Source organism: Pseudonocardia zijingensis (assembly GCF_042657305.1).
GTDB lineage: Bacteria > Actinomycetota > Actinomycetes > Mycobacteriales > Pseudonocardiaceae > Pseudonocardia > Pseudonocardia zijingensis.
The window spans coordinates 665,613-720,795 of record NZ_JBHSKO010000001.1 but is presented as its reverse complement, the minus strand read 5'-3'; the positions used below and the strand labels follow the sequence as shown (position 1 = coordinate 720,795).

The 55,183-nt window shown below is 73.9% G+C and carries 56 protein-coding genes, 1 tRNA gene and 1 pseudogene (2 of these 58 only partly in view); 26 read left to right on the top strand and 32 right to left on the bottom strand.

Going from position 1 to position 55,183, the window contains the following annotated elements; all coding sequences use genetic code 11:
- From ACFPL3_RS03795 to argS, 3 genes are all read right to left on the bottom strand, one after another.
- Position 1, bottom strand: a 1-nt sliver of a protein-coding gene (locus ACFPL3_RS03795; RefSeq protein ID WP_343941116.1) for a homoserine dehydrogenase. Its footprint begins 1,322 nt before the window's first position; only 1 of the gene's 1,323 nt is visible here; only part of the start codon is in view: it crosses the left edge, with 1 base visible at position 1; its stop codon lies off the left edge, out of view.
- Between the two features lie 52 nt (positions 2–53).
- Positions 54–1,496 carry a diaminopimelate decarboxylase gene (gene lysA / locus ACFPL3_RS03790; protein ID WP_343941117.1) on the bottom strand — a complete coding sequence of 481 codons (1,443 nt, stop codon included), beginning with the start codon at positions 1,494–1,496 and terminating at the stop codon, positions 54–56.
- 99 nt (positions 1,497–1,595) lie between these two features.
- A complete protein-coding gene (gene argS, locus ACFPL3_RS03785) occupies positions 1,596–3,245 on the bottom strand; it encodes an arginine--tRNA ligase (RefSeq protein WP_343941118.1) in 1,650 nt (549 codons plus the stop codon).
- 119 nt (positions 3,246–3,364) lie between these two features.
- On the opposite strand from argS, the gene ACFPL3_RS03780 reads away from it, so the two are divergent.
- The 3 genes from ACFPL3_RS03780 (at position 3,365) to ACFPL3_RS03770 (ending at position 4,957) form a co-directional block, all read left to right on the top strand.
- Positions 3,365–4,144: a DUF3105 domain-containing protein gene (locus ACFPL3_RS03780; RefSeq protein ID WP_343941119.1), complete on the top strand. Its 780-nt coding sequence runs from the start codon at positions 3,365–3,367 to the stop codon at positions 4,142–4,144.
- On the top strand, positions 4,144–4,848 hold the full coding sequence (locus ACFPL3_RS03775; RefSeq protein ID WP_379588374.1) for a DUF305 domain-containing protein: 705 nt from the start codon (positions 4,144–4,146) through the stop codon (positions 4,846–4,848). The genes ACFPL3_RS03780 and ACFPL3_RS03775 overlap by 1 nt, the downstream gene beginning before the upstream one ends.
- A gap of 34 nt (positions 4,849–4,882) precedes the next feature.
- Positions 4,883–4,957 (top strand) — tRNA-Arg (locus ACFPL3_RS03770).
- Positions 4,958–5,061: 104 nt separating this feature from the next.
- Here the strand turns inward: ACFPL3_RS03770 and ACFPL3_RS03765 are convergent.
- From ACFPL3_RS03765 to ACFPL3_RS03755, 3 genes are all read right to left on the bottom strand, one after another.
- Complete coding sequence (locus tag ACFPL3_RS03765) at positions 5,062–5,220, bottom strand: hypothetical protein (protein ID WP_343941121.1); 159 nt, start codon at positions 5,218–5,220, stop codon at positions 5,062–5,064.
- 327 nt (positions 5,221–5,547) lie between these two features.
- Positions 5,548–5,946 (bottom strand): VOC family protein, encoded by a 399-nt coding sequence (locus ACFPL3_RS03760; RefSeq protein ID WP_343941122.1) that lies wholly within the window; start codon positions 5,944–5,946, stop codon positions 5,548–5,550.
- Between the two features lie 66 nt (positions 5,947–6,012).
- On the bottom strand, positions 6,013–6,615 hold the full coding sequence (locus ACFPL3_RS03755) for a dihydrofolate reductase family protein (protein ID WP_343941123.1): 603 nt from the start codon (positions 6,613–6,615) through the stop codon (positions 6,013–6,015).
- Positions 6,616–7,408: 793 nt separating this feature from the next.
- On the opposite strand from ACFPL3_RS03755, the gene ACFPL3_RS03750 reads away from it, so the two are divergent.
- Positions 7,409–7,570, top strand: coding sequence for a hypothetical protein (locus ACFPL3_RS03750; protein ID WP_343941124.1), 162 nt, complete (start codon positions 7,409–7,411; stop codon positions 7,568–7,570).
- A gap of 363 nt (positions 7,571–7,933) precedes the next feature.
- On the opposite strand, the gene ACFPL3_RS03745 is transcribed toward ACFPL3_RS03750, so the two are convergent.
- A complete protein-coding gene (locus ACFPL3_RS03745) occupies positions 7,934–8,725 on the bottom strand; it encodes an alpha/beta fold hydrolase (RefSeq protein ID WP_343941125.1) in 792 nt (263 codons plus the stop codon).
- Positions 8,726–9,574: 849 nt separating this feature from the next.
- On the opposite strand from ACFPL3_RS03745, the gene ACFPL3_RS03740 reads away from it, so the two are divergent.
- From ACFPL3_RS03740 to ACFPL3_RS03715, 6 genes are all read left to right on the top strand, one after another.
- Positions 9,575–10,180, top strand: a complete 606-nt coding sequence (locus ACFPL3_RS03740) for a TetR/AcrR family transcriptional regulator (RefSeq protein ID WP_343941126.1) — start codon at positions 9,575–9,577, stop codon at positions 10,178–10,180.
- Positions 10,181–10,238: 58 nt separating this feature from the next.
- On the top strand, positions 10,239–10,634 hold the full coding sequence (locus tag ACFPL3_RS03735; protein ID WP_343941127.1) for a PPOX class F420-dependent oxidoreductase: 396 nt from the start codon (positions 10,239–10,241) through the stop codon (positions 10,632–10,634).
- A gap of 122 nt (positions 10,635–10,756) precedes the next feature.
- Entirely contained in the window at positions 10,757–11,215 is a 459-nt protein-coding gene (locus tag ACFPL3_RS03730; protein WP_343941128.1) for a hypothetical protein, read from the top strand.
- 45 nt (positions 11,216–11,260) lie between these two features.
- A complete protein-coding gene (locus ACFPL3_RS03725; protein WP_343941129.1) occupies positions 11,261–11,944 on the top strand; it encodes a TetR/AcrR family transcriptional regulator in 684 nt (227 codons plus the stop codon).
- Positions 11,941–13,179: a macrolide family glycosyltransferase gene (locus tag ACFPL3_RS03720; RefSeq protein ID WP_343941130.1), complete on the top strand. Its 1,239-nt coding sequence runs from the start codon at positions 11,941–11,943 to the stop codon at positions 13,177–13,179. The genes ACFPL3_RS03725 and ACFPL3_RS03720 overlap by 4 nt, the downstream gene beginning before the upstream one ends.
- 32 nt (positions 13,180–13,211) lie before the next feature.
- On the top strand, positions 13,212–14,024 hold the full coding sequence (locus ACFPL3_RS03715; RefSeq protein ID WP_343941131.1) for an aminoglycoside 3'-phosphotransferase: 813 nt from the start codon (positions 13,212–13,214) through the stop codon (positions 14,022–14,024).
- A 22-nt stretch (positions 14,025–14,046) separates the two neighbouring features.
- On the opposite strand, the gene ACFPL3_RS03710 is transcribed toward ACFPL3_RS03715, so the two are convergent.
- The gene (locus ACFPL3_RS03710; RefSeq protein ID WP_343941132.1) at positions 14,047–14,493 is read right to left on the bottom strand and encodes a winged helix-turn-helix transcriptional regulator; all 447 of its coding nucleotides are present in this window, start codon (positions 14,491–14,493) and stop codon (positions 14,047–14,049) included.
- 75 nt (positions 14,494–14,568) lie between these two features.
- On the opposite strand from ACFPL3_RS03710, the gene ACFPL3_RS03705 reads away from it, so the two are divergent.
- Positions 14,569–15,273, top strand: coding sequence for an SDR family oxidoreductase (locus ACFPL3_RS03705; protein ID WP_343941133.1), 705 nt, complete (start codon positions 14,569–14,571; stop codon positions 15,271–15,273).
- On the opposite strand, the gene ACFPL3_RS03700 is transcribed toward ACFPL3_RS03705, so the two are convergent.
- Complete coding sequence (locus ACFPL3_RS03700) at positions 15,274–16,152, bottom strand: class I SAM-dependent methyltransferase (RefSeq protein WP_343941134.1); 879 nt, start codon at positions 16,150–16,152, stop codon at positions 15,274–15,276.
- Between the two features lie 102 nt (positions 16,153–16,254).
- Between ACFPL3_RS03700 and ACFPL3_RS03695 the strand changes: the two genes are divergently transcribed.
- Positions 16,255–20,250 (top strand): trypsin-like peptidase domain-containing protein, encoded by a 3,996-nt coding sequence (locus tag ACFPL3_RS03695; protein ID WP_379588373.1) that lies wholly within the window; start codon positions 16,255–16,257, stop codon positions 20,248–20,250.
- A 320-nt stretch (positions 20,251–20,570) separates the two neighbouring features.
- Entirely contained in the window at positions 20,571–20,876 is a 306-nt protein-coding gene (locus ACFPL3_RS03690; RefSeq protein ID WP_343946547.1) for a trypco2 family protein, read from the top strand.
- A 6-nt stretch (positions 20,877–20,882) separates the two neighbouring features.
- Here the strand turns inward: ACFPL3_RS03690 and ACFPL3_RS03685 are convergent, their stop codons facing one another.
- Both ACFPL3_RS03685 and ACFPL3_RS03680 read right to left on the bottom strand, forming a co-directional pair.
- Positions 20,883–21,092 carry a hypothetical protein gene (locus tag ACFPL3_RS03685; protein ID WP_379588372.1) on the bottom strand — a complete coding sequence of 70 codons (210 nt, stop codon included), beginning with the start codon at positions 21,090–21,092 and terminating at the stop codon, positions 20,883–20,885.
- On the bottom strand, positions 21,089–21,541 hold the full coding sequence (locus ACFPL3_RS03680) for a class I SAM-dependent methyltransferase (protein ID WP_343946552.1): 453 nt from the start codon (positions 21,539–21,541) through the stop codon (positions 21,089–21,091). Before ACFPL3_RS03680 ends, ACFPL3_RS03685 begins: the two co-directional genes overlap by 4 nt.
- A 332-nt stretch (positions 21,542–21,873) precedes the next feature.
- On the opposite strand from ACFPL3_RS03680, the gene ACFPL3_RS03675 reads away from it, so the two are divergent.
- Positions 21,874–22,095, top strand: coding sequence for a hypothetical protein (locus ACFPL3_RS03675; RefSeq protein WP_343946549.1), 222 nt, complete (start codon positions 21,874–21,876; stop codon positions 22,093–22,095).
- Positions 22,096–22,109: 14 nt separating this feature from the next.
- Here ACFPL3_RS03675 and ACFPL3_RS03670 read toward each other — a convergent pair whose 3' ends face one another.
- Positions 22,110–22,739, bottom strand: a complete 630-nt coding sequence (locus ACFPL3_RS03670) for a GTP cyclohydrolase II (protein ID WP_343946550.1) — start codon at positions 22,737–22,739, stop codon at positions 22,110–22,112.
- 48 nt (positions 22,740–22,787) lie between these two features.
- On the opposite strand from ACFPL3_RS03670, the gene ACFPL3_RS03665 reads away from it, so the two are divergent.
- On the top strand, positions 22,788–23,480 hold the full coding sequence (locus ACFPL3_RS03665; protein WP_343946551.1) for a creatininase family protein: 693 nt from the start codon (positions 22,788–22,790) through the stop codon (positions 23,478–23,480).
- 58 nt (positions 23,481–23,538) lie between these two features.
- Here ACFPL3_RS03665 and ACFPL3_RS03660 read toward each other — a convergent pair.
- The 5 genes and pseudogenes from ACFPL3_RS03660 to ACFPL3_RS03640 form a co-directional block, all read right to left on the bottom strand.
- Positions 23,539–24,312: pseudogene (locus ACFPL3_RS03660) on the bottom strand (lysylphosphatidylglycerol synthase transmembrane domain-containing protein); the annotation flags it as partial.
- 35 nt (positions 24,313–24,347) lie between these two features.
- The gene (locus ACFPL3_RS03655; RefSeq protein WP_379588371.1) at positions 24,348–25,169 is read right to left on the bottom strand and encodes a methyltransferase domain-containing protein; all 822 of its coding nucleotides are present in this window, start codon (positions 25,167–25,169) and stop codon (positions 24,348–24,350) included.
- Between the two features lie 25 nt (positions 25,170–25,194).
- Positions 25,195–26,256, bottom strand: coding sequence for a glycosyltransferase family 4 protein (locus ACFPL3_RS03650; protein WP_379588387.1), 1,062 nt, complete (start codon positions 26,254–26,256; stop codon positions 25,195–25,197).
- A gap of 14 nt (positions 26,257–26,270) precedes the next feature.
- Positions 26,271–26,669: a 6-pyruvoyl trahydropterin synthase family protein gene (locus ACFPL3_RS03645; protein ID WP_343943615.1), complete on the bottom strand. Its 399-nt coding sequence runs from the start codon at positions 26,667–26,669 to the stop codon at positions 26,271–26,273.
- A gap of 107 nt (positions 26,670–26,776) precedes the next feature.
- Positions 26,777–27,754 (bottom strand): zinc-dependent alcohol dehydrogenase, encoded by a 978-nt coding sequence (locus ACFPL3_RS03640; RefSeq protein WP_343943614.1) that lies wholly within the window; start codon positions 27,752–27,754, stop codon positions 26,777–26,779.
- 63 nt (positions 27,755–27,817) lie between these two features.
- Here ACFPL3_RS03640 and ACFPL3_RS03635 point away from each other — a divergent pair, with 63 nt between their 5' ends.
- Together ACFPL3_RS03635 and ACFPL3_RS03630 are read left to right on the top strand one after the other, a co-directional pair.
- The gene (locus tag ACFPL3_RS03635) at positions 27,818–28,543 is read left to right on the top strand and encodes a CDP-alcohol phosphatidyltransferase family protein (RefSeq protein WP_343943613.1); all 726 of its coding nucleotides are present in this window, start codon (positions 27,818–27,820) and stop codon (positions 28,541–28,543) included.
- Positions 28,544–28,629: 86 nt separating this feature from the next.
- The gene (locus ACFPL3_RS03630) at positions 28,630–30,099 is read left to right on the top strand and encodes a DHA2 family efflux MFS transporter permease subunit (protein WP_343943612.1); all 1,470 of its coding nucleotides are present in this window, start codon (positions 28,630–28,632) and stop codon (positions 30,097–30,099) included.
- Here ACFPL3_RS03630 and ACFPL3_RS03625 read toward each other — a convergent pair.
- Positions 30,096–31,016 carry an AraC family transcriptional regulator gene (locus ACFPL3_RS03625; RefSeq protein WP_343943611.1) on the bottom strand — a complete coding sequence of 307 codons (921 nt, stop codon included), beginning with the start codon at positions 31,014–31,016 and terminating at the stop codon, positions 30,096–30,098. The genes ACFPL3_RS03630 and ACFPL3_RS03625 overlap by 4 nt on opposite strands.
- 78 nt (positions 31,017–31,094) lie before the next feature.
- Between ACFPL3_RS03625 and ACFPL3_RS03620 the strand changes: the two genes are divergently transcribed.
- Positions 31,095–31,823: an SDR family oxidoreductase gene (locus ACFPL3_RS03620; protein ID WP_343943610.1), complete on the top strand. Its 729-nt coding sequence runs from the start codon at positions 31,095–31,097 to the stop codon at positions 31,821–31,823.
- A gap of 690 nt (positions 31,824–32,513) precedes the next feature.
- Here ACFPL3_RS03620 and ACFPL3_RS03615 read toward each other — a convergent pair.
- From ACFPL3_RS03615 to ACFPL3_RS03605, 3 genes are read right to left on the bottom strand one after another with little or no spacing between them, the layout of a single operon-like run.
- Positions 32,514–33,374 (bottom strand): spermidine synthase, encoded by an 861-nt coding sequence (locus ACFPL3_RS03615; RefSeq protein WP_379588370.1) that lies wholly within the window; start codon positions 33,372–33,374, stop codon positions 32,514–32,516.
- A 10-nt stretch (positions 33,375–33,384) separates the two neighbouring features.
- Entirely contained in the window at positions 33,385–33,867 is a 483-nt protein-coding gene (locus tag ACFPL3_RS03610) for an anthrone oxygenase family protein (RefSeq protein WP_343943608.1), read from the bottom strand.
- Positions 33,864–34,757, bottom strand: a complete 894-nt coding sequence (locus ACFPL3_RS03605) for an NAD(P)H-binding protein (RefSeq protein WP_465269429.1) — start codon at positions 34,755–34,757, stop codon at positions 33,864–33,866. The genes ACFPL3_RS03610 and ACFPL3_RS03605 overlap by 4 nt, the downstream gene beginning before the upstream one ends.
- A 132-nt stretch (positions 34,758–34,889) precedes the next feature.
- On the opposite strand from ACFPL3_RS03605, the gene ACFPL3_RS03600 reads away from it, so the two are divergent.
- The 5 genes from ACFPL3_RS03600 (at position 34,890) to ACFPL3_RS03580 (ending at position 39,079) form a co-directional block, all read left to right on the top strand.
- Positions 34,890–35,825 carry an AraC family transcriptional regulator gene (locus ACFPL3_RS03600; protein WP_343943606.1) on the top strand — a complete coding sequence of 312 codons (936 nt, stop codon included), beginning with the start codon at positions 34,890–34,892 and terminating at the stop codon, positions 35,823–35,825.
- Positions 35,826–35,904: 79 nt separating this feature from the next.
- The gene (locus tag ACFPL3_RS03595; RefSeq protein ID WP_343943605.1) at positions 35,905–36,645 is read left to right on the top strand and encodes a carbonic anhydrase family protein; all 741 of its coding nucleotides are present in this window, start codon (positions 35,905–35,907) and stop codon (positions 36,643–36,645) included.
- A 127-nt stretch (positions 36,646–36,772) separates the two neighbouring features.
- The gene (locus ACFPL3_RS03590; protein WP_343943604.1) at positions 36,773–36,967 is read left to right on the top strand and encodes a helix-turn-helix domain-containing protein; all 195 of its coding nucleotides are present in this window, start codon (positions 36,773–36,775) and stop codon (positions 36,965–36,967) included.
- A gap of 403 nt (positions 36,968–37,370) precedes the next feature.
- Positions 37,371–38,162, top strand: a complete 792-nt coding sequence (locus ACFPL3_RS03585) for a VldE C-terminal domain-containing protein (RefSeq protein WP_379588369.1) — start codon at positions 37,371–37,373, stop codon at positions 38,160–38,162.
- A gap of 257 nt (positions 38,163–38,419) precedes the next feature.
- Positions 38,420–39,079, top strand: coding sequence for a VldE C-terminal domain-containing protein (locus ACFPL3_RS03580; protein ID WP_343943597.1), 660 nt, complete (start codon positions 38,420–38,422; stop codon positions 39,077–39,079).
- A gap of 70 nt (positions 39,080–39,149) precedes the next feature.
- Here ACFPL3_RS03580 and ACFPL3_RS03575 read toward each other — a convergent pair whose 3' ends face one another.
- On the bottom strand, positions 39,150–41,243 hold the full coding sequence (locus ACFPL3_RS03575; RefSeq protein WP_343943596.1) for a PhoX family protein: 2,094 nt from the start codon (positions 41,241–41,243) through the stop codon (positions 39,150–39,152).
- 217 nt (positions 41,244–41,460) lie between these two features.
- On the opposite strand from ACFPL3_RS03575, the gene ACFPL3_RS03570 reads away from it, so the two are divergent.
- Complete coding sequence (locus ACFPL3_RS03570; RefSeq protein WP_343943595.1) at positions 41,461–42,054, top strand: ATP-dependent Clp protease proteolytic subunit; 594 nt, start codon at positions 41,461–41,463, stop codon at positions 42,052–42,054.
- A gap of 5 nt (positions 42,055–42,059) precedes the next feature.
- On the opposite strand, the gene ACFPL3_RS03565 is transcribed toward ACFPL3_RS03570, so the two are convergent.
- Positions 42,060–44,189: a sensor histidine kinase gene (locus ACFPL3_RS03565; protein WP_343943594.1), complete on the bottom strand. Its 2,130-nt coding sequence runs from the start codon at positions 44,187–44,189 to the stop codon at positions 42,060–42,062.
- Between the two features lies 1 nt (position 44,190).
- The gene (locus ACFPL3_RS03560) at positions 44,191–45,342 is read right to left on the bottom strand and encodes an FIST signal transduction protein (protein WP_343943593.1); all 1,152 of its coding nucleotides are present in this window, start codon (positions 45,340–45,342) and stop codon (positions 44,191–44,193) included.
- Between the two features lie 149 nt (positions 45,343–45,491).
- On the opposite strand from ACFPL3_RS03560, the gene ACFPL3_RS03555 reads away from it, so the two are divergent.
- Positions 45,492–46,517, top strand: a complete 1,026-nt coding sequence (locus ACFPL3_RS03555) for a 6-phosphofructokinase (protein ID WP_343943601.1) — start codon at positions 45,492–45,494, stop codon at positions 46,515–46,517.
- A gap of 9 nt (positions 46,518–46,526) precedes the next feature.
- Here the strand turns inward: ACFPL3_RS03555 and ACFPL3_RS03550 are convergent, their stop codons facing one another.
- From ACFPL3_RS03550 to ACFPL3_RS03535, 4 genes are all read right to left on the bottom strand, one after another.
- The gene (locus ACFPL3_RS03550) at positions 46,527–47,927 is read right to left on the bottom strand and encodes an amidase (RefSeq protein WP_343943592.1); all 1,401 of its coding nucleotides are present in this window, start codon (positions 47,925–47,927) and stop codon (positions 46,527–46,529) included.
- 42 nt (positions 47,928–47,969) lie between these two features.
- The gene (locus ACFPL3_RS03545) at positions 47,970–48,566 is read right to left on the bottom strand and encodes a TetR/AcrR family transcriptional regulator (protein ID WP_343943591.1); all 597 of its coding nucleotides are present in this window, start codon (positions 48,564–48,566) and stop codon (positions 47,970–47,972) included.
- 19 nt (positions 48,567–48,585) lie between these two features.
- Positions 48,586–49,251 carry a DedA family protein gene (locus tag ACFPL3_RS03540; RefSeq protein ID WP_343943590.1) on the bottom strand — a complete coding sequence of 222 codons (666 nt, stop codon included), beginning with the start codon at positions 49,249–49,251 and terminating at the stop codon, positions 48,586–48,588.
- A gap of 989 nt (positions 49,252–50,240) precedes the next feature.
- Positions 50,241–50,972 (bottom strand): response regulator transcription factor, encoded by a 732-nt coding sequence (locus ACFPL3_RS03535; protein ID WP_343943589.1) that lies wholly within the window; start codon positions 50,970–50,972, stop codon positions 50,241–50,243.
- A 133-nt stretch (positions 50,973–51,105) separates the two neighbouring features.
- Here ACFPL3_RS03535 and ACFPL3_RS03530 point away from each other — a divergent pair, with 133 nt between their 5' ends.
- Positions 51,106–52,596 carry a helix-turn-helix domain-containing protein gene (locus ACFPL3_RS03530; protein WP_379588368.1) on the top strand — a complete coding sequence of 497 codons (1,491 nt, stop codon included), beginning with the start codon at positions 51,106–51,108 and terminating at the stop codon, positions 52,594–52,596.
- A gap of 15 nt (positions 52,597–52,611) precedes the next feature.
- On the opposite strand, the gene ACFPL3_RS03525 is transcribed toward ACFPL3_RS03530, so the two are convergent.
- The 4 genes from ACFPL3_RS03525 to glmS all read right to left on the bottom strand — a co-directional run.
- Positions 52,612–53,610, bottom strand: a complete 999-nt coding sequence (locus ACFPL3_RS03525) for a TIGR04222 domain-containing membrane protein (protein WP_343943587.1) — start codon at positions 53,608–53,610, stop codon at positions 52,612–52,614.
- A complete protein-coding gene (locus ACFPL3_RS03520; RefSeq protein WP_343943586.1) occupies positions 53,610–54,035 on the bottom strand; it encodes an SCO6045 C-terminal-like domain-containing protein in 426 nt (141 codons plus the stop codon). Before ACFPL3_RS03520 ends, ACFPL3_RS03525 begins: the two co-directional genes overlap by 1 nt.
- The gene (locus ACFPL3_RS03515; protein WP_343943585.1) at positions 54,028–54,882 is read right to left on the bottom strand and encodes an MbnB/TglH/ChrH family RiPP precursor modification enzyme; all 855 of its coding nucleotides are present in this window, start codon (positions 54,880–54,882) and stop codon (positions 54,028–54,030) included. The genes ACFPL3_RS03520 and ACFPL3_RS03515 overlap by 8 nt, the downstream gene beginning before the upstream one ends.
- 178 nt (positions 54,883–55,060) lie before the next feature.
- Positions 55,061–55,183, bottom strand: partial view of a glutamine--fructose-6-phosphate transaminase (isomerizing) gene (gene glmS / locus ACFPL3_RS03510; protein WP_343943584.1) — the final stretch only. 1,704 nt of this gene lie beyond the right edge of the window; only the last 123 of its 1,827 coding nucleotides appear in the window; the start codon falls outside the window, past its right edge; it ends in the stop codon at positions 55,061–55,063.

Genomic DNA, 55,183 nt, shown 5'->3' with positions numbered 1-55,183 from the left:
CGCCCCGATCCTCGCTGGTGCACCGGCCGGGCAGACACCCCGGGTGGGCCGCCTCACGCCGGGACCTCCAGCCGGAACTGGTCCTCGAGCGTCTCGCGGCGCAGCAGCACCCGCGCCTCGCCCCGGCGCGCGGCCACCACCGCGGGCCGCGGGAGGCGGTTGTAGGAGCTCGCCATCGAGTAGCAGTAGGCGCCGGTGGCGGCCACGGCCAGCAGGTCACCGGGCGCGAGGTCGGCGGGCAGCCAGCAGTCGCGCACCACGATGTCGCCGCTCTCGCAGTGCTTGCCGACCACCCGCGACAGCACCGCGTCGCCGCTGCCGTCGCGCTCGGACGAGCGGGACACGAGCCTGCAGTCGTACACCGCGTCGTACAGCGCGGTGCGGATGTTGTCGCTCATCCCGCCGTCGACGCTCACGTAGCGCCGCGCGGCCGCCCCGCCCAGCGGCACGTCCTTGATCGTGCCGACGGTGTAGAGCGTGATCCCGGCGGGACCGGCGATCGCCCGGCCGGGCTCGACCGCGATCCGCGGCACGTCCAGCTCCTCGGCGTGGCACTCCCGCTTGACGATCCCGCGCAGCTGCTCGGCCAGCTCCGGAACGTCCACCGGGGTCTCGTCGGCGCGGTAGGCGATGCCGAACCCGCCGCCGAGGTCGAGGGTGGTGAGCGCCTGCAGCGCCTCGGCGCCGTGCTCCTCGTGCAGCCGCGCGAGGAAGCGCACCACGCGGTGGGCGGCTACCTCGAAGCCCTCGGTGTCGAAGATCTGGCTGCCGATGTGGCTGTGCAGGCCCGCGAGCTCCAGGCCGCCGGACGCGAGCACCCGCCGCACCGCCTCGGCCGCCGCGCTCGTGGCGCCGCCCGCGATCGAGAAGCCGAACTTCTGGTCCTCGTGGGCGGTGGCGATGAACTCGTGCGTGTGCGCCTCGACTCCCACCGTGAGCCGCACCATCACCGGCACGACGACGCCGCGCTCACGCGCCACGGCGTCGAGGCGGGCGATCTCGTGGAACGAGTCGAGCACCACCCGGCCCACGCCCGCCTCCACGGCGGCCACCAGCTCGTCGAGCGACTTGTTGTTGCCGTGCAGCGCGATCCGATCGGCCGGGAATCCGGCGCGCAGCGCGACCGCCAGCTCACCGCCACTCGCGACGTCGAGCGAGAGCCCCTCGTCGGCGACCCAGCGGGCCACCTCGGTGGAGAGGAACGCCTTGGCCGCGTAGTGCACCGCCTCCGCCCCGAACGCGGCGGCGAACTCGGCCGCGCGGGAGCGGAAGTCGTCCTCGTCGATCACGAAGAGCGGGGTGCCGTACCGGTCAGCGAGGTCGCGGACGTCGACGCCCGCGATCTCGAGCGCACCGCCGTCGCCGCGGACCGCGCTGCGCGGCCAGACGGAGGGTGCGAGCTCGTCGAGACCGGCGGCGTCGAGCGGGCGCAGGCCCGCGGTCTCCGGCGGGACCGTGATGCCGGCATGCAGGGGGCCGGCGGGGTGGACGTTCATGGATCTGCCTCTTGATCAGGGGGTCGGCGCGTCAACGGGCGTGGGCGGCACGTTTTCGCGCCGAACCGGCGATCACGGGCCGGGTGGGCCCGCCGCCGTTCACATCCGCTCCGGCGCGCTGACCCCGAGCAGCCCGAGCCCGTTGGCGAAGACCTGGCGGGCGGCGACGCAGAGCGCGAGCCGGGCCCGATGCAGGTCGGTGACCTCCTCGTCGCCCATCGGCAGCACCCGGCACGTGTCGTAGAACTTGTGGTAGGCGCTCGCCAGCTGCTCGAGGTAGCGGGCCACCCGGTGCGGCTCCCGCAGCTCCGCGGCGGTGGCCACCACCGACGGGAACTCCCCGATCGTGCGGATCAGGTCGCCCTCGCGCGGGTGCTCGAGCAGGCCGTACGAGTCGCCCGGCTCGACCCCGAGCTCGGCGGCGTTGCGCGCCAGCGAGGCCAGCCGGGCGTGGGCGTACTGCACGTAGAACACGGGGTTGTCGTTGGAGCGCTTGACGAGCAGGTCGAGGTCGATGTCCAGCGGCGAGTCGACCGACGAGCGCACGAGCGAGTACCGGGCGGCGTCGACGCCCACGGCCTCGACCAGGTCGTCCATCGTGACGGTGTTGCCCGCGCGCTTGCTCATCCGCACCGGCTTGCCGTCCTTGACGAGGTTGACCAGCTGCCCGATCAGCACCTCGACCACGGCCGGGTCGTCGCCGAACGCCGCGGCGGCCGCCTTGAGCCTGCCGATGTAGCCGTGGTGGTCGGCGCCGAGCATGTAGATGCACAGGTCGAAGCCGCGCGAGCGCTTGTCGAGCAGGTAGGCGAGGTCGCCCGCGATGTAGGCGGGGTTGCCGTCGCTCTTGATGACCGGCCGGTCCTTGTCGTCGCCGAAGTCCTTGGACCGCAGCCACCACGCGCCGTCGGAGAAGTACAGCGCGCCCGAGTCCTTCAACCGCTGCACCGCGGCGTCGACCGCGCCCGACTCGTGCAGCGACTGCTCGTGGAAGAACACGTCGAAGTCGGTGCCGAACTCGTGGAGCGTGGACTTGATGCTGTCGAACATCCGCCCGACCCCGATCCGGCGGAACACCTCGTGGCGGTCGGCCTCGGGCAGGTCGAGCACCCCCGGCTCGGCGGCGACGACCTCCTGGGCCACCTCCCCGATGTAGGCGCCCGCGTAACCGTCCTCCGGGGTCGGCTGCCCCAGCGCCGCCGCCACGAGCGACCGGACGAACCGGTCGATCTGCGCGCCCGCGTCGTTGAAGTAGTACTCGCGCGTGACCTTGGCGCCCCGCGCCGCCAGCACCCGGCCCAGCGCGTCGCCCACCGCGGCCCACCGGGTGGCGCCCATGTGCAGCGGGCCCGTGGGGTTGGCGGAGACGAACTCCAGGTTGACGTTGCGCCCGGCGAGGTCGTCGCCCGTGCCGTAACCCTCACCCGCAGCGAGCACCTCGCCCACGAGGGCACCCTGGGCGTCGGCCGCCAGCCGGATGTTGAGGAACCCGGGACCCGCCACCTCGGCGCTCGCCACGCCCTCGCGCCCCGCCAGCTCCTCGGCCAGCCAGCCGGCCAGGTCGCGCGGGGCGACACCGGCCTTCTTGGCGGTGCGCATCGCGACGTTGGTGGCGTAGTCACCGTGCTCGGGGTTGCGCGGCCGCTCCACCGTGACGTCGGCCGGCAGCGCCGCGAGGTCCAGGCCGCGTCGCGTCAGCACCTCGGACGCAGCGGCACGGACCAGTTCGGCAAGCACGTCGGGAGTCACCAGTCAAGTCTAGGCGGGTGCGCTCACGGGTTTCTCATGTGCCGCTCCTACACTGCGTTCTCGCAAGGGGCCGTCGGAGTGACGGTGCGACGCCCCCGATTCCGAGGTCTGGACGGTTCATGGTCAGCGGTAAGACGAGCAAGGCGTCCCGCAAGGCGCGGCCAACGGTGGTCGTCCAGAAGTCCACCCCGTGGGGGCTCATCGCGGCTGTGGTGGTCGTGGCGCTCTTCGCCGGGGTGGTCTTCGGCTACGCGTTCATGCGCAACCAGGAGAACCAGGCGCAAGCCGAGGCGATGGCCCCGTTCACGCCCACGGCGGAGAACCAGGACCCGTCCACCACCATCCCGGGCGTGCAGGCGCAGCCGTTCGAGGGCGGGCTGCACGTCGACCGTGCCACGAAGGTGGCCTACACCCACGCCCCGCCGATGGGCGGCGCCCACGACTACAGCTGGGCGTCCTGCAACGGCGTCGTCTACCCGCAGGCCATCCGCAGCGAGACCGCCGTGCACTCGATGGAGCACGGCGCCGTCTGGGTCGCCTACAACCCGGACCAGGTCACCGGCGACGCGCTGGAGACGCTGCGGGCCAAGGTGGACGGCCAGCCCTACACGCTGATGTCCCCGTTCCCCGGGCTGGACCAGCCGATCTCGCTGCAGTCCTGGGGCCACCAGCTCAAGCTGGCCGACGCCGACGACCCGCGTATCGACCAGTTCATCGCCGCCCTGCGGCTGAACCAGTTCCAGTACCCCGAGCCCGGCGCGAGCTGCAACGAGATCGGGCCGTCCGAGGGCGGGTTCCAGCAGGACAACCCGCCGCCGTTCGAACCGGCCCCGGCCCCGGGCAGCCCCGGCGCGTACCCCGAGACCACCGGCGCGCCGGCCCCGGCCGCGGGCTCGTGATGCCGGTGACCACACCCGCCGCCCCCGCCGAGGCGGAGCAACCCGCGCCCCAGGAGGCGCGCTGGATCCGTCCCGTCCTCGCCGTCGTCGCCGCGGTCGGGCTGCTGCTGCTCGGCGCCGCGGGCGGGCTGCTCGTCGGCGGCGTGCCCGGCTCTGGCCCGCATGACCCTCCGGCCACCGGCTCGGTGGACGTCGGGTTCTCCCAGGACATGACCGTGCACCACCACCAGGCCGTCGAGATGGCCTCGTGGGAGCGCGACCACACCACCGACCCCGTCCTGCACCAGCTCGCCGCCGACATCGAGGCCACCCAGACCGCCCAGATCGGCCGCATGCAGGGCTGGCTGGAGCTGTGGGGAGCGCCGTCCCTCCCGGCGGGCGGCCACATGGCCTGGATGACCGAGGCGGCCCACGGCCACGGCACGGCCTCCGCGGGCGGCACAGCCGTCATGCCGGGGATGGCGAGCAGCGAGGAGCTCGCAGCCCTGCGCGCCGCCTCCGGCCCCGAGCTCGACGTCCTGTTCCTCCAGCTCATGCTCCGCCACCACCAGGGCGGCGCCGGGATGCTGCAGTACGCCGCCGACCACGCCGCCGTGCCGCAGGTCCGCAACCTCGCTGCGCAGATGCTGCGCTCGCAGGGCGCCGAGACCACCACCCTTCGCCAACTGCTCACCGAGCGCGGGGGGCAACCCCTGCCGCTGTAGATCCGGGCGTGCGCTAGGGTTGTCCCATCGCACGGCCCCCGTAGCTCAGGGGATAGAGCACCGCCCTCCGGAGGCGGGAGCGCAGGTTCGAATCCTGCCGGGGGCACCATCACGGTGACCACGAGAAACGGCCCTTCACCTGGGAGAACCAGGCGAGGGGCCGATCTTGTTGTGTCCGGACGTCCCCGGCCCTGACCGGCCGTGGGCGGCCGTCTACGCCCAATACGCGCCCAAGTTGCGGCTACGCCCCCCGAGCGCCTGCTCGACGGGGCGCCGCGCGATCGCGTCCTGCCCGTCCACGCACTTGGCGTAGACCTTGAGCGGCACCTCCACCGAGTGCCCGGCCCACTCGGCGACCTGCGGGGCGGGCACTCTCCCGTTGAGCCACGTGGGTAGCCGCGGAGGTCGGTTCCTCCCGCCTCGAGCACGTCGAAGACCAGGAAGGACGCTGGCGGTACGCCCGCCGCAGCATGCGGGCGGGCGAGCCTGCTCTGCTGCGCGGTGAAGTCGAGCCGGCCGTCGCGGCACACGACGATTCGCCGTCCAGCACGACGTCGCGGAACGACGCGCCGAGCGCGTCCACCACCTCCGGGAAACCGGGTGAGCGACCGTAGCCGGCGCGGCTGCAGCCAGATCCGGTCCTCAGCAACGGTCGCGATCGCCCGGTTGGTTGACTGAACTCTTAGATTGGCTGATCGGCTACGCCGTGAAGTCGGCGGCTCGCCACGGCATCTCCTGCAGCACCCAGGTGTTGCCGTCCGGATCGGTGAAGGGGACGAACAGCATCCCGCCGTCGTGGACGTCGATCTCGCCGACCTCGACTCCGTTGGTGGCCAGCTCCGCGCGTGCGGCGCGCGCGTCGGCCACGACCAGGTGCAGTGCCCGCAGCGACCCCGCTGTCATGTCGTCAACGCCGGGCAACTTGCTGCTCAGCAGGATCGAGCATGCCGAGCTGGGTGGGGTCAGCTGGACGATCCGGATTCCGTTGCCCGGTGCGAGGTCGACGTCGACCACGAACCCCAGCTTCTCGGTGTAGAACGCCTTGGCCCGCTCGACATCGGCAACGGGGAGCGGCACCAGTTCGAGCTTCATCTCCATGATCTGCTCCTTGCGGGTTGTCCACCGCCGTCGGGGCGCTGCTCGGTGGGTCGTGGCTGCCCCAGTTCAGATGCGGGCGCGCCGGTAGATCAGGTGCGTCACGCCGACTCCGGCGATGACCTCGGGGTCAGCGAAGTCGACCGGGACACCGCGGACGCCGTCGAGCATGGGCGTGCCGCCGCCGAGGACCGTCGGAACAAGATCGAGGCGGATCTCGTCGAGCAATCCCGCCGTGAGCGCCTGAGCCACGGTGCTGCCCGGCCCGACCCCGACGTTCAGACCACCCGCTGCCGCGACGGCCTTCTCGATCGCGCTCTCGACGCCGTCGGTGATGAAGACGAACGGGGTGCCGGTGTTGACCCAATCCTGCGGCGCCTGATGGGTCACGACGAACACCGGCTTGTCGCCCATCGGGTGCGTGCCACCCCAACCGTTCGTGAGGTCGAACAGGCGGCGTCCGACAACGCACGACCCCGTGTTCTCGATCAAGTCACGCAGGTATGCTGCCGACCCTGCCGACGTGCGATACGTCAACCGCTCGGGCTGCGCCGACGGTGTTGCCACGTCCCCGGCCGCGCACCACGCGAACAGGCGATCGATACCCGACCCGCCCGGTCCGGCGATGAAACCGTCCAACGACACCGATGCCTGCGCGAAGACCTTGCCCATCCGTTCCCCCTTCCTCCGGTTCCGACGATCGGTAGACGAACCGGAGGGCCGAAACTCATCGCTGCCGCCGGGCACGTGTCAAGGGACAGCGGGACTGGCGTGCCCGCTGTCAGGCACGGACCTCGCACGACCACCAAGGCCGCGCCACCGCGCCCCGACGGCGAGACTGCAGCCTCCAGCGAGTGGAACCTCAAACCTGGGCCACCTACGCCGACGCCATGCCGAGGCGACCACGCAGCAGCACATCCGACCCGAGAGTTGAGTTGAGGAATCCGTCCGCTTTCGGCTCGAACGCCCACCCCGCGTCCGTGGGCAGCTCGGTCGCAGGGCGGGCGACCATCGGCTGCACGGGCAGGGGGAGCACCGGGGAACGGTACGCAGGTCACAGCCCGCTGACCTGCAGCTGACTCGCCGTCACCACTGCTACTCGTCGCAGACTTCTGGCGGCGCACCGTCGCCGAACAGCACGCGTTCCCCATCGTCGCGGGGTGGCCTGCTCGAGCTGTCCGACCCGTACGACCCCGGCCACAGATTCCTCGACCCGCGCACCGGACGCGAGATCACCGAGCTGCGGCATGTTCTGGGCGAGCGGAACTCCATCCTGGGCAGGAGCTCCGATGAGATCGTCACCTCCGACTGGCAGCTCTTCCGGCTCGGCGATCCCGGCCCGCGTTGGCAGGCGCAGGACAAATCCCCACCGGGCGAGGGCAGCGCGGACTTCGTACGCCAAGCGCTCTTCCTGGGGGATTCCGTCGTCCTCGACGACCGGTTCTGTTCCGGTGACGACTACGGCATGGAGCTCGTCGTGCTGGACCGGGACGACGGCACGCGGCGACGCTCGTTCGACTGCCCGCGCCTCCACCAGGGGGATTCCAGCTCTGATGGGCTCGTCTTCCCGGCGCCCGGCGCTCTCGTGCTCGTCGACAAGAAGTCGCTGGCCGGGATCACCGGATGACAGCGGGCCCGGAGCGGACCGCCGGCCTGCGTCCACCCCTTCTGCGATCCTCGGACCTGGGCGCCCCGGCCGAGCTGCGTGCGTGGAAGGACGCCGCAGATGCCTTCGACGCCACGATGCGCTCGGCTGGCCTGGGCGTGCGCACTGCCCGGACAGCGACCGGCGGACCGCGGGTTCCAGGACTGGTGGAACTCGGTGACCGCGGTTCGGTGGGACGACCCGGGCAGGATCCCGCCGCTCCCCTCGCCCAGCTCGCCTGGCTGACGGTTCCAGGCGACGTCGTGGCACAGCAGCTACGACGCCGGCTCCGGGTCGGCCCCCCACCTGGGAGAACCAGGCGAAGGGGCCGATCTTGTGCCACCCTCAGGAGCCGGACGCAGGAGCCGATTCCGGATCAGGCAGCTCCGCCCAGAACTTCGTCAGCGCCTCGGCGACCGGCGCCGGTGACTCCTCCGGCCACCAGTGGCCCACGCCCTCCAGGCGTGCCACCGTCGCGCCCGCCCGACGCGCCCCCCACTCGTGCTGCGCCACCGTCCCGCTGGCTCGGTCGACGTCGTCCAGGGCGATGAGCGCGAGCCCAGGACGCCGTGCGGCGTTCGGCAGGAGCTGCCCCGCCTCGGCCATCACCGGCTGCTTCACCGATCGCAGCAGTGTGAGGACGGCACTCCCCATCTCGGGATCCATGCCTGCCGCCACCCGCTCCGCCATGCGCCCGGTCATCCCGAGGGCCGACGTCACCCCGAGTCGCTGCTGCAGATCGCCTCCCCACAGCTTCTGCACCGAGGCCTCCCCCGGACCCTCCTGCTGCCACATCTGCGCCCGCGGGTGCCACTGGTAGTCGGGCGCGAACACTCCGAGGGCGTCGGAGGCCCAGCTGCGGATCAGGTCCGGACGGCTCATGGCCAGCGCCGCGACGTGGATCCCGCCCCAGTCGTGACCGACCAGGTCGACCGGAGCGCGGAACAGCTCGAGCTGCGACGCCAGCCAGTCGCGATGGGCCGTGGCCGACCCGTCGAAGCCGCGGGGTGCGGGCACGCCGAACCCGGGCGGCGACAAGGCGACCGCGTCGGCCCGGTCGAGCTCTCCGATGAGCGGTCCCCAGACGACCGCGGACTCGGGGTTGCCGTGGACGAGGACGAGCGGGGTGCGCGACACGGAGCCACCTCCAAGATACTTGTTGACTGACACGCAAGTAGCGTACTCCTCCGGGGCGACCCCGTCACGTGACGGTCGTGGCGACGCCAGCATGATCGCCGAGTTGGCGCAAGAACGGGCGAAATCGACCCGGGAATGCGCCGACTCCCCGATCATCGGCGTGGCGGGCGCAAATTTGCGAGCCGAGGGCATTGATCAAGGGGAAAAAGTTGCTAGATGATCTTCAAGAGCTACCATTTGCCCTTGATCGCCGTGAAACCTCCGGCTCCGCCCCTTCAAGGGGAGACAGCCTCCTAGTGCCGCCACACCTCGTTGAGCAGACCCTGGCTCAACCGCGGCAGACCCGGGCCTCCGGTGGCGCCGCGCATCGTGCGGGGCATCACGCGGGCAGGCGAGGCCTGCCCGGTCGGCGCGCAGCGCCACCGGAGGGGGCCTCGCAACCATGATCACAGGTTTGGCGCGTTCCCGGGCGTTTTCGACACGGGAATGCGCCAACTCTCTGATCATGGGCCCAGTGGGGCCCGAAATTGCCTCCCTCGGTCGTCGATCAAGGGGAGATGGTCGCTAGATGATCTCTGGGAGCGACCGTTTGCCCTTGATCGCGGCGAAACCTCCGGCTCCGCCCCTCAAGCAAGGGGAGGCAGCCGCCTGGTGGTGCCGCGCGCCCACGGGGCAGGCCCTGGCCTGCCCGCGAAGCCCGCCCCGCACGATGCGCGGCGCCACCAGGAGGCCGCCGACCGACGTGGGGTCGCTGCGGTGGGTTCCGCGGAACCCGGGAGCCGTCAACCCTCGGCGCCTGCCGGGTCGAGCCCGTATATGCTTGATCGACCCCATGTGTGAGCAGCCCTGATGCCCGATCAGCCCCCCACTCGCCGCACGCAGCGAGAGCGTCGCGAAGAGACCGAGCGCAGGGTGCTGGCTGCCGCCACGGCACTGATCGCCCAGCACGGGTCACGCGCGCTCACCCTGGCCGAGGTCGGCAAGGCCGCCGGCTACAGCCGGGGGATCGTCACCCACCACTTCGGCAGCCGGGAGAACCTGCTCCGCGCGGTGATGCGCGACGCCCGGACCTTCACCCTCCCGGAGCCCGGGGGCAGTGCCGCGGACTGGCTGGCGGAGATGGTCCGCGCCTACCTCGAGAACGTCACCAGCCGGCGTCCGTCCGCTCGCGCGTTCCTGCAGATGTGGGGCGAGGCGATCGCCGCCGATCCCGTGCTGATGCCGCTCTACGCGGAGGACGACGCCGGCTTCCGCGGGCTCCTGGCCGACAAGGTCCGCGACGGGATCCGCGACGGTTCGGTGCGGGCAGATGCCGACCCGGAGGCGATGGCCGTGTCCCTGGTCGGCCTCCTGCGCGGCATCGCGCTGCAGCTCATCTCGACCCCAGCCCCGGAGCGGGTCGACGCGATCATCGACGAAGCCGTGCGATCCACCAGGCGCGCTCTGGAGCCGTGAGGCCCAGGTCGAAGGCGAGTCGGAATAGCGATCACGACGGCGGGGGTTCGCCCTGGACGTGACGATCTCCCTCTCGGCCGATGTCCGTGCCCTGATCGACGGACCGAACTTCGCGACGGTGGCGACGCTCGACCCGGACGGCGGACCGCAGACGTCGATCGTCTGGGTCGGTCTCGACGGCGACGACCTCGTGTTCAGCGCCGCCGAAGATCGGCGGAAGGTGCGCAACCTGCGGCGGGACCCACGGGTGGGCATCTCGATCAGCGACGCGCGGGACCCGTACCGGCACACCCAGCTGCGCGGCACGGTGACCGTCACCGCAGACCCGGACAAGTCGCTGCTGAACGCGCTGACCCGCAAGTACCTCGACGAGGGCCCGCCGCCGGAGGGGCCGGATGTCGAGCGCGTGGTCGTCCGGCTGCACGTCGAGCGGATCGCGGGCAACGTCCGGTGATCGACGCGGGTCCGCCACCGCCGTGATCCGGACTGTCGGTTGCCCATGGCTGTCCGCACGACCATGGACAACCGATACTGCCGATCGGTGGGCGGGTGCCTCGAGGCGAGACGGAGAACCCCATGACGGACGTGTCCCGATCCGAGGCGGCGCCGGGGGTGCTGGCGCGGTGGTGGCCTGGGTTGATCGGCGTGGTGATCGGCGTCGCAGGCCTCTTCGGCATCGCGCCGTGGACGCCGGCGGACCCGACGACGTGGCTCCTGCCCTGGTTGGCGATCGCCTATCTCGTGTTCGGGGCGGCGCGGGGTCAGCTGCGCAGGCCCGGCGTCCTCCGGTTGGAGCTGATCGGCCTGGTCGTCTTCGCCGGCTGCGCCGTGCTGGCCCTGCTCGTCTTCCCGCAGGGCGGCCAGTACATCGCGGGGCTCGCCTGGATCGGCCACGCCGCGTGGGACGTGGCGCACCACCGCGACCTGAGCAGGCACCCCGCGGTCGGCGTGGTTCCGCGCGGCTACGCCGAGTTCTGCATCGTGCTCGACCTGCTGGTCGGCGCCTCGCTCATCGCCGCACCGCTCCCGGAGTAGGCTCGTGACCAGATTTCGAATCTGGTCACGAGTCAGGGGTTCGGGGTGACCGATCGCGCCGCACGGATCCTGGACGCTGCAGCTGACCTGGTGCTGCGGTGGGGCTACAAGCGGGTGACCATCGAGGAGGTCGCCAAGCGCGCCGGCATCGGCAAGGGCACGGTGTACCTGCACTTCCGGTCGCGCACGTGGCTGTTCGCGTGCGTGCTGATGCGCGAGTCCCTCCACCTCGTCGACGACCTGGTCGCCGCGGTCGAGCGCGACGCGACGGCGGCGCTGATCTCCGAGCAGGTGCGCCTGACCTACCTCGAGGTGCAGCGGCGCCCGCTGCTGCGGGCGATGTTCGCCCGTGACCACGAGGTGCTGGGCAAGCTCGCGCGCGACGCGGACGCGGATCCGGTGCGTGACTGGCGGGGCGAGCTCGCCGCCGACCTGTTCCGGCTGCTCAGGGAGCACGGGTTGATGCGCATCGACCTGGACGTCACCAGGCAGATGCACGTGGTCGGCGCGGTACAGACCGGCTTTTACCTCCACCACCCCGGGCTCGGGTCCGCCGAGGACACCGCGGCCGCGCTGCGCCACACCGTGCACGCGGCGGTGGAGCCGGCGGATCCCGACCGGGACGCGCTCGCCTCCGTCGCTCCCGCCGTGTGCGCGCGCTACCGCGACTTCCGCGCCGCGGTGGCCGCCGCCCTCACCGATCCGACTCCCCGGAAGGGAACCCGATGAGCCACGTCGTCATGACCGGCATGCCGGCGGCCGGGCACGTCAATCCCAGCCTGCCGTTCGTGCGGGAACTGGTGCGCCGCGGCGTGTGCGTGACCTATTACTGCGCCGACGCCTTCGGCGACGCCATCGCGCAGACCGGCGCCGAGTTCCGCCCCTACCCCGCCGGCTCGATCACGGCGGCCGACATCGCCGAGGCCACCAGTGCCGGCAGCCCGGTGCGGGTGGTGGTCCGCGCTCTCGCGGCCACGGAGACCCTCGTCCCCCACCTGCAGCACGAGCTGCGCTCCGACCCGCCCGACGCGCTGGCCCACGACTCCAATGCGATCTGGGGGCACGTGGTGGCGCGCAGCATGGGCCTGCCCACGGTCTCGTTCATGACGACGATGCTGGTGGGAGCCGGCGCGTTCCGTAGCCAGACGGCCCGGGAGTGGCTGCGGTTCCTCGCGGTCGCCGTGCGGGACGTGCCCGCCGCCGTCGCGGCCCGCCAGCGGGTGGTGCGCACATTCGGCAAGGAGCTCTTCCCGCCGCGGCCGGCGTTCCCCACGCTGGGCGACGTCACGGTGTTCCCGATCCCGCGCTGGCTGCAGGCACCGGACCCGCGCATCGACGAGCGGTGCCACTACGTCGGGGCCACGATCGACCCAGCCGGTCGAGACCGCGAGCTCGACGCCGAACTGGCCGCCCACGTCGACGGGCCGGATCCGGTCGTCCTGGTGTCGCTGGGCACCCTCCACGCGGGCAGTGACGCGTTCTTCCGCTCCTGCTTCGACGCGTTCGCCGGCCTGCCCGCCCGGGTCGTGATCGCGACCGGCCCGCGCGGAGACCCGGCCCGGCTCGGGCCGCCCCCGGCGAACACCCTCGTACGCGCGTCCGTCCCGCAGCCGGCGGTGCTGGGGCGCACGGCCGTGTTCGTCACCCACGGCGGTATGAACAGCGCGCTGGAAGGGCTGGCCGCCGGGGTGCCGCTGGTCGTGCTGCCGCAGCAGATCGAACAGCTGCTGATCGGCCGGGCCGTGGCCGACCGCGGGGCCGCCGTCGTGCTGCGCCACCACCTGTCCGGCCGGCCGGTGCCCACCGCCGAGCTGCGGGCTGCGGTCGAAGCCACCCTCGCCGACCCGTCCCGCCGCTCCGCGGCCGAGGCCCTCGGCGCCACCGTGGGCGAGGGCGGTGGCGCCGGGGCGGGCGGCGACGCGGTCCAGCGGCTGCTGGCCCGGCGACCGGTGGAACGCGGTTGAGCCCACCCCCGTCCCTCGCTGATCATGGGCCGGTGAGCCGCCCCGCACTCGCCGGCCGCCCCACCGGCCCCGTGGACGTCCCCGCGGCCGTCGCCGAGCTGGCGGACGGCGACGAGGTGGTCCCGGTCTGGCGCAACCAGATGGGCGGGCTGACCTTCCGCCTGGACGGCGCCGGCGGAGGCGGCCGGTACGTCAAGTGGACCGCGGCCGGCACGCCCGAGATCGACCTCGCCGCGGAGGCCGAGCGGCTGCGGTGGGCGCAGGGCCGGGTGCGCGTCCCCCGTGTGCTCGCCCTCGGTAGCGACGCCGACGGCAGCTGGCTGGTGACGGCCGCCGTGCCCGGGCGTTCGGCCGTGGATCCCCGGTGGATCGCCGAACCGGCCGCCGCCGCCACCGCGATCGGGCGCGGCCTGCGCGTGCTGCACGACGCGCTCGCGGTGCACGACTGCCCGTTCGAGTGGGGTGTCGAGGGCCGCGTCGCCCGCGCCGATCAGCGGCTCGCGGCGGGTGACGGCCCGGTCTCCTGGACCGATGAGCACCGGGACCTCGGCGTCGCCGACGCCCGGGCCCGCCTCGCCGAGCCGCCCGGGATCGACCGCCTCGTGGTCTGCCACGGCGACGCGTGCGCCCCCAACACGCTCCTGCACGACGACGGCACGTTCGCCGCGCACGTCGACCTCGGCAGGCTCGGTGTGGCCGACCGGTGGGCGGACCTCGCAATCGCGGCGTGGAGCACGGAGTGGAACTACGGGCCGGGCTACGACGGCTGTGTCTACGACGGGTACGGGGTCGCGCCGGACCGGCAGCGGATCGCCTACTACCGGCTGCTCTGGGACCTCTCCTGACACTCCTGACGGGGCAGCCCGCTCACCGCGGGTAGGTCGCGGTGCGCACGAACCGCACCTCCTCGAGGGGGACCTCGGTGCCCTCGTCGTCCACGAACGCGACGTGCAGCGGCCTGCCGTCCGCGGAGCGGCGCAGCACGGTGGGCCCGGGCGCGTAGGGGCGGTGGGCGTCGCCCCACTGCTGCAGTGCCCCGAGCACGACGGCGAGCTCGCGGCCCGCGTCGGTGAGGTGGTAGCCGTCACGGGCCCGTGAGCCGGGCTCGCGGTAGGGGCGCTTCTCCAGCACCCCGGCGTCCACGAGGGTGGCGAGCCGGTCGGAGAGCACGTCGGAGGCCACCCCGAGGGTGGCGCGGAAGTCGGCGAAGCGGGTGGTGCCCGACACCGCCTCACGCAGGACGAGGAACGTCCAGCGCTCGCCGAGCACCTCCAGCGAGCGGGCGATCGAGCACGTCTGTTCCCTCACAGCCACCCTTCCAGCCTACGCGCTGGGTTGGCAGCTCCTACTCAGCGACGCTAGGTTGGTGAAACCAACTCAGGAGGCGACATGGACATCACGAACTCGATCGCGCTGGTCACGGGGGCGAACCGCGGGCTGGGACGGCACCTCGCCGCCGGGCTGCTCGCCCGCGGCGCGCGGAAGGTCTACGCCGCGGCCCGCAACCCGGAGTCGGTGGATCTGCCCGGTGCCACCCCGCTGCAGCTGGACGTCACCGACCCGGAGTCGATCGCCGCGGCGGCGGCCGCCGCGGCCGACGTCACGCTGCTGGTCAACAACGCGGGCTCGGCCACGGGCGCCGCGCTGCTCGAGGGCGACCCGGCCGACATCCGCCTCGAGATGGAGACCCACTACTTCGGCACGCTCGCCGTCACCCGGGCGTTCGCCCCGGTCATCACGGCGAACGGCGGCGGGGCGGTGCTCAACGTGCTGTCGGTGCTGTCGTGGTTCCACCCCGCCCGGTCGGGCGCGTACAACGCCGCGAAGGCGGCCGCCTGGGCGCTGACCGATGCGGTGCGGCTCGAGCTGGCGCCGAAGGGCATCACCACCACGGCGCTGCACGTCGGTTACATGGACACCGACATGGTGGCCCACCTCGACGTGCCGAAGAGCGACCCGGCCGCGATCGCCGCGCTCGCCCTCGACGGCGTGGCGGACGGCGCGCTCGAGGTGGTGGCCGACGACGTCAGCCGCAGCGTCCGTGCGGGCCTGTCGGCCGACCTCACCGCGCTGTACCCGCAGCTCGCCGGCTGATCATCCGCCTCGCTGGAAGTGCCAGATGATCTCCACCGGGATCCCGGCGTCGGCCGCGCGCGTCGCCTCCGGCACGAGCGCGGCGAGCGACCACGGCCAGGCCTCCCACGGCCCCGGGTCGCTCGCTCGCCGGCCGGGTGCGGCGGCCTCGAGCACCGGCTCCTCGCACCGGCGCAGCTCGAGGCCGTGGGCGAGGGCCGCGCGCAGGTAGTCGCCCACGAGGTGGCGGTGGCCGGGCAGCCTGCCCGGCCGGCCGGCGGCGTCACGCAGGGTGGGGATGGCGCCGCGCAGGATGCGTTCGGGATGCATGTCGGAGATCACCAGGTGGCCGCTGGGGCGCAGCACGCGCCCGAACTCGGCGAACACCGGGCGCAGGTCGGGGACGTGCGTCAGCGCGAGCGAGCACGTCACGACGTCCGCGCAGGCGTCGCCGACGGGCAGCCGGGTGAGGTCGCCGGACCGGAAGTCGCCGGTCGGGACGTTCGCGCGCGCCCGGGCGAGCATGTCCGGCGAGCTGTCCACCCCGATCACGCTGTGCCCCCGCGCGGCCAGCAGGGCCGACATCCGACCGGTGCCGCAGGCTGCGTCGACCGCTGCGCCCGGGGGGATGCCGTCCAGGATCTCCGTGACGACCGGCTCGTCGACGTCGAACGCGGCGTTGCCGTTGTCGTAGGTGGCCGACCACACGCGGTACCCGTTCACCGTGTCCACCCGCTCGACGGCCACCGCGGCACCGGCCAACGACTCGTCGGCGAGCAGCGCGCGGACCTCGTCGAGCCGCGCTTCCACGAAGTCGCGGTAGTACTCGCCGGTGAACCCGCGCAACAGCGCGATGCCCTCCACGCCGAGCAGATAGGCCAGCGGGTGCTCGTGGATCACGTCGCGGGACCGTAGCCACGGCGCGCGGGGCGCGCGACCGAGTTCCTCCTGATCGCGCCGTAACCGGTAGGTTGCGGATAGTTCCGAGGGGGGATCACGGCCGTGGACGCGGAACCGGGCATCGACCCGCGCCGGGTGGCCGAGGTCATCGCCACGGGTCCGGGAGCTGCGGGCCGGCGCGGATCGGGATACCGGGTCGCGTCCGGCGTGGTGCTCACCGCGGCCCACGTGGTGGCCGGCGCCCGGTCCATCCGCCTGCGCTTCGAGGCCGACACGGACGCGGAGTGGAGCGCCACCGCAGACCCCGGCGACGTCGTGGCCGACCCGGGATCGGACCTCGCCGCGGTGCGCTTCGCCGGTCCCGACGCCGTCGCCGCGAGCCGGTACGGCCGGATCGGCCGGCGCCCGGAGGCGGTCACCGTGCACGCGGTCGGGTTCCCGCGGTTCAAGCTGAAGGACTACGCCGACCCCGGCCTCGGGTCCTACCGCGACTCGCACCACGCGATCGGCACGGTGGCGCCCTTCTCGAACCGGCGCTCGGGCACCCTCGAGCTGACGGTCGTGGCGCCCGAGCAGGATCCGGACCCCGCCGTCTCGCCGTGGGAGGGCATGTCCGGCGCCGCGGTATGGGCCGACGGCCGGATCATCGGCGTCGTCACCGAGCACCACCGATCCGACGGCCTCGACCGGCTCACCGCGGCGCGGATCACGAGGCTCGTCGACGGCCAGCCGGACGGGGCCGCCCACCGGGCGCGCGACGTGCTCGGCGTGCCCGTCACCGCGCCGGACGTGACGGCTCCGCTGCCGCCCGCCACCTACCGGCTGCAGGTGGGCGACATCGCACCGGACCAGCTGCTCGGCCGGGAGGAGGAGCTGCGTGAGCTCGCGGGGTTCACCGGGCCGTACGGGTGGTGGGTGGGCCCGCCGTGGGCGGGCAAGACGGCGCTCATGGCCTGGTTCGCCCTCCACGCGCCGGCGGACGTCGCGGTCGTCCCGTTCTTCGTCGGGGCGGGCCGCGTCGGCAACTCGGACGGCGACGCGTTCCTCGCCGCCGTCACCGAGCAGCTCTCCGCGCTCGCGCAGCGGACGCCCGGCACCGGCACCGATCGCCGGCGCGGGTTGCTCGCGCTGCTGGACGCCGCGGCGCGCCGGTGCCGGGAGGACGGGCGCAGGCTCCTGCTCGTGGTGGACGCGATCGACGAGGACACCGGCCCCGACGCCCACGAGCCGAGCATCGCGTCGCTGCTGCCCCGCCACCCGCCCGCCGGCGTCGCCGTGCTGGTGACGAGCAGGCCGGGCCGCCCGCTGCCCGCGGACGTGCCGGCCGACCACCCGTTGCACAGCTGCCCACGCCACCGGCTGGCGGTGTCCCCGCACGCGCGGGAGGTGGAGCAGTTCGCGCTCAAGGAGCTGCGCGACCGGTTGCGGGCGGGGCCGCTGCACGAGGACCTGATCGGCCTGATCACCGCGTCCGGCGGCGGGCTCACGAGCGACGACCTGGCCGAGCTCACCGGAGCCTCGTCCGTGACGGTGGCCGACCTGCTGGGGGGCGCGTTCGGCGGCAGCGTCGCCACCCGGTCCCCACGGCCGGGCGGCACGGCGCGCGGGTACGTGTTCGCGCACCGGACCCTGCGGGAGGTGGCGGAGCGGGAGCTCGGCGCCCGGCTCGACGGGTACCGGGCCCGGCTGCGGACGTGGTGCGACGAGCACCGGCGCCGGGGCTGGCCGGTCGGCACACCCGCCTACCTGCTGCACGACCACCCCCGCGTGCTCGCGGCGGCGGGCGACGTCGACCGCCTCGCCGAGCTCGCGATCGACCCGCAGCGCCACGCCCGGCTGCTCGAGGTCACCGGAGGGGACGCGGCCGCGCTCGACGAGATCGCGCTCGCGCAGCTGGTGAACCTCCGGCAGGCCGAGCCCACCCTGGCCACCGCGGTGTTGCTCGCCGTGCGCCGCGAGGAGCTCACCAGCCGCAACCGGCACGTCCCGGTGCGGCTGCCCGCGGTCTGGGCGGCCGTGGGCCGGGGCGACCGGGCCGCGGCGCTCGCCCGCGGCCTCCCCAAGGCGCAGCGGCGCGCCGCCCTCGCCGCCGCGGCGCTCGCGGCCGCCACGGCCGGTCACCTCGACGACGCCGAGGCGCTGGCGTGGCCGATGCCGGATCCGGACCGCCGCGACGCCGTGTTCGGCGGCATGGCCGCGGCGGCCGCCGTCCACGAGCCCGCGCGGGCCGACCGGTGGGCGCGGCGGTGCACGACGAACCGCAGGGCGGACGCGCTCGCCCGCATCGCCACGACGCTCGCCGGGCGGGATCCGGAACGGGCCGAGGCCGCCGTCGGCGAGCTCGCGGGGCAATCGCCCGACGTGCGCTCCCGGCCGCTGGTGGCCGCGGCCATCGCGATCGTCCGCGACGACGGGGCGGCCCTCGAGCCGGCCCTGCGCGACCGGGGCCGCCTCCGTGCCGAACTGGCGGTCGCGCTGGCCGAGGCCGGGGCCACCACGTGGGCCGAGGCCGTCCTCGCCGGCATCCAGCGGCCCGGCGTGCGGCTCCAGGTGCTGGCCGTCCTGCTCCGCACCGCCGTGGAGCGCGACGACCACGTGGCGGCGCAACGGCACCTCTCCTCGCTGTGCCAGACCGCTCACGACGTGGGCAAACCCGGTGACGCGGTGGGTGACCTGCTCACGCTCGCCGGCGCGGTGGCGGACCGCGCCCCCGCCGTGGCCGATCGGCTGGTGGCGGAGGCCGAGACCCTCGTCGCGAACCGGGTACCGGAGGACCGGCAGGAGTGGGCGCTCGCGCGGCTCGCCGTCGCGCACGCCGCCACCGCGAACCCCGCACGGTCGGAGGAGTTGCTGGACCAGGTCACCCACCCCGACCGCAGCGCCACAGCGCTCGCCGAGATCGCCGCGCACGCCGCGCGCCGCGGCGACCCGCGGCGGGCCGAGTCCGTGGTGCGCCGCGTCCCCGGGGCGGGCCGCCGGATGCAGGCGCTCGCGGAGGTGGCGGCCGCCTTCGCCGCCGCCGGGAGCGCCCGGCGCGCGGCGGCGCGGGCCGCCGAGGCGGAGGGGATGGCGCGGCGCACGACGAACCCGGCCCGGCTCGCGACGCTGTGTTCGCGGGTGGTCGACGGGCTCGTGGCCGTCGACGAGTTGCCGGCGGCCGTCGAGGTGGCCGAACAGGTCGCGGACCGGCGGGCGAGGGGCGACGCGCTGACCCGGGTGGTGGAGGCGCTGGCCGCCCTCGGCGTCGTCGAGCACGCCGTGGCCATCGCCCGCGCGCTCGACGACCCGGAACGCCGCTCGTGGGCCCTGGTCGCGGGGTGCGAGGCGCAGGCCGCCGCGGGGCTGCGCGACGAGGCGGTGGCCACCGCCACGGCCGTGCTGACCGAACCGGCGAAGGACGACTACACGCGGGTGGTCGCGCTGCTGCGGCTCGCCACCGCCCTGCACACCGTGGATGCCACCGCGGAGGCGCGGCGGCTGCGGAGCGCCGCGGCGGACCAGATCGTCGAGGACGTGGCCGACCCCGGCAGGCGGGCCCGCGCGTTCGCGCACCTGTCGATGGCGCTCACGGCGGCGGGCGACACCGACGGCGCCGCGGTGCCGGCACGCCGCACCGAGGCCGAGCTGGCCGCGATCGGCGCAGGCGCGCGGGCCGACCGGGCGCGCAGGCAGGTGGTGGAGGCGCTGGCCGCGGCCGGCCACCCGACGTGGGCGGAGGAGATCGCTCGGCCGATCACCGGCCCGGCGGCCCGGGTCCGGGCGCTCGCCGCACTCGCGACGGCGGTGGGGGGCGACCGGGCGTGGACCCTGCTCGACCGCGCCGGGGATCTGCTCGCCGACATCAGCAGGCCCGAGGACCGATGGGGCGCCACCGGGCGGTACGTGCAGGCAGGCGCGGTCCTCACCGCCCACGACGAGCCGGACGGCGCACGCCGCAGCCACATCGCCCGCCAGGTGGCCGACCTGCTCGCCACCGACGGCTGGGCCGAGGCGATCCCGGCCGTCGCCCGCCTGGACTGGGAGGCGTTCGACGCACTCGTGGACTGGCTCGCCACCCGCACCGCCGCGGGCACCGAGGATGATTTGGGGAAGACTTAAGGCGTTGTCGGGTGTGCACGGTCACACCCGGGGATAGGATCCGGGTAACCGAATCCCATTTCACCGAGAGGAGGCACGGAATGTACCCACCACTGGTCAAGCCATTGCTGTCCGTGCCCGCGAGGTGGATCCGAGATCGCGAGGGGTGTTTCCGGCGGATCGGGGTCCGCCGCCCTCCCGGTCGATCGCACCGACCACGCGTGGGGATGGGTCACCTGCTGTGACAAGCGGATCGCCATCCCGGCACCGGGTCGTGCAACCCGGCCGCGAGGTGCGATCCTGCGACTCCACGCCCGCCTGACACCTGCGAGGAGCCGCACATGCCGTTGGCGTTGTCGGAGGTCGTCGCGCAACTGCGCGCCGAACTCACCGAAGCCATGAGCGCCGGTGAGGACGAACAGCTGCGCTTCGAACTCGGACCCGTCGAGGTCGAGCTCACCGTGGGCGTCGACAAAGAGGCGAAACCGGGCGCGAAGGCCAAGTTCTGGGTGCTCGAACTCGGCAGCGAGGCGCGCTTCGCCACTTCGTCGACACAGCGGATCAAGCTGACGCTCGACCCGCGGCACGCCTCCCGGCCCGGCCGGAAGGTGACGATCGACGGCGCCGAGGCACCGCGCGAACGGTGACCCCGGTCAGGCCGCGGACACCCGCGCCCGCAGCGAGAGCACCAGCGGCACCGCCCCGCCGCACTCGGTGACGCGTTCGAGCACCATGCCGGCCGCCAGCACCGCGTTGATCAGGTCGGAGAGCGGGAGGTGGCTGGCGCCGACCTTGTCCCGGATGCCCTGGTCGGTCCAGGACGTCATCGTCCAGTGCCGCTCGGCGTACCCGGGGCGGATCACCACGGCGTCCGGGTCCGAACGGTCGGCGAACCCACCGCAGAAGCAGGGGTGCACGCCCACGTGGACGAACACGCCCCGGGGCGCAGCGCACGCGCGGTCTCGCGCAGGACGTCCGGGTAGCCGGGCATGTCGCTGTGGACCATCACGGCCACCGCCGCGTCCACCGACGCGTCCCGCACCGGCAGCCGCTCGGCGTCGCCCCGCACGCACGCGAGCCGGCCCCGCGCGTGCCGCAGCATGCCGGCCGACACGTCCACGCCGACCGGTGTCCACCCCAGCGTGCGCAGGCTCGCGGCGTGCACCCCGGTGCCGCATCCGACCTCGAGGCAGGTCCCGTCGCCGGGACCGAGCAGCTCGCGCAGCGATCTGTCCACGCCGTACGCATCGTCCGAGCTGCGGGGCAGGAACTCCTGCTCGTACCAGTCCGCGATCTCGTCGTACCCCGCCATCGGCGCCACGATCGCCTCCTCGCAGTCGGCGCAGAGGCTAGCGGGACCTGCGCCCGCGGCATGGGCGGCACGAACGTCACGACCGGGTCACAGCGACACGCATCCGGCCACCATCCGTGGCAGCGGGACGCCGGGGCGTGACGCCCGCTCGGGTCGCCGTCACCCACACAGGCGTTCATCCCGCTCACACAGTTGCCGAGGGGCCCGCGAGCGGCTCGATAATCGAGCACGGTCAGCAGGAGCGCGGCGACCACACCCCACCCGGCGGATGCCCTCTCGCCCCCTGACCGCTTGTCGACCTCGAAGGGGGCGAGTCACATGGGGAGCCGGACATGTTCACGCTGATCGTCCTCGCCAGCGGCGTGACGATCACGCCACTCATCCGGTTCATGCTCGCCGGCTTCGAGATGATCTCGGTCGGCACGATCGTGCTGCGGATCACCGACTCGCTGCGCGCACCGCGCCTGGCGGACCTCGCCGCGCAACGCCGCGAGCGGTGGGCCGCCGCGCACCCCGTCCCGGTGGGCGAGGGTGACGACCTGGACGAGGACTGACCGGACGCGTCGGGTCAGCCGAGCGAGTTCAGGTGCGGCAGGTCGTGGCCGAGGCGGTCGCGCTTGGCGGTGAGGTAGCGGACGTTGTGCTCGTCCACCGGCACCAGCAGCGGGACGCGCCCGGCCACCGTGATGCCGTGCTCGGTGAGCGCGAGCACCTTGTCGGCGTTGTTCGACAGCAGCCGGACCGAGCGCACGCCGAGGTGGGTCAGGACCCGCGCGGCGGCGCCGAAGTCGCGCACGTCCACCGGCAGGCCCAGCGCGGTGGCCGAGTCGACGGTGTCGAGCCCCTGCTCGTCCTGCAGCACGTGCGTGCGGACCTTGGCGACCAGCCCGATCCCGCGGCCCTCGTGGCCGCGCAGGTAGACGAGCACCCCGCACTCCGCCTCGGCGATGGCGTCCACCGCCGCGGCGAGCTGCGCGCCGCACTCGCACCGCAGCGCGCCGAACACGTCGCCGGTGAGGCACTCCGAGTGGACCCGGACCAGCACCTCCTCCTGGTCCCGCGGTTGCCCCTTCACGAGGGCGAGGTGCTCGTTGCCGTCGTGCGGGTCGCGGAAGGCGACCGCGCGGAACGCGCCGCGCCGCGTCACCAGGTCCGACTCCGCGACCTCGGCCAGTTCGGTGTTGCGCGTGTCCGGCATGGGCTGTCCTCTCGTCCCCTCTCGCGAACCGTGAGAAGGTCCATCGCGATGGATCTCCTCCCGGTCGACACCACGTCCGATGCGCGCGACCGCGCCGGCGCGGTCGCACTGCTGCCGATCGGCAGCTTCGAGCAGCACGGGCCCCACCTGCCGCTCACGACCGACACCCTCGTGGCCGCCACGATCGCCGTCGAGCTCGCGTCCGTGTACCCCGTGTTCCGGCTCCCACCGCTCACGATCTCCTGTTCGCACGAGCACGCGGCCTGGCCGGGCACCGTCAGCATCTCCGCCACCACGCTCGTCGCGATCGTCCGCGACGTTTCGGCCTCGGTCCAGCGGTCCGGGGCGAGCGGGCTCGTGCTGGTCAACGGGCACGGCGGCAACTACGTGCTCGGCAACGTCGTGCAGGAGGCGAGCCTCGACCCGTTCCCGACGGCGTTGTTCCCCACCGAGATGGACTGGGAGGACGCCCGTGCGGATGCCGGCCTGACCACCACGGGTCTCGTCGACATGCACGCGGGCGAACTGGAGACCTCGATCCTGCTGCACGTGCTTCCCGACCTCGTCAAGCCGGGGTACGAGCAGGCCGACCACCGTGCAGACGACCGCCGGCACCTGCTGGCACGAGGGATGCAGGCGTACGCGGAGTCGGGAGTGGTGGGTCTGCCGTCACAGGCGTCTGCGGAGAAGGGGCGTGCGGTGCTCGAGAGCCTCGTGCGGTCGTTCGCCGCGCACCTGTGAGGCGCAGCAGCAGCACGGCGCCGCCGGGCAGGCACGCCACCATGCACAGCACCCCGTAGGCCACGGCGGCGGCGAAACCCTGGTCGGCCCCGAGGCCCACGGCGCCGAACGTCACGGCGGCGACGGCCTCCCGCGGCCCCCAGCCGCCGACGTTGAGCGGCAGCGCCATCACGAGCAGCGCGAGCACGAGCAGCGGGAGCAGCTGCAGCACGGGCGCGGTGGCGCCGACGGCGCGGGCCGCCACCACGAACGTGGCGAGGTAGCCGGCGAGCGCCACCACGGACAGGCCGAGCACGCCGGCCATCGAGCCGGCCCGCGCCACCGCACGCACGTCGGCGGTGAGCGCGCCCAGCCGCCCGCGCAGCAGCCAGGCGACGGCGGGCACCGCCACGAGGGCGAGGATCCCGAACCACGCGGCGCCGGGCACGGCGGCGCCGAGCACGCCGAGCAGTTCGGGCTCGGCCGCGAGCACCAGCGCGGCCACGGCCACCAGCACGATCAGGCCCACCAGCCGTTCGAACACGACCGCGCGCACCCCCCGCCCCACGTCGCCGCTGCGCCTGCCGTGGCCGACGGCCCGGTGCAGGTCGCCGAGCATCCCCGCGGGCAGCACGGCGTTCAGGAAGAGGGCCTGGTAGCAGTCGGCGACGGCCGTGGAGAGCGGGAGCCGCATCCCCATGCTGCGCGCCACCAGGCACCAGCGCCACGCGCTGCACACGGTGGTGACCACCCCGCACGCGAGCGCAGCCAGCACCGGCCCCGCCTGCAGCGCGCCGAGGGCGTCCAGCACGGCCTGCGGGCCCGACCACCACACCAGCGCGCCGACGATCACGGCGACGGCCAGCGGCCGCGCCACCCGGGCGGGCCTCACGACCGGTGCTCCGGGAGGGCGAGCAGGTCGGCGTGCCCGACGACCACCCGCAGCTCCCCGCGGGCGGCCGCGGCGAGCCGCCGGTCGACGTAGGCGGGCGCCTCCGCGGCGAGGTCGGGCCGGTGTTCGCAGGCGGCCGCCACCCAGCCGCGCAGCCACGGCTCGATCAGGGAGTTGTCCGCGGCGCCGAGGCGCCACGGGCTCGGGGCGCGCACCACCGCCACGCCGTGGCGGCCGAACGCCGCCGCGGCCGCGGGAACGGCGTCCGGGCCGAGGAGCCTGCGGCCGTCGACGGTGCGGCGCTGGTGGGCGTCGAACGCGGCGGCGAAGGCGGCGTCGAGCGGGTCGGAGGGGGTGATCAGCACGCTCCCGGTGACGGTGAGGGCGAACAGGGTGGCGCAGCCCGCGGCCGTGCACGCCGCCGTGAGGCGCTCCACCTCGTCGGCGGTGAGCAGGTCCAGCAGCGCGGACGCGGTGACCACCGCGGTGCCGGCGAGCTGTGCGGCGTCGAGGGCGGTGAGGTCGCCGACCCGCACCTCGGCGGTGGTTTCCGCCGGCATGCCGGTGACGGCCCGTGCGAGCAGGTCGGGGTCGCGGTCGTGCAGCAGCCAGTGCTGCGGCCCGGGCAGGCGCCCGGCCAGCCAGCGGCCCATCGAACCGGTGCCGCAGCCGAGGTCGCGGACGACGATCGGGGCGCCGTCCCGGTCACCAAGCCACGCGGCCACGCGGTCGGCGAGCTCGCCGGCCCGGGCCGCGGCATCGGCGGGCTCGCGCACGGCCAGCCAGTCGTGCGTGACCGGGGCACCCGGGGCGCTCACGCCCGCACCTCGCCCACGTGACCGTTCACGCCAGCGCATCGGAGAGGCACCGTGCGGTCACCTCCCAACCGAAGAGCGTGTCGCGCCGCAGCCGGGCGGCGACCCGGGCTGCGCGGCGCAGCCCGGGCTCGTCGAGCCAGCTGCGCAGGGCGGCGGCCAGCGCGTCGACGTCCGCCGGGGGCACGAGCAGGCCGGGGACGGCGCCGTCCGGCGCGCGCCCGAGGGTCTCCGGCACACCGTGGACGGCGGCGGCGAGCACCGGGATCCCCCGGGCCAGCGCCTCGGTGACGACCATGCCGTAGGACTCGGCGCGCGAGGGCAGCACCAGCAGGTCGGTGGTGGCGTACACGGCGTCGAGCGCCGGGCCGGTGTGCGGGCCGCAGATCTCCACCCGGTCGTCCAGCCCGTGCCGCTCGAGGAGCTCCCGCACGGTGGCGACGTGCGCGGGGTCGCGAACGACGGGGCCGACCAGCCGGCACGTCCACGAGCGGTCCGGGATCCGGGCCAGGGCCTCGACCAGGAGGTCCTGCCCCTTCGTCGGGGTGATCGAGCCGACGCACAGCAGCCGGGTGCCGCTCTCCTCTGCGGCGGCGAGCGGTGCGGGTTCCACCCCGGGCGCCGCGACGTGCACGCGGTCGGCCCCGATGCCGTGCGCCTCGGCGAGCCGGTGCGCCGTCCACGAGCTGGTGGCCACCACCGCGGCCGCGTGGCGCAGGGCGGCCCGCTCCCGCGCGGCGCGGTCGGCGGCCACCGCCGGGGGCAGCCCCACCTCGTCGCCGAGCGGGAGGTGGACGAGCACCACCAGCCGCAGCCGGCGCGCGTGAGCGGCGAGCACGTCCGGCGCGGCGCAGGCGACGAGCCCGTCGAGCAGCACGTCGGCGCCGTCCGGCACCGACTCGAGGCACCGGAGCAGCGCGGCGCGCGCCTCCTGGCCCGGCTCCGGCCAGTCCCCGGGCACCGCGGTCTCCCGCACGGTCCGGCCCACGGCGGGCAGCGCGCGGCAGACCCGCCGGTCGTAGGCGTTGCCCCCGCTGGGGCGCGCCGGGTCGTCGATGTCAGCGGGCACGACCACGTGCACGGTCCGCACGATCACGGGAGCCGTCACAGGGCGCGCTCGTAGCTCGCCCACGCGATGTGCGACTCGTGCAGCGTCACCACGATCACCGAGATCCCCCGCGCGCCCTCGCCGAGCTCGCCCGCGTGGATCCGGTCGGCCAGCCGGTCGGCAACCACCTTCGCCAGGAACTCCGTGGACGTGTTCACGCCCGCGAAGGCCTGCTCGTCGTCCAGGTTGCGGTAGTTGAGCTCACCGAGCACCGCGTTCAGCTGCTGCGTGGCGAGGCCGATGTCGACCACGATGCCGTCGTCGTCGAGGTCCGGGCGGCGGAACGTCGCGTCCACCACGAACGTCGCCCCGTGGAGGCGCTGCGCCGGACCGAACACGTCGCCCCGGAAGCTGTGGGCGACCATCATGTGGTCCCGGACCGTAATGCTGAACACTCTCGCTCCCTCGCCCGCCGGCTGGATCCCGTTCCTACCCCACACGTGCCGATGCGCCCGGAAGTTCACCGCCACCGGTGAAGCGGTGACCGGCAGCCTCGGGAGGGTCAGGCGGTCGGGTGCCGCAGCCGCAGGCAGAGGGCGTGCAACGTGCCATCGGCCAAACGGGGCAGCAGCGCAGGCAGCTCCTCGAACGCGTGCTCGGACGTGACCAGCGCGTCGAACCGCGGATCGGCGAGCAGGCGCATCGCCACCGCCATGCGCCCGGCGTAGCCGCGCCGGGCCCGTCGCGGCGACACCGTGCCCACCTGACTGCTGCGGATCGTCAGGCGCCTGGCGTGGAACGCCTCGCCGAGCGGCACCCGCACCGGCCGGTCGCCGTACCAGGACAGCTCCACCACCTCGCCCTCCGGCGCCAGGAGCTCCAGCGAGCGCGCGAGCCCCGCGTCGGTGGCGCTCGCGTGCACCACGAGGTCGCAGTCGCCGGTGGCGGCCTCGGGTGTGGCGAACCGCACCCCCAGCCGCGCGGCAACCTCGGCGCGCTGCGGGTCGGGGTCCACCAGCTCCACGCGCGCGCCGGGCACGCCCGCCAGCAGCGCCGCCACGCTGCACCCCACCATTCCCCCGCCCACCACCGCGATGCGGTCGCCCACCAGCGGCGCGGCGTCCCACAGCGCGTTCACCGCGGTCTCGACGGTGCCGGCCAGCACGGCCCGCGCCGCCGGGACGTCGTCCGGCACCGGCGTCACGGCCGATGCGGGCACGATGAAGCGGGTCTGGTGCGGGTACAGGCAGAAGACCCTGCGCCCCACCAGATCGGGCGGACCGTGTTCGACCACGCCCACCGCGAGGTACCCGTACTTCACGGGCGCCGGGAACTCGCCGTCCTGGAAGGGAGCGCGCATCGCCGTGTACTGGCTCGGCGGCACCTCGCCGCGGAAGACGAGGGTCTCGGTGCCCCGGCTCACCCCCGAGTACGTCGTGCGGACGACGACGTCGGCGGGGCCGGGTTCTGGCAGCTCGACCGCCCGGATCTCGCCCGCACCGGGCGCGCTCACCCAGAACGCGTGGGCTGTGCGCCCCATCACATCGCTCCCCTCGGTGAACCGACGCGCCGGCGCGAACGTGATGCGGAGGTGGAACGCGGAGTGGTCACCAGCACCTGCACCATTGTGAAGGGGGGCCCGGAGCAGGCTGCAGCTGCGGCACAGCTGCTGATCCTGGCCGGGCTCGCCGCCGCGTTCGGGCTCGGACCGCTCGGTGTGCTGGTCGGAGTGGTGTACGCGGCGGCCTTGCTGGGGCTGCTGTCCGCCGCGATGCACCGTGCCGGGCGGTCCGCGCTCGGGCCCGCCGACGTCGTCACGCTCTCCAGGGCGTTGCTCGTCGGCGGCGTCACGGCGCTCGTCGTGGAGGGCCTGCTCACCGGGTCGACCCCCCTTGCCGCGCTCGTCGGCCTCGCGGCCGTGGCGCTCGCGCTGGACGCCGTGGACGGCAAGGTGGCCCGGCGCACCGGCACCACTTCCCCCGTGGGCGCCCGGTTCGACATGGAGGTCGACGCGTTCCTCGTGGCCGTGCTGAGCGTGCACGTCGCCACCGTCGTCGGGCCGTGGGCGCTCACGATCGGGGCGATGCGCTATGCGTTCGTGCTCGCGGGCCGGGCGCTGCCGTGGTTGCGCGGCCCGGTACCGCCGAGCTACCTCGCCAAGACCGTGGCCGCCGTGCAGGGCGTGGTGCTCGTGGTCGCCGCATCCGAACTGCTCCCGCTGCTCGTCACCACCGCGCTGGTGGCCGTCGCGCTGGTGCTGCTCGTCTGGTCGTTCACGCGCACGGTGGTGCTGCTGTGGCGGGCGGAACGGGTGCCCGCCGCCGGCTGAGCGGCGCTCCCCGCTGGGCGAAACGCGTGGCCCTCCCCGACCGCCGGTCGGTAGCGTCGAGGCGTCCGAACGACAGGAGTGCCCGCATGACCGGCCCCGCCACCGGCCGCGCCGACGCCGAACCCAGCGAGCCGAACGCACCGGCCGCCGAGCGCGAGCAGCAGGCGGGCGCCACGCTCGTCATCTCGCTGCTGGTCGGCTCCGCCTTCGTCATGATCCTCAACGAGACGATCATGAGCGTCGCGCTGCCGGTGCTGATCGCCGACCTCGGTATCAGCGTCAGCACCGCCCAGTGGTTGACCAGCGGGTTCCTGCTCACCATGGCCGTGGTCATCCCGATCACCGGGTTCCTGCTGCAGCGGTTCCCGCCGCGCCGGGTCTACCTCACGTCGATGCTGCTGTTCAGCACCGGCACGCTCATCAGCGCACTCGCGCCCGGCTTCCCCGTGCTCCTCGCAGGCCGCATCGTGCAGGCCGCGGGCACCGCCGTGATGGTGCCGCTGCTCATGACCACCGTCATGCGGCTCGTCCCGGTCGCGCGCCGGGGCGCCACGATGGGCACGATCACGATCGTCATCGCCGTGGCCCCGGCCGTCGGCCCCACGATCTCCGGCGTGATCCTCAGCACGCTCGGCTGGCGGTGGATGTTCTGGATCGTGCTGCCCATCGCGCTCGTCGCGTTCGCGGCGGGAGCCCGCTGGCTGCAGGTGGCGGCCGAGGTGCGGCCGGTGCCCCTCGACCTCGCCTCGGTGGCGCTGTCCGCGCTCGGCTTCGGCGGGCTCGTGTTCGGCCTGAGCGGCGTGGGTGAGTCCGCGCGCGGCCACGCCCTCGTCAACCCGTGGGTGCCCACCGTGATCGGTGTGGTGGCGCTCGCGGTGTTCGTGGCCCGCCAGCTGCGCCTGCAGGACGACGGCAACGCGCTGCTCGACCTGCGGCCGCTCGCGCACCGGCCGTTCGTCGTCGCCATGGTGCTGGTCGTGCTCAGCATGATGTCGTTGTTCGGCGTGCTGATCCTCCTGCCGCTCTACCTGCAGGACGTGCTCGACTTCAGCCCGTTCGTCACGGGGCTCGCGGTGCTGCCCGGCGGGCTGGCGATGGGCCTGCTCGGTCCGGTGGTGGGCCGCCTCTACGACCGGCTCGGCCCGCGCCGGCTCGTGATCCCCGGCGCCGCGGTGCTCACCGTCGCCCTCTGGGCGTTCACCACGCTGGGCCACGGCTCCCCGCTGTGGATGATCATCGCGTTCCACGTCGTGCTGGTGCTCGGCATCTCGCTGATGCTCACCCCGCTCATGACCGACGCGCTCGGCAGGCTGCCCCGGCACCTCGACTCGCACGGCAGCGCGATCATGGCCACGCTCCAGCAGGTGGCGGGCGCGGCCGGCACGGCGCTGTTCATCACCGTGATGGCCGTGGCGTCGCAGAGCCCCACCACCGGCACGGACGTCGGGGGCGCACGGGCCTCGTTCATGGTGGCCGCGATCATCGCGACGATCGCGCTCCCCCTCACCTTCCTCGTCGGCGGCGGGAAGGAGAAGGCCGAGGCGGTGCCCGCTTAGCGGCGTGCCGCGTCGCGGAACTGCTTCGGCGACGAGCCGACCACCCGGCGGAACGCGGTGCTGAACGCGCTCTCGGACCGGTAGCCGATCGCGGACGTGATCTCGGAGATCGAGGCGGTGCCGCGGCGCAGGGCGTCGCGGGCCAGGCTCATCCGCCACTCGATCAGGTACTCCAGCGGCGCGGTGCCGACCTGGCGCTTGAAGGCCGCGGCGAACGCCGAGCGCGACATGAGGCTGATGGCCGCGAGCTCGTCGAGCGTCCACCGGCGCGCCACGTCCGCGTGCATCGCGCGCAGGGCGCGACCGATGCCGTCGTCGCCGAGCGCCCCCAGCCAGCCGGTGGGCCGGCCGACCTGCTCGGCGTGGGCGCGCAGCATGTGGACGAACAGGATCTGCACGAGGTGGTCCTGCACCATGGCGCTGCCGACGGCGCCGTTGCCCACCTCGTCGGCCAGCAGCTCGGTCACGTGGGTGAGCAGCCTGCCGCGGGGATCGGTGGCGCTGACGTGCACGAGCGGCGGCAGGACGTCGATCAGGTTCTGGGACTCCGTGTCGAACGCGAAGTAGCCGGTGCACAGGACCGTGTCCTCCTCGGACTCGGGTCCGATCCGCACCACCCCGTTGGTGGCGCCGTCCCACAGCGGCTTCGCGGCGCGCGGCACCGCGGTGGGCGTGCTCGCGAGCACGTGGGGCGGGGGGTTGCACAACAGGAAGACGTCGCCCTGCCCCATCTGCACGGATTCGTGGCCCTCGACGATCAGCAGGCATTCCCCGCGCATCACGCCGCCGACCTTGACGTGCGGGAACGGTTCGAAACGCACCGCCCACTCCCCCGCGGCGCGCAGGCTCGCGTCGACGGCGATGTCGGGCCGGAGGAGACCGATGGCAGCGGCGATCGGATCCCCGGACCTGACCACCCCATTCCTGGACGATCCGTAAAGGATCCGGGACGTCACGTGATGCATCGTAGCGCCGGCTTCTCCAGGCTCGGATTCGTGGACACCAACAAGCCCACGGCGCTCGTCACAGGCGCCAACAAGGGCATCGGATTCGAGACCGCGCGGCAGCTCGCGCAGCAGGGCTTCACCGTCTGGCTGGGCTGCCGCGACGACGAGCGTGGCAAGGCCGCGGAGGCGGCACTCGCCGACGACGGGGACGTCCGGTTCGTCCAGCTCGACGTCACCGATCCGGAGAGCGTCACGGCGGCGGCGAACCGCATCGGCGACGAGGCCGAGGCGTTGGACGTGCTCGTCAACAACGCGGGCATCGCCATCGCAGACGGCGAAGGCTTCCCGGGCGCGGTGCAGCTGGAGACGATCCGGCAGACGTTCGACGTGAACTTCTACGGGGCACTGCGCGTCACGCAGGAGTTCCTGCCGCTCGTCCGCAAGGCGCGCGCTGGGCGCATCGTGAACGTGAGCAGCACGATGGGGTCGATCAGCGCGGCCCTGACCCCGGGCTCCGTCGGCCGCTTCCCGATCTTCGCCTACCCCGCCTCGAAGACGTTGCTCAACTCGCTCACGGCCTGGCTCGCGGTAGAGCTCGGCGCCACCCCGATCAAGGTCAACTCGGTGTGCCCGGGCTTCAACGCCACCGACCTGAACAACCACACCGGAACCCAACACCCGGCGGAGGGGGCGAAGGTCGTCGTGCAGGCAGCCACGCTCCCGGCGGACGGCCCCAGTGGCAGCTTCTTCGACGCCAACGGCTCGGTGGGTTGGTGATGGCCCGAGCTCGGCTCCCTGATCGTCCGAGCCGCACACTGGCGCGGGCGACAAGACGCTGAGGTGCTGCTCGCTCGCGCTGTTCAGCGTGAGCAACACACCAGAGCTGCCACCACAACACCCAGGTACTGCTCGTTCCCGAAGATCAGTGTGAGCAGCACGGCAGAGCTGTCGTCGCAACCATGGGGTACGGCTCGTGCCCAGCCGCCCCAGGCGTGCTGCCTCCTGCGCCGAGCAGTACGTCAGCACGGTCACCACAACACCCACGTCCTGCCCACCCGCGATGATCAGCGTGAGCAGCACACCAGGGCTGCCAGCTCACCCTGAGGTACGGCTCGCGCCCAGCCACCGGCCCTCACCAGCGTGCCGGCCGCGCGGCAACCCAGGCGAGCAGCCTCCCCGCCGAGAAGTACATCAACGCGGTCGTCACAACGCTGAAGTGCTGCTCGCACGCGATGATCAGTGCGAGCAGCACACCAGCGCTGCCACCACAACCGCGAGGTACGGCTCGCGCCGATCACGCGTCCGGGGCTAGGTGGACCGCGCGGCATCTCAGCCGAGCCGCACACCAGCGTCGCCGGTCCGGGAGGCCTGCGGCGACCGCTGCCGCGGCATGATCACGGCTTTGGCGCAAGATCGGGCGAAATCGACCCGGGAATGCGCCAAATCGGTGATCATGGTGTGGGGCCGTCAGACCACCTCGAACGTCCCGTCCGGTGGGGCGGGCGAGGCGGTGGCGGCGGCGTCCGGCACCGGGCGGGCGTCGCCGCGGAACCGGGCGAGCTCGGCCCCGTGCAGCAGGCGGGCGGAGGCCGGGTCGCCCGCCACCCGGGTGGCGAGCGGGGCCACCGGGAGCGGCTCCCGCCCGCCGACGAGCATCAGGTTGCCGAAGCGGCGCCCGCGCAGCACCGCGGGCTCCGCCACCAGGCAGCTGTGCGGGAACACCGCCTGCAGGGTGGCCACCTGCGCCCGGGTGAACGCCAGGGTGCCGCCGTCGGTCAGGTTCGCCGTGTACGTCCCGGTCGGGGCCAGCACGCCGGCGACGGCGTTCAGGAACTCGGCGGAGGCGAGGTGCGCGGGCGTGCGGGCGCCGGCGAAGACGTCGAGGACCACGAGGTCGAACGTGCCGGGCCGGAGCCGACCCACGACGTCGCGCGCGTCGCCCGTGCGCACCCGCACCCGCCAGGAGCGGTCGAGCGGCAGCTCCTGGCGCACGAGCTCCACCAGAGGGCCATCGAGCTCCACCACCTGCTGGCTCGACCGGGGCCGGGTGGCCGCCACGTAGCGGGCCAGCGTGAACGCGCCGCCGCCGAGGTGCAGCGCGCGCAGCGGCTGCCGCGGCGGGGCGGCCAGGTCGGCGACGTGCCCGAGCCTGCGGACGTAGCTGAACTCCAGGTGGGCCGGGTCGTCCAGGTCCACGTGCGACTGCGGGGTGCCGTCGAGCAGGAGCGTCCAGCCGCGCCTGCGGTCCCGGTCGGGCCGCAGTTGCGCGGTGCCGGAGGAGACCGGTGCGCGTACGCCCTCGCTCCCGGTGCCTCGCCGTCCCGCCACCGGCCCAGTATCACTGGAGCCAGAGGCCGATCGTCACCGCGACCGTGGCGGCGGCGCAGGCCAGCGCGCGGACGTGGTTCCATGCCGTCCAGCGGACCAGGTAGTCGGTCCAGATCGCCGCGCCCTGGTCGGTGATCGGGTTGGCGGCGTCGAGGCGGTTGTTCATCGGGACGTTCACCACCATCGTCACGCCGATGCCGCCCACGAGGTAGATCAGCGCGCCGATCACGGTCCACACCGCGCCCGCGCCGCCCGCGAGCGGCGCCCCGATCACGAGCAGCAGGCAGACCACCCCGGTGCCCAGGAAGACGAGCAGGAACAGCGGGTTGAGGATCACCCGGTTGACATGCTGCATCGCCTCCGCCCCCGCCGGCCGGGGCAGCCGACGCAGCGCGGGCATCACCGAGGTGGAGAAGGCGAAGAACAGGCCCGCCACGAGCCCCGAACCGAGGACGCCCAGCAGCGCGACGACGGGCAGAACGGTGGCGATCACGATGCCTCCTTGCGATCGGGTACGAGCTCGGTCACGACGTCTTCGAACCTGGTGTGCGTGGTGGAACGCGCGGTGCGTCCCTCCCGCGGGGTGATCGTGCCAGTGGAGATCGCCGTTGCCATCTCCACCTGCAGCGCGGCGGTCTCCGACGTGAACCCGGCTTGCACCAGGGCTGCCACCATCTCGTCGCCGGACACCTGCACGTACGGCACGTCGGGGCGCCCCATCGCGGCGCCGAGGATCCGCGTGGCCTCGGGGTAGGTGAGGTCGCGTGGCCCCAGGACCTCGCGGACCTCGAATCCGCTCCAGTCCCGCGCCCGCAGGGCGGTGGCGGCCGCCTCGGCGACGTCGTGCGTGGAGACCATCGGCACCGCGACGTCCGGGGCGACCACGTCGAGGTTCACGCCGGTGGCCTCGATGACCTCCGCCGCCGCTGCCACGCTCTCGAAGAACAGCCCCGGCCGCAGGAACAGCACGTCGACGCCCTCGAGCGCGCGCAGCCGCCGCTCCTGCGGGTGCAGGCTCGCCGCGATGAAGCCGGTGCCCGAGGGCAACTCGGCGCCGAGGCTGCTCACGGCCACCACCGTGCGGACACCGGAGTCCCGCACCGCCGCGGCGATCGCGGTGCCGAGGCACTCCTGCTCGGCGCGGAAGTCCGTGGCGCCGGGGCTGTAGGGCAGCATCGTGTGCGCGGCGTCGGCGCCGCGGAACGCCTCCGTCAGGAACGCGGCGTCGGCGGCGTCCCCGGCGTGGATCTGCGCCCCGGCCGCGGCCAGCTCGGCCAGCGCCTCGGGGTTGCGGCCGACGGCGCGCACCGTCTCGCCCTGCGCGAGCAGCTGCTGCACGACCTTGCGACCGACGTTCCCGGTCGCTCCCATCACTGTGATCATTTGCGTCCTCCCTCGCTCGGCATCCAGGCTGCCGGGGCGGACCGGGACCATCCATGCCAGCGCATCCGGGCTTCTTGCTCATTCGTCCAGGCCCCGTGGACGCACGGTGCCAGGCGGCGCAGACTCGTCTGCGTGACGGTCGACCCGATGCTCGCCGACGACCCGCTCGGCGAGGCGCTGCACTTCCTGCGCGTGACGGGCAGCTTCTACTGCCGCTCCGAGCTCACGGCGCCATGGGGACTGGCGATGCCGGACTGGCCGGACTGCCTGTGGTTCCACATCGTCACCACGGGCAGGTTGCACCTCGACGTCGGCAGTGAGACCCGGGTGCTGCAGGCGGGCGACCTCGCGCTGGTGCCGCACGGTCAGGGGCACGCGCTGCGCAGCGAGCCGGGCGCGATCACCCCCGACGTGATGGGCCTGGAGCACGAGTTCCGCAACCGCTACGCCGTGCTGCGCCACGGCGGGGGTGGGGCCGCCACCACGCTCGTGTGCGGCGCCGTGCGGCTCGACCACCCGGCCGTCCACCACATCGTCGGGGTGCTGCCCGACGTGATCCACGTCGAGCCGAGCGGCGGGCTGCAGGCCGAGTGGATGCAGAGCACGCTGCGGTTGATCGCGGCGGAGGCGGCCTCGCTGCGCCCGGGCGGCGAGGCCGTCATCACCCGACTCTCGGACATCCTCGTCATCCAGACCCTGCGCGGCTGGATCGAGACCGACCCGGCCGCGCAGCGCGGGTGGCTCGGCGCGCTGCGCGACCGCCAGATCGGCCGGGCGATCTCCCTGGTCCACCGCGACCCGGCCCGCGACTGGACCGTCGCCGCGCTCGCGAACGAGCTCGCGATGTCCCGCTCGGCCTTCTCCGCGCGGTTCACCGAACTGGTGGAGGAGCCGGCCATGCACTACGTCACGCGCTGGCGGATGCAGGTGGCCCGCACCTGGCTCGCCGAGGACGGCGCCACCGTGAGCGAGGTGGCCGGACGACTCGGCTACCAGTCCGAAGCCGCGTTCAGCCGGGCGTTCAAGCGCACCGTCGGGATGTCACCCGGCGCCGCCCGGCGCTGTTGATCCACCCGGCGGAAGCCGGCTCGTTCACCCGTACTAGCGTCACTCGCAAGTGTGATGCATACAGTATGGAAGCGGGCAAATGGATCTTTCCCGGCGAACACTCCTCCTCGGCGTCCCGACCGTCGCCGCCACCGCGCTGATCACCCCGTCGGCCGCGGCCGCGCCACCACACCAGAGCCCGATCCACATCCGCTCGCGCACCGCCGTCCCGGCGCCCCACCTGCCCGCTCTCGAGGTCGACTACCCGCGCCACGTCGACCTCCGCGTGCACTACGTGCGCAAGGACGAGGACGACCCGGCCGGCTGCTCCGTGCGCGGCCGCGAGGAGGTGGTGGAGGCGGAGGTCCCGGAGGGCGCGGCGGGCATCCGGATCGGCGACCGGCGCTTCGAGCTGTTGCAGCTCCACTTCCACACCCCGGCCGAGCACCACCTCGACGGCCGCCGCTTCCCGGTGGAGCAGCACTACGTGCACCGCGGCCCGGACGGGGAGACGCTCGTGCTGGCGCTCCTCCTCACGCCCGGTGGGCGCGGTGGCTCCGTGCAGGACGCCGTGCTCGGCGGTCTGCCCGAGGAGTGCGGACCCGAACGGGAGGTCACCGGCGACCTGGCCGCCTCCCTGCCCCGCGACCTCTCCACGTTCCGCTACCAGGGCTCGCTCACCACGGACCCCTACAGCGAGCCCGTGTCGTGGCTCGTTCTGCCGCGGCCGCAGGAGGTGGCCACCGCGAGCGTCGAGGGCTACCGCGCCCTGTTCCCGGACGGGGACGCGCGGCGGACCCAGCCGCTCAACGGCCGGGTGGTGCAGTACCGGCGCCAGTGACGCCCGCCGGCCACGAGCCGCAGGGCAGCCGCAGAACAGACAGCTGACACACACGATTCCGCCGACCCTTGCGCCCAATACCCCGAAACATGAGATCTCACACCGTCGGCACATCCAGGTTCGGCCCGTGCCCACCCCGAAGCTCCTCACCACCGCACAAGCGGCGGCGCACCTGGGCATCGACCGGCGCACCCTCGCCCGGTACGCCCGGCAGGGCCTGCTCACTCCCACCCCGGCCCTCCCCACCGGGCACCACCGTTGGGAACTCGGGGACATCCGCCGCCGGCTCCGCGAACTGCGCGAGCGCGGCACGGTCGCGTAAGACGTCCGCGGCCGACCGCACGGCTCACCACCGGCCCGTTCTCCGCGCCGAGGAACCCGCTGCGGTCGACGTGCGGTCGAACCGCGATCGGCGCGGAGCCGGCCGCGCGGGCGGGCTCCGGTTACCGGCACCTGCTCCCCCGAACGGGGCAGGAAGAGCGCCGCTCGCCGCTCGAGAACGTGCTCTCGTCCCCTCCACCAGGGCGTTGACGTGCGACGATCTTGGAGGTTGCTTAGGTTCCTTCTCGGATCAATGACGGCTCGGTCACGAAAAGGACACGGGACTCCCCACCCGCCGGCAGCCCCGACGCCGGACGTCCTTACCGGACCGTCGATCTGGAAGGCAGGTCGTGGCTCGGCATCGCTCCCCCCGGGGCCGAGGCGCGCACCAGCACCCGCTCACGGTGGCCCCCCACCGCCGACGACGAGCGGGTGCCGGCGCGCACCGGTCCATCCCGACCCCGCTGCGGCGGGGTGCAGCCGCCGTCGCCGTCACCGGCAGTGCGTTCTCGCTGGTCGGCGGCGCATCAGCACCCGAACCGGAGACGCGCCCCCAGGCGGCGGTCGTCCCGGTCGCGCAGGCAAGCCCCGACGACGGCGACGACTCGATCGCCGACTCGGTGACCGGCGCGGTCGCGAGTGGCGTGCTGCCGGTCGACCCGGAACCCGAGATCGCCGACGCGGCCGGCCTCGTGAAGGCCGCGCAGCTCGCCGAGCAGGAGGTGGCGCGCGCGGAGGCCGAGCGGGCCGCCGCGGAGGCGCAGGCCGCCGAGGCCAAGGCCGCCGCGGAGCGGGCCGCCGCCGAAGCCGCGCGCGGGCCCGTCGACTGCGGCCTGGGCACCCGGGGTCTGGGCCCGGTCAAGTCCAACGTGCGAACGGCGGCCGAGCAGCTCGGCTGCACCTTCGGCCGTCCGACGATGCACGGTGTGGCCGGCCGGGCCGGCACGTCCGACCACCCGGGCGGCCTGGCCGTCGACTTCATGGTCGACCGGTCCACCGGCGACGCGCTCGCCGAGTGCGCGCTGGCGAACATGGACACCCTCGGCGTCAAGTACGTGATCTGGCGCCAGCGCATCAACCACGGCAACGGGTGGAAGCGCATGGAGGACCGCGGCGGCGTCACCGCGAACCACTTCGACCACGTGCACATCTCGTTCGACCGCGGCGCGGGCGGCGGCCGGTTGGACAGCTGCTGAGCAACACACCGTGAGCGGTCGTGTCGCTGCGTGACCATTCCGCTATGGTGAGCGCCGGACGAAGCGCGATCCGGCTCCCCTGCGGGCCGTTCCCCCGGTAGCCCGCACGGGTCGCGCGGTCCGGAAGGCAGGTCGTGTCTCGGCACCGCTCCCCCGGCGGCCGGAACGCGCACCAGTGGCCCGCCGCATCCGCGGCAGCGCCCCCCGGTGCGCAGGCCCAGCGCCCGGCGCGTCACCGCGCGCCGGCGGAGTCCGCCGTGCGCAACGGGATGGCCGCGGCCGCCGCGGCGGGTGGTGCACTAGTAGTGGCCGTCCCGGTCGCGGGCACACCCGCGACCCCTGCCGTCGCCGACGACGTGTACGTGCGCTCCGCAGCCGCGGCCGCCGCCACCGAGGACGTGCGGATGGTCGCGAGCATCGTGCCGGTGGCGGCGTCCCAGGAGCCGCTGCCGCCCCAGGTCGACGTCTCCGGGCTGGTCAAGGCCGCCGGCCTGAACGACGAGGCCCGCGCCCTCGCCGAGCGGCGCGCCGAAGCCCAGTGCGACACGGACCTCGGCTCACTCGGCCGCGTCAAACCGTGGGTGCGCAACGCAGCCCGGTTCCTGGCCTGCCTCTACGACGAGCCCGACCTGATCGGCATCGGCCAGCGCGGCCGCGTCTCCGACCACCCCCGCGGCCTCGCCGTCGACCTCATGGTCCGCGGCGAGCGCGGCGACCGGATCGCCCAGTGCGCCCTCGCCAACCAGGAGGAGCTGGGCGTCGACTACGTGATCTGGAAGCAACGGGTCAACCACGGCGACGGGTGGAAGCGCATGGAGGACCGCGGCGGGATCACCGAGAACCACTACGACCACGTGCACATCTCGTTCGAGCGCGGCGGGGGCGACGGCACGCCCTTCGCGGAGCGGTGCAGCTGATCCCGCTTGGTTCAGGAAAGCCACATTCAAGGCCGGAGCGGCCCTGAATGTGGCTTTCCTGAACTCCGGCCTACGCCCCGATCCTCCCCGGCTGCCCGACCCGCCCCGTCCGCCAGATGTTCACCACCGACGGCCGGGGCTGGGTGCCGGGGCCGTCGGGCCAGAGGCTCTTCGGGGCGTCCGGGCTCGCGTCGTCGAGGTCGCCCGGGTGCTGCGGCGAGATCAGCACGAAGTTCTCCGTGACCACCGGGCCGCAGCACTCCGCGCCCGCGGGCACGCTCGCGAAGAGCATGGTCCGCCCGCGGGTCGGTCCTTCCAGCGCGACGGCGTAGAGGCCGTCGTTGATGTTGAGTTCCAGGCCGGAGTCGGTGGAGATCCAGAGGTTGCCGTAGGTGTCGAAGGTCAGGTTGTCGGGCGAGGTGATCGGGCTGACCTGGGTCTTGTCGAACCCGCCGAAGTAGGTGTTCGGGTCGTTCGGGTCGCCGCAGACGAGCAGGATCGACCAGCGGAACGCCGTGGCCGTCGGGTCGCCGCCCTGCTCGATCAGCTCGATGACGTGCCCGTGCTTGTTGTCGACGCGCGGGTTGGCCTCGTCGGGGCCCACGGTGCGCTCGGCGTCGGCCTTGCCGCGGTCGCTGTTGTTGGTGAGCGCGATGTAGACGTTGCCGGTGCGCGGGTTGGCCTCGATGTCCTCGGGGCGGTCCATCTTGGTGGCGCCGACCCGGTCGGCCGCCTCGCGGGTGAAGACGTAGACCTCCTCCGCGGTCATGCCGTCCACGAAGGACCGGTCGCCTGCGGCGAGCGGGATCCACTCGCCGCTGCCGTCGAACGTGCCGTCGGCGGGCAGGCGGCCGGTGCCGTCGATCTCGCCCGCGGGGCTCGAGCCGGCGAACCGGGCGACGTAGAGCGTGCCGCGCGTGAGGAGGGTTCGGTTGTGCTCGCGGGCGGCGCGGGTCTCGCCGTCCATCATCGGCTCGTCGGAGACGTACTTGTAGACGTAGTCGAACCGCTCGTCGTCACCCATGTACGCGACGGCCCGCCGGTCGGCGGCGAGGCGGATGGTGGCGCCCTCGTGCTTGAACCTGCCGAGCGCGGTGTGCTTGACGGGCGGTGCCGCCGGGTCGTGCGGGTCGACCTCGACGATCCAGCCGAACCGGTTGACCTCGTTGGGCTCGCGCGTGACGTCGAAGCGGGAGTCGAAGCGTTCCCATCGCCGCTCGGTGCTCTCCTCCTCCACGCCGTAGCGCGCGAGGCGGGCGGCCGCCACCGGTTCCGTGACCCCGGCGGCGTTCGCGAAGTAGCCGTTGAAGTTCTCCTCGCCGGACAGGAAGGTGCCCCACGGCGTGACGCCACCCGAGCAGTTGTTGAACGTGCCGAGCACACGGGTGCCGGTGGGGTCGGCGGAGGTGCGCAGCCAGTCGGACCCGGCCGCAGGGCCATCGAGCACGAACTCCGACGTGCCGGTGTAGCGGCGGTTGTACTGCGGGTCGAGCACCGGCGTCATGCGGCCGGTTGCGCGGTCGCGCTCCACCACGAGGACGCTCAGGCCGTGGGCGGCCAACCCGATGCGGTACTGCTCCTCGGTGGGGTCGTCCGCGTCGTAGCCGCGGAACATCAGCGGCTCGATCGTGTACTCGTGGTTGCAGAACATCAGGTACCGCTCGCCCGTACCCCGCAGCGGCAGCAACCCGCAGAAGTCGTTGTTGTACCCGAACTGGGCGGCCTGCGCGTCGGCGGTCTGGTTGTCGAAGTCGAACGCGGGCGCGCCGGGCAGGACGGGGTCGCCCCACCGGATCACGACGTTGCTCTCGTAGCCGGGCGGCAGGGTGATCGCGTCGTTCGTGTTGGGCGCCACCGGCTCGAAGTCGAGCCCGTGCGGCTCGGTCGGCGCGGCGGCGTCGGAGCCCTCGGTGCCGGGCGCACATGCCGCGAGGGCGGTGGTGGCGCCCGCCGCGACGGTCAGGACGGCGCCGGCCCGCAGCACGCCACGCCGGTTGACGGCCCGGGCGAGCATGTCGCCGAAGTACTCGTTGTCCGAGGTGTTGGGCTCGTCGTGGGAACACGCGTTCGCGCAGCGGTACCGGCAGGTGAGCCCCTGCCTGCCGCCGTGGCTCTTCGTGAGCAGCGGGAGCTCGACACGGCCGGACGGGCGCGGCTGGGCCACGTCATCCTCCTGGGAGTTCGGGAACGCGCCGACCATAAGCAGCCCCGGCGAGTGATCGATGGCGCCCAGGTGGAGCAGAGGTGAACGGCCCGCTCGGGCGACGAGGCGTTGCTCACGCGATCACCCTCGGCGAACGGGACCGTCCCAGAGCGAACACGGCCCCGCGGCGGGGTGCGCCCGACCTAGCGTCGGGTGACCGCCGCCGGAAGGAAGTCCGATGCCCGTCCAGACCGACCTGCACCACCCGCTCCTGCGCGTCGACGCCCCACCGGCCACCGGGGGCGATCCCGTGCTCGACCGGCTGCTCGAGGAGCGGATCGTCTTCCTCGGCCGCGAGGTCGACGACGAGATCGCCAACCGGATCACCGCCCAGCTCCTCCTGCTCGCCGCGCAGGACCCGGACCGCGACATCACCATGTACATCAACTCGCCGGGCGGCTCGGTGACCGCGGGTATGGCCGTCTTCGACACGATGCGGCTCATCCGCCCCGACGTCGCGACGTGGGCCGTCGGTCTCGCGGCGTCGATGGGCCAGTTCCTGCTCACCGCGGGCACCCCCGGCAAGCGCTACGCGCTGCCGCACGCCCGGATCCTCATGCACCAGCCCTCCGCCGGCATCGGCGGGCAGGCCAGCGACATCGCGATCAGGGCCGGCGTGTACGCGCAGATGAAGCGCGAGATCGCCGAGATCACGGCCTCCCACACCGGGCAGGACGTCGAGACGGTGGTGGCCGACTCCGACCGCGACCGCTGGTTCACCGCGCCGGAGGCGCAGGCGTACGGGCTGGTGGACCACGTCGTGACCGGGTGACCGCATCACCGGTCGGCCAGGCGGAAGGTGGCCAGCAGCGCCGTGCCGCCGCCGGGCGGGCTGGTGATGGTGATCTCGCCGCCTGCGGCCTCGACGCGGTCGACGAGACCGATCAGCCCGGAGCCCTTCCCGGTGTCCGCCCCACCGACGCCGTCGTCGCGCACGCTCACCCGCACGACGCCGTCGGTGGCGGCGACGTCGATGTCCACCTGGGACGCCTGCGCGTGCTTCGCGGCGTTCGTGAGCGCCTCCGACACCACGTAGTAGGCGGGCACCTCCACCCGGTCCGGCAACCGCCCGGTCACGCGCACGTCGAGTGTGGCCGGCACGGCGGACCGGCGGGCGAGCGAGCGCAACGCGAACTCGAGGCCGCCCTCGGCAAGGTTCGCCGGGTGCAGGCCGCGGGAGATCTCGCGCAGCTCGTCCAGCACCTCGCCCAGCCCGTCGACGATCCGGGAGAGAGCCACCGGCAGCTCGGGCGGGTCGGTCGGCGCCATCGACTCGGCCTCCCGCAGCGCCAGCGCCAGCGAGACGAGGCCCTGCTGGATGCCGTCGTGCAGGTTGCGTTCGAGGCGACGGCGGGCGTCGTCGGCCGCGGCCACCACCCGTGCCCGCGAGGTGGTGAGCTGCGCGTGCGCATCGGCGTTGGAGATCGCGATCGCCACCAGGTCCGCCAGCTCGGCGATGCGCTTCTCGGCGACGCGGCCGGCCTCGTGCACCGCGTCGGCGTCGTCGAGGTCGGCGGCGCTGCGCGTCGCCGAGGTGCCGATCGCCGCACCCCAGAGCCGGTCGCCGAGCAGGATCGGCGCCCCGACGCTCGACACGAGGGTTTCGCCCGGCACGAGCACGTGCGCCGGCCGGCCGGTGCGGTACACCCGCGCGGCCACGCCGTCGCCGTCCAGCGGCCGGGTGGCCCCGACGTGCGGGTACCCGAGCTCGCCCCGGGTGGCGACGACCGTGAGCGTGTCGTCGGGTTCGAACCGCACCACGTACCCGTTCTCGACGTGCGTGATCCGGGTGATCTCCTCGGCCACGCTTGCGAAGATGGCCGCGGGCGGTTCGCCCTCCGCCACGAGCGTGGCCACGCGGCGCAGCGCCGCCTGCTCGTCGGCGAGGCGCACGACCTCGCTGCGGGCGTGCGCGTTCGCGATCGACGTGGCCACCAGCTGCGCGAACTCCGCGATGCGGGTCTCGGCGTCCAGCGGTGGCGTCCGCGCGGGCCAACCGGCCACGATCACCCCCCACAGCCCGCCCTCCACGTCGATCGGCGCCGCCGTGGCCGACCGGAGCCCGCACGCCACGAGGTGCTCGGCGAGCGCGCCGCCGGTGCCGAGCGATCCGCTGTTCACGCGGGTGGCGCGGTGCTCCCGGAACACGAAGCCCGCGAGCGCGTCGCCCTCGAGCGCCACCCGGGTGGCGAGCGGCATCACCGGTCCCCGCAACTGCGGGCCCGCCCAGCCCGCCACCACCGCGGCGGCGGCGCCCTCGTAGCGCAGCATCTGGGTGAGCCCCGCGCCCAGCAGCTGTCCCACCTCTTCCATGACACTGCCGAGCACGTGCCCCGCCCCGGGCTGCCGGGCCACGAGCGTGGCCACCCGGCGCAACGCGGCCTGCTCGGCCGCGAGGCGCTCGAGCCGCACCTGGTGTTCGGTGAGCGTCTCGAGCAGGCGCGCGTTCTCGGCGCTCTTGCGCTGGCTCTCCCGGCGCAGCGCGCGCTCGTCGTCGAGGGAGCGGATCATGCGCAACGCCATCGACGTGACCCGTGCCATGGCGTGCAGGAGCCCGGTCTCGTCCGGGCTGAGCGGCGGGCCGGAGCGGGCGACGACCATGCGCGCTCCCGGCGGGTGCTCGAGCTCCACCACCGCTGCCGGGCGGCTGCCCGCCCCCGGAACGGTCAGCTCGCGACGGTGCCCGCGCGCGACGGCGACGAGCTCGGCGACGGGGACCGCCCCCTCCGGGTACCCGATCGCGGCCACGGCGGCGCCGGGCGTCACGACGGCCACGACCTCGGCGTCCAGCGACTCCGCCACCCGCTCCACCGCGCCGTCCGCGGCGGAGTACTCCGTGGCGTACGAGGACACGGCCGCCAGGAACTCCGCGAGCTTCTGGGCCGACCAGCCCGAGGGGAGCGTCATCTCAACCGACCGACAACATGACGAGCGTCTGGTTGTGGAACCCGGTGACGCCGTGCTTGCGGGCGATCTCGCCGTAGGTGTGCAGGCCCGCCACCGGCGCCCCACCGGTGCACCGCACGATCTCGTCGATCTCCGCCGCGACCCCCTCCTCACCCAGCACCGGACGCCTGCCGATGCACTCGAACGCGAACGTCCCGAGCGGCGCACGGCCGCCGAGCGCCTCGAGCGAGTCGCGGCACGCGGCGCTCCCCGCCCGCCGCAGCGAGTCGGCGTCCCCCTCCATGAGCCAGGCGAGCGCGGCCTGCGGCACCTCGGCGATGCACGCGAGCGACCGGTCGTCGAAGTCGGCGCCCGCGACGAGCCGGATCTCCTCCTCGCCGCCGCGCGTGCCGAGCCCGAGCGGGTGCACGAGCGCGAGCCGGGCGAACGCCTCCGGATCGATGCCCTCCGCCTCCGCTCCGAGCCGCTCCAGGTACACGTCGAGGGCGGGCCGCCCGTCCAGCGTGTGGACCCGGTTGCCCCCGCTGCCCGTCACGAGCATCGGCTCCCCGACCCGCCGCCACCCGTGCCGCACCCCGATCCCCAGCGGCGCGTCCGACCCGATGCCGGCCGCCACCACGGCGTCGGTCAGGACCTGGTCGCGGTGCAGCTGGGCCGTGCGGGTCCGCACCTCGTCGCCCACGCACCCGCCGACGAGCGGCACCCCGGCGCCGAGCACGCGGTAGACCCCGCGCAGGACCTCGCGCTGGTCTCCCGCGAGGCCGTCGATCAGCAGCACCAGCACGCGGTGCGGCCGCTCCTCGGTGGCGGACAGGCACCGCGCCGCCCGCGCCCCCGCGCCGCGCAGGTCCCGCGAGGCCTGCCCGGCCGCCGCCGTGCCGATCGAGAAGCCGTCGCCGCCCAGCGCGGTGACCACGACGCTGCCCGCGCCCGTCCGCTCGGGCCCGATCACGCCGGAGGTCGCGCACCCGATCAGCGGCACCCCGCCGGACCGGTCGTCGACCTGCCGGAGCACCTCGGGCAGGTCGCAGCCGTCCGAGCAGAACACGATCATCAGCTTGGCGCCGGGATGCAGGAGCGCACGGTCGGCCGCCCGGGCTCCGGCTTTCGAGCCGTCGGCCTGCCCCACGCCGAACCACCGATGCGCGCCCATGGTCACCTCGGTTCGAGGACGTCCCACACGCTACTCGCGGGCACAACGCAGCGCCGGGTACGAGCCGGGGTGCGCCGTCGCGGCACTCCGGCGATGCCGCTAGCGTGACGCACTCGACACCTTCTGCATCGATGGAGAGGTCACGAGCCATGCGCGTCGGCGTGCTCACCGGGGGCGGGGACTGCCCCGGGCTCAATGCGGTCATCCGGGCGATCGTCCGCAAGGGCGTGCCGGAGTACGGCTACTCGTTCCTCGGGTTCCGCGACGGGTGGCGCGGCCCGCTCGAGGCGCTCACCCGGCCGCTGGACATCCCGGCCGTGCGGGGGCTGCTGCCCCGCGGCGGCACCATCCTCGGGTCGTCGCGCACCAACCCGTTCGCCGTCGAGGGCGGCGTCGAGAAGATCCGCCGCAACCTGCAGAACCTCGGCGTCGACGCCCTCATCGCCATCGGCGGCGAGGACACGCTCGGCGTCGCGACGAAGCTGCACGAGATGGGCGTCAACGTCGTCGGCGTGCCGAAGACGATCGACAACGACCTGAACGGCACCGACTACACGTTCGGGTTCGACACCGCGGTCAACATCGCCACCGAGGCCATCGACCGCCTGCACACCACCGCCGAGTCGCACCACCGCGCGCTGATCGTCGAGGTGATGGGCCGGCACGCCGGCTGGATCGCGCTGCACTCCGGCATGGCGGGCGGCGCCAACGCGATCCTCATCCCCGAGGTGCGCTTCGACCTCGACCAGGTCTGCCAGTGGGTCGAGTCCCGCTTCCAGCTCGACTACGCGCCGATCATCGTCGTCGCCGAGGGCGCGATGCCCAAGGAGGGCGAGGAGGTGCTGCTGACCGGCGAGAAGGACGCCTTCGGCCACGTCCGGCTCGGCGGCATCGGCGACTGGCTCGCCCACCGCATCGAGGAACGCACCGGCAAGGAGGCGCGCACCACGGTGCTGGGGCACGTCCAGCGCGGCGGCACCCCCACCGCGCGCGACCGCTGGCTGGCCACCCGGTTCGGGCTGCACGCCATCGACGCTGTGCACGAGGGCAAGTGGGGCCAGATGACGGCGCTGCGCGGCACCGACATCATCACCGTGCCGCTCGCGGAGGCCACCAAGGAGCTCAAGGTCGTCGACCCGGCCCTGTACGCCGAGGCCGAGGTCTTCTTCGGCTGACCCGGCAGGTCAGGGCGCGGCCACCGACGGGGTGCGCACGGGCGTCGGGACCGGGAGCCGCGCCTCGATCTCCCGGGCGGCGGCGAGGCAGACGTCCTCGCGGTGGCGCGGGCCGGCCAGCTGCACCCCGAGCGGCTGCCCGTCCACGACCCCCGTCGGCACGGCCACCGCGGGCACGCCGACGCACGTGGTGGCCGTGCACAACCGCATCGCGAGCATCGCCTGGAGTCCCTGGTCGGCGTCGAACGGATCGACGTCGAACGGACGCCGCGCGTAGACGGGGCCGAGCACCAGCGGGTAGCGCCGGGCGAACTCGTCCCAGGCCCGCATCGCACCGAAGCGGGCGGCGCTGGCGGCGAGGTACTCCTCTACGCCCGCGGGCGGGCGCCGGGCCATCGTCAGCTCCATGTGCTGCGCCGACTCGTCGGTGAGCAGGCGCCGGATCGACGGCCAGCGCAGCCCGAACTCGGTGCTGATCAGCGTGCCGTACGCGGTGAGCGCCTCGGCGAGCTGCGGCGGCTCGGCCTCCTCGACGGCGTACCCGGCGTCGGCCAGTGCTGCGGCGGCCCGCTCCAGCTCGCCGCGCACCTGCGGGTCGACGCCGAGGCCGGCCGGGTCGGCGCACAACGCGACGCGGCGCGCCCACGGCTCCCCGGGGTGGCGCGGGACCGTGCGCGGATCGGCCGGGTCGGGCCCGGCGAGGACGTCGAAGGCCAGCTCCAGGTCCTCGATCGTGCGCGCGATCGGGCCGTCCACCGCGAACAGCTGCGACGCGAGCGACGGCTCGGCCCCGCCGACGCGGTGGTCCTGGGCGATGCCGCCGTAGCTCGGCTTCAGGGCCGCGACCCCGCAGAACATCGCGGGCAGCCGCACCGACCCACCCGAGTCGTTGCCCAGGCCGAGCGCGACCATCCCGGCCGCGACCGCCGCACCGTCCCCGCCGCTCGTGCCGCCCGGCGAGCGGATCGCGCCCCACGGGTTGCGGGTCTCCCCGAACAGCCGGCTCACCGTCGTGTTCCCGGCGAGCGCCAGGTCGGGCATGTTGCTGTGCCCGACCGGGATCGCGCCCGCCGCGCGCAGCCGGCGCACGGGCGGGGCGTCGGCTGCTGCCACCGCGTCCCGGAAGTGCGGCACGCCGTGCGTCGTCGCGTACCCGGCGACGTCGATGTTCTCCTTCACGGTGAAGGGCACCCCGGCCAGCGGGCCCAGCGGCTCTCCGGACCGCACCCGCTCGTCGACCCGATCGGCCTCCGCGAGCGCCTCGCCGAAGCGGATGGTGATCGCGTTGACGGCCGGGTCGACCGCGTCGATCCGCGCGAGGCACCCCTCGATCACCTCGCGCGCCGACACCTCGCCCGCCGCGACGGCCCGACCGATCGCGGCGGCGCTCCACTCCCAGGTCTCACCCACGCACCCAAGATACATATATGAATCTGGATACGCTCTTGTATTTCAACGGCTCCACAGCCGGTCCAGCAGCTCCACGGCGTCGACGACGACGTCGGCCGGCAGCGTGTCGGGCGTGAGCATCCGCTGCAGGAGCAGGCCGTCCTCCAGCGCGTGCACGATCAGAGCGAGCTGCTGCGGGTCGGCGGGCGGGGCGACCCCGCGCTCCTCGAACCGGGCGGCGAGCGCCTGTGCGTGCGCCTCCCGCGCCATGTGCTCGCGCTCCGCGAGCGCCGGACGGTCCTCGGGGTGGCGCAGCGCGTGCAGCAACAGCTCCAGGCGCAGCGCCAGCCACTCCTCGAGGTGCTCGGCCCGTGCGCGGTTCCACTCCCGCAGCCGCGTCTGCCCGTCCGCGCCGTCGAGGAGCTCCCGCACCTCCGCCAGCTCCCGCTCCGTGCGCCGGTGCAGCAACTCGCGCACGAGCTCGTGCTTGTCGGCGAAGTTGCCGTAGAAGGCGCCGCGCGTGAACCCGGCCCGCTCGGCGATCTGCTCCACGGACGTGCCGTTCACGCCGCGCTCGGCGAACAGCTCCGCGGCCGCCTCGAGCAGGGCGTCCCGGGTGCGGGCGCGGCTCTCCTCGCGGGTCAGGCGCTTGCTCGGCACCGCGCCACGATACGGGCCCTCAGGCCGCGACCGGCGTCGGCGCGGGTGGCGTCTCCACCACCGGCGCGGGTGGCGCCTCGACCACCGGCGACGGGGCGGTACGCAGCCGCCGCACCAGCCCGGCCACCGAGCCGATCGCCGTCGCGAGCCCGAGGCTCACCCCGACCGCGACGATCGGGTCGCCCGCGAACGCGGCCCCGCCGAGGAACCCGAGCAGCGCGACGTACGCGGCCGACATCGTGGCGCCGACCGCGCTGTAGCCGGTGTACCCGCGAACCGGGAAGCGGCTCGCCCCCGCCGCCAGCGCCGCCACCGTGCGGCCCGCGGGGATGTAACGGGCGGTGAGCAGGATGAGGCCGCCGCGCGTGGTGAGCAAGCGCTCGGTGCGGCCGAACAGCTCGGCCCGAGGCGTGCCGGGGACGAGCCGCGCGCGCACCGCCCCTCCGAACCCGCGGCCGATGAGGAATGCGGCGAACTCACCGATGAACGACCCCAGAGACGCCGCCGCGATCACGGCCAGCAGGCTCTGGTCACCCGCGGCCGCGCCCACGCCCGCCGTGATGATCAGGGCCTCGCTCGGCACCATGGGCAGCAGCGCGTCCACGACGGCGAGGCAGGCGATCACGAGCAACAACCACTGCGACGCCAGTGCGGCGTCGAGCACCAGTCGCAGTCCGTCGAGCACCAGGCCAGGTTATGGACGGCTCGGCGGGCGGCGCATCGGTCGAAAGGTTCCCGCCTCCCGGATTTCGTCTCAGGGTTACCCCTGAGAACCAACCGCCCCGGTGGTGATCGTCGCGAGTCGCACGGTGCGGTCCTCGGGGCCTCAACGTGCTGCCCGAGCCGCGGCACCTGGCCCCACCGAGGCACGATCGCCCCGAGCCGCACACCAGCGTCGCCGCGGCAGCCGCGACGTCCTGCTCGGGCCCCCGTCCGTCGAAGTCGGCGTCGAGCCCCACCGGCTGTGCCGATGCTCGCTCCCACCGAGCCGCACACCAGCGTCCCCGGGACAGCCGCGACGTCCTGCTCAAGCCCGATGATCGAACCGACAAGTACCCCCCGGCACCCACCCCGACCGTCCGGTACTGCTCGAGCCACACACCGGCCCAGCACACGCCGATCAAGGGCAAATGGTCGCAGTTCGATCTCCAGGAACGACCATCTCCCCTTGGTCAACACACCAGGACCGCGACGATGCCACCGCCGGGCCCCGCCGAGGCGCGGATCGCACCGAGCCGCACACCAACGTCCCCAGGACAGCCGCGACGTCCTGCTCAAGCCCGATGATCGAACCGACAAGTACCCCCCGGCACCCACCCCGACCGTCCAGTACTGCTCGAGCCACACACCGGCCCAGCACACGCCGATCAACCGCGCCGGAGCTTGGCCTCCCGAGCCCCACCCGAGCCGCACACCAACGTCCCCGAGACAGCCGCGACGTACTGCTCGACATCGTTGATCGAACCGAGCAGCACCTCCGGGTCGACACCGCGACATTCCGGTACTCCTCGGAGCCCGGGGACATGTCGATCGGGGGGCGAACCCACTCGAGCCGCACACCAGCGTTCCCGGGGCAGCCGCGACGTGCTGCGCGGGCCCGTCGATCGGCAGGCAGCGCGACGGTCAGGTACTTCTGGGGCCGGCGCCGAGCCTCCCGGCCACCGACAGCCAGGGCTAGACGATCCCCTGCCGGGTGGCCGTGTAGACGATCTCGGTGCGCCGCCGCACGTCGAGCTTGTCGCGCAGGTTCCGCACGTGGAACTTGACGGTGGCCTCGCTGATCATCAGCCGCCTGCCGATCTCGCGGTTGGACATGCCGACCGCGAGCAGCCGCAGCACCTGGTTCTCGCGCTCGGTCAGCATCGCGCCGCCGAGCCCGCGCACGGGCGGGCGGTCCTCGTCCTGCAGGACGTCCATGACGACCGACCCGTTCGCGCCACCGGCGTCGAACACGCTCTCGCCGCGCAGCAGCGTGTGCACGGCGCGGACGATGTCGGTGGTGTCGGCGCCCTTGCGCACGTAGCCGTGGACGCCGAGGCGCACGGTCCGGAGCATGACGTCGCGGTCGCGGCACCCGGTGAGGACGAGCACGCGCACGCCGCGGTGGCGTTCGAGCAGCATCCGGGCGAGTTCCACGCCTGCGGCGTCGCCGCGGCCGAGGGAGACGTCGAGGATGACGAGGTCGGGCGGGCACCGGTCGGCGATCACGAGCGCGTCCCGCGGGGTCGCGGCTTCCCCGACCACCGTGACGTGCGGGTCGGGCGCGAAGAGCTGGCGCAGGCCGAAGCGTGCGATGGGTTCGTCGTCGACGACGAGGATGCGCGCGGTGCGCCGGGCGGTGGTGGGCGTGGTGGGGCCCGCCGCGTCGAGCGCGGTGTGGCGGTCCAGCAGAGCGTCAGCAGTCATGGGGCTCCCTCCCTGGCGCTGGTCGGGTGCACGGAGGCTATGAAGGACCACGTTGCCTGCACGTTGCACGCGCAACGTCTGGCGCGCTTGCTGCCCGCGGCCGCCTGGGTGATGATGGCCGTGTCCTGGGGCGATGACGCTCGGAGTGCTGATGACTACCGATGGAATTTTCGACCCCACGGCCCACGCCCACCTGCTCAGCCAGGTGTTCGAGGCCGTGCTGGGCGGTGATCGGGCGCCGTCCACACCGCGCACGCTCGTGTCCGAGTCGTGGCGGCGGAGCCTGGCCGCACAGATCGATCCCGACCGGCGCACGCCCCCGGTCGTGGTCGGCGAGTCGGATCTCCCGCACCTGCGTTCGGCCCACCCGCTGAACGCGGTGATGCCGCTGCTGCGCAGCACGCTCGTGAGCATCGCCGACGAGGCCATGCACGTCATGCTCGTCACCGACGCGGACGGCACCATCCTGTGGCGCGACGGCGCTGCGGCAGTGCTGAACGCGGCCGACGAGGTGGGCCTCACGCCGGGCACGCGCTGGACCGAGGACGCCATCGGCACCAACGCGATGGGCACCACTCTCGCCGTGGACGCCCCGGTCGCGATCCACTCCGCAGAGCACCTGGTGCGCACGTACCACACGTGGACGTGCGCGGCCGCGCCCGTGCACGACCCCGACACCGGCGCCATCCTCGGCGCCATCGACATCAGCGGGCCCCTGCACACCGTGCACCCGGCGATGAAGCAGCTCGTGTCGGCCACGGCGCAGCTCGCCGAGCACCAGCTGCGGGTGCGCCTGGCCATTGAGGACGAGCGCCTGCGGGTCCGGAACATGCCCCACCTCGCCAGCCTGCGCGGGCAGGCAGGCGCCCTCGCCACCGCCAGCGGGCGCATCGTCGCGGGTGAGCCGTACGGCGGGTGGCCCGAGCGCGTGGCGCTGCACCCCGGCGTCGACCGGGTGGTGCTCGACGACGGCCGCGAGATGGTGGTCGAACAGCTCGCCGAGGGCTACCTGCTGCGCACGCCGCAGCGGAGCGCGCCCGCCGCGCCGCGGTCCGCGCTGTCGCTGCGCTTCACCGGCGAGGGTGCGCCCACGGCCGTGCTCGACGGCCGGTCCGTCCCGCTCACGCTGCGCCCCGCCGAGCTGCTCACCGCGCTCGCCCTGCACCCGGACGGCCTCACCGCCGAGCAGCTGGCCCTGCTCCTCTACGGCGAGGAGGGCAACCCCACCACGGTGCGCGGGGAGATCCTGCGGTTGCGTGGGCTGATCGGCACCGACGTGCTGCGCACCCGCCCGTACCGGCTGGCCGCCATCGTCGACACCGACTTCCAGGCCACGCGCCGCGCGATCCGCGCGCGGCGGCCTGCCGACGCCCTGCGCTCCTGCGCCGGACCGTTGCTCCCGCGCTCGGACGCGCCCGCGATCCGGGAGCTGCGCGCCGAGCTGGAGGCCGGGCTGCGCGGCATCGTGCTGGAGAGCGACGACGTCGACCTGCTGAGCGAATTCGCCGCCCACCCGCTCGGACGCGACGACCTCGAGGTGCACGACCGCCTGCTCGCCCTGCTGCCGCCGTCCGATCCGCGGCGGGCGCCGATCGCGGCCCGGCGGGTGCACCTGCTGCTCTGAGCCGCGGCTCCGGTCTCAGCCGGAGCCGCCGCCACCCCCTCCTCCTCCGCCGCAGCCACCTCCGCCGCCACCGCCGCCGCACGACGACCCGCCACCGCCGGAGCCACCGCAGGACGATCCGCCGCCGGAGCCACCGCAGGTGGACGCGCCGCACCCGCTGCCGCCCCCGCCCGCCGAGCCGCACCACGCGACCTCGCCGGGGACGTAGTACGAGGTGCCGGACGAGTCCGTGGCCCGTCGCCTCGAGGCCGACGCGCTCGCCACCAGCTCGTCGCGCAGCGGCCCCGGTGCCAGCAGCCGCGGCCCGCCGATGGCCACGAGCGCCGAGACCGCGGGCCCCGATGCCTCGGCGCCCTCGCGGATCCACGGGTTGCTGCGCCGCAGGCGGGCGACAGCGTCCTTGCCGGCCGCGGTGATCCGTCCCCGGGGTGCCAGTAGCCGCCCGATCATCGCGGCGACGACCGCGGCGACGAACACCGAGATCACACCGACCGGTTCGAACTCCCCGGCCGACCGGTCTGCGACCACGTTCACGGCGACCAGCCCGATGCAGGTGAGCACGCAGGCCCACCGCTGCGCCTTCGCTGCGAGCCGCCAGTGCCTGCTCGAGTCCGGCGCGTGGAGCAGCCCGCGTGCGGCCAGGCCGTTGCCGATCTCCTGCACGGCCCGGCTGCGCATGACCGCCGCCCGCACCTGGCCGAGGTCGCCCTCCCACCCCGGGCTGCAGGCGGCGATCACCTCCCGCTCGACGGCGTTGGCCGCGACCGGACGCAGCACGCGCAGCCGCTGGTCCGCGACGACCTGCGCGCGCTCGTCCTCGTGCATGACGCTGATCACCGTGTCCACCACGCGGCGCGGTCCGCCGACGAGGAACGCCACCTCGAGCACCGACTGCGGCGTCCACCCGGGTGTGGCGCGCGGGACCGCACTGCGGCACGCGATGCGCGCGACGACGAGCCACAGCGTGGTGACGACGATCGCCAGGACGCCTCCGATCGCGACGACGGTCTGCATCAGCACCACCCCCCGCCGCCTGCGGTGCGGGCCCGCCGGAACAACGCAGGTGGGCGGTGCCCCGAACGCCGCCGCCACCAGCGCCGCAGCTCGCGCCGGTCCGCCGGGGCGCCCGCGTCGAGGAGGTGTCGCGCGAACGCCAGCGCGTCCTGCCGGTAACCGCCGGTGAGCGGGTGCGCGGCGGCGTAGACGAGGTAGTGCTCCCGGAACCGGGAGCCGAGGATGCGCGGCAGGTCCGGCGCGATCTTCGCGATCACGTCCGCGCGCTTCGCGGCCAGCGCACGCGCCTGCACCCGCAGTCGCGCCCGGTCGAAGCCCTCCGGCGCCGGGGCGCCCGCGACCAGCGCGGACAGCAGCGATGCCTGGCGGCGCGCGAGCCGCTCACGGGCGGCGGTGAGCGCGGGGGTCTCGGTGGTCTCAGGCACGGACGACCTCCCGGGCACCGTCGACGACCCGGCCGATCGCGTCCAGCTCGGCGGCGAGCTCGGCGATCGGGGGGAAGTCCTCGTCGCGCTCCAGCAGCACCCCGGGCGGGCTGACGCGCGCGCACAGCTCCCGCAGCACCTGCAACACCGGCTCCGTCACCGGGTGGGCGTGGCTGTCGTGCCAGACCCCGTCGTGCTCGACACCACCGGCGACGTGCACGTACGCGATCGCCTCGAGCGGCAGCCGGTCGAGCGCGTCCGCCGGGTCCTCGCCGCGGTTGACGTGGTTGGTGTGCAGGTTCGCCACGTCGATGAGCAGCTCGACCCCGGTGCGCTCCACGAGCTCGGAGAGGAACTCGCCCTCCGTGAACTCGTCGTCGGGCCACGAGAAGAGCGCCGCGATGTTCTCCAGCGCGAGCGGTACGGGCAGCGCGTCCTGGGCGATGTGCACGTTCGCGCAGAGCACGTCGAGCGCGTCGCGGGTGCGGGGCACGGGCAGCAGGTGCCCGGCCTCGACCCGCGGGGACCCGGTCAGCGGCCCGCCGGCCCGCACGAACGCGATGTGCTCGGTGACCAGCGGCGCCCCCGTCAGCTCGGCCCGCCGGGCGAGCGCGACGAGCCGTCCGGGATCGGGCCGTTCCGCCCCGCCGAGGCCGAGGCCGACCCCGTGCGGCACGACCGTGACGCCGCGGTCGCGGAGGCGGGTGAGCGGTGGGGGGAGGTGGTCGGGGCCGAGGTTCTCCGCCACCACCTCGACCCAGTCGATGCCGGGCAGCTGCTCGATCCCGGCCGCGATCTCCGGCCGCCAGCCGATGCCCGTGCCCAGCTGCCTGTGCTGATGCATCATGCGCCCCCCGTTCGTCCCGCGGTGGTGCCAGAGGGCGGGTTCGGACGATCCCCGTGATGCGACAGCGGACCACGACGCGGGGCAGGACGGTGCCGCCCCCTCGGCAACGCCCTCCCGGACCGGGATGATCGTTTTCCTCGCGCCCGAGGCTAGGAGCGCACCTTCACCCGGTCAAGGTTCACTCCACCGTGACGCTCTTGGCCAGGTTGCGGGGCTTGTCGACGTCGCGGTCCAGGGCGACCGCGGCGTGGTAGGCGAGGATCTGCAGCGGGATCGACAGCAGGATCGGGTCCAGCTCCGG

What these genes read in the sequence shown, in the direction of transcription:
- ACFPL3_RS03535 (WP_343943589.1), bottom strand. Translation starts at nt 50,972, where the DNA reads ATGACTGCTGACGCTCTGCTGGACCGCCACACCGCGCTCGACGCGGCG.
- ACFPL3_RS03670 (WP_343946550.1), bottom strand. Translation starts at nt 22,739, where the DNA reads ATGCCGGACACGCGCAACACCGAACTGGCCGAGGTCGCGGAGTCGGAC.
- ACFPL3_RS03530 (WP_379588368.1), top strand. Translation starts at nt 51,106, where the DNA reads ATGACGCTCGGAGTGCTGATGACTACCGATGGAATTTTCGACCCCACG.
- ACFPL3_RS03515 (WP_343943585.1), bottom strand. Translation starts at nt 54,882, where the DNA reads ATGATGCATCAGCACAGGCAGCTGGGCACGGGCATCGGCTGGCGGCCG.
- ACFPL3_RS03675 (WP_343946549.1), top strand. Translation starts at nt 21,874, where the DNA reads ATGTTCACGCTGATCGTCCTCGCCAGCGGCGTGACGATCACGCCACTC.
- ACFPL3_RS03665 (WP_343946551.1), top strand. Translation starts at nt 22,788, where the DNA reads ATGGATCTCCTCCCGGTCGACACCACGTCCGATGCGCGCGACCGCGCC.
- ACFPL3_RS03730 (WP_343941128.1), top strand. Translation starts at nt 10,757, where the DNA reads ATGACGGACGTGTCCCGATCCGAGGCGGCGCCGGGGGTGCTGGCGCGG.
- ACFPL3_RS03705 (WP_343941133.1), top strand. Translation starts at nt 14,569, where the DNA reads ATGGACATCACGAACTCGATCGCGCTGGTCACGGGGGCGAACCGCGGG.
- ACFPL3_RS03680 (WP_343946552.1), bottom strand. Translation starts at nt 21,541, where the DNA reads ATGGCGGGGTACGACGAGATCGCGGACTGGTACGAGCAGGAGTTCCTG.
- ACFPL3_RS03630 (WP_343943612.1), top strand. Translation starts at nt 28,630, where the DNA reads ATGACCGGCCCCGCCACCGGCCGCGCCGACGCCGAACCCAGCGAGCCG.
- ACFPL3_RS03755 (WP_343941123.1), bottom strand. Translation starts at nt 6,615, where the DNA reads ATGGGCAAGGTCTTCGCGCAGGCATCGGTGTCGTTGGACGGTTTCATC.
- ACFPL3_RS03775 (WP_379588374.1), top strand. Translation starts at nt 4,144, where the DNA reads ATGCCGGTGACCACACCCGCCGCCCCCGCCGAGGCGGAGCAACCCGCG.
- ACFPL3_RS03640 (WP_343943614.1), bottom strand. Translation starts at nt 27,754, where the DNA reads ATGGGGCGCACAGCCCACGCGTTCTGGGTGAGCGCGCCCGGTGCGGGC.
- ACFPL3_RS03525 (WP_343943587.1), bottom strand. Translation starts at nt 53,610, where the DNA reads ATGCAGACCGTCGTCGCGATCGGAGGCGTCCTGGCGATCGTCGTCACC.
- ACFPL3_RS03605 (WP_465269429.1), bottom strand. Translation starts at nt 34,757, where the DNA reads ATGATCACAGTGATGGGAGCGACCGGGAACGTCGGTCGCAAGGTCGTG.
- ACFPL3_RS03595 (WP_343943605.1), top strand. Translation starts at nt 35,905, where the DNA reads ATGGATCTTTCCCGGCGAACACTCCTCCTCGGCGTCCCGACCGTCGCC.
- ACFPL3_RS03560 (WP_343943593.1), bottom strand. Translation starts at nt 45,342, where the DNA reads ATGGGCGCGCATCGGTGGTTCGGCGTGGGGCAGGCCGACGGCTCGAAA.
- ACFPL3_RS03555 (WP_343943601.1), top strand. Translation starts at nt 45,492, where the DNA reads ATGCGCGTCGGCGTGCTCACCGGGGGCGGGGACTGCCCCGGGCTCAAT.
- lysA (WP_343941117.1), bottom strand. Translation starts at nt 1,496, where the DNA reads ATGAACGTCCACCCCGCCGGCCCCCTGCATGCCGGCATCACGGTCCCG.
- ACFPL3_RS03750 (WP_343941124.1), top strand. Translation starts at nt 7,409, where the DNA reads ATGGAGCTCGTCGTGCTGGACCGGGACGACGGCACGCGGCGACGCTCG.
- ACFPL3_RS03780 (WP_343941119.1), top strand. Translation starts at nt 3,365, where the DNA reads ATGGTCAGCGGTAAGACGAGCAAGGCGTCCCGCAAGGCGCGGCCAACG.
- ACFPL3_RS03570 (WP_343943595.1), top strand. Translation starts at nt 41,461, where the DNA reads ATGCCCGTCCAGACCGACCTGCACCACCCGCTCCTGCGCGTCGACGCC.
- ACFPL3_RS03565 (WP_343943594.1), bottom strand. Translation starts at nt 44,189, where the DNA reads ATGACGCTCCCCTCGGGCTGGTCGGCCCAGAAGCTCGCGGAGTTCCTG.
- ACFPL3_RS03720 (WP_343941130.1), top strand. Translation starts at nt 11,941, where the DNA reads ATGAGCCACGTCGTCATGACCGGCATGCCGGCGGCCGGGCACGTCAAT.
- ACFPL3_RS03690 (WP_343946547.1), top strand. Translation starts at nt 20,571, where the DNA reads ATGCCGTTGGCGTTGTCGGAGGTCGTCGCGCAACTGCGCGCCGAACTC.
- ACFPL3_RS03740 (WP_343941126.1), top strand. Translation starts at nt 9,575, where the DNA reads ATGCCCGATCAGCCCCCCACTCGCCGCACGCAGCGAGAGCGTCGCGAA.
- ACFPL3_RS03760 (WP_343941122.1), bottom strand. Translation starts at nt 5,946, where the DNA reads ATGGAGATGAAGCTCGAACTGGTGCCGCTCCCCGTTGCCGATGTCGAG.